A 57,671-nucleotide genomic window follows, 5' to 3' on the forward strand; every position below is an offset into this window, starting at 1 on the left:
CAATCGAACTCGGAGATAGCTGGTTCTCCCCGAAATAGCTTTAGGGCTAGCCTCGGAAAACAGAGTCGTGGAGGTAGAGCACTGATTGGGTGCGGGGCCCGCAAGGGTTACCAAGCTCAGTCAAACTCCGAATGCCATAGACTTACTTCCGGGAGTCAGACAGTGAGTGCTAAGATCCATTGTCAAAAGGGAAACAGCCCAGACCATCAGCTAAGGTCCCCAAGTGTGTGTTAAGTGGGAAAGGATGTGGAGTTGCACAGACAACCAGGATGTTGGCTTAGAAGCAGCCATCATTGAAAGAGTGCGTAATAGCTCACTGGTCGAGTGACTCTGCGCCGAAAATGTAACGGGGCTAAACACACCACCGAAGCTATGGCTTGATGCTTGCATCAGGGGTAGGGGAGCGTTGTATAAGGGTTGAAGGTGTACCGTAAGGAGCGCTGGACATTATACAAGTGAGAATGCCGGTATGAGTAACGAAAAGATCAGTGAGAATCTGATCCGCCGAAAGCCTAAGGGTTCCTGAGGAAGGCTCGTCCGCTCAGGGTAAGTCGGGACCTAAGGCGAGGCCGAAAGGCGTAGTCGAAGGACAACAGGTCGAAATTCCTGTACCACCGTAAATCGTTACGAGCGATGGGGGGACGCAGTAGGGTAGTGACGCAGACTGATGGATGTCTGTCCAAGCAGTAAGGCTGATGTGTAGGCAAATCCGCACATCATAAGGCTGAGCTGTGATGGGGAGTGAAAATTACAGTAGCGAAGGTCATGATCTCACACTGCCAAGAAAAGCCTCTAGCCAGATGAAGGTGCCCGTACCGCAAACCGACACAGGTAGGCGAGAAGAGAATTCTAAGGCGCGCGGAAGAACTCTCGTTAAGGAACTCGGCAAAATGACCCCGTAACTTCGGGAGAAGGGGTGCCCCGGTAGTGTGAATAGCACGAGGGGGCCGCAGTGAAAAGGCCCAAGCGACTGTTTAGCAAAAACACAGGTCTGTGCGAAGCCGTAAGGCGAAGTATACGGGCTGACGCCTGCCCGGTGCTGGAAGGTTAAGGGGAGTGGTTAGGGATTAGTCCCGAAGCTGTGAACCGAAGCCCCAGTAAACGGCGGCCGTAACTATAACGGTCCTAAGGTAGCGAAATTCCTTGTCAGGTAAATTCTGACCCGCACGAATGGCGTAACGACTTGGGCGCTGTCTCAACGAGAGATCCGGTGAAATTTTAATACCTGTGAAGATGCAGGTTACCCGCGACAAGACGGAAAGACCCCATGGAGCTTTACTGCAGCTTGATATTGAATTTGGGTACGATCTGTACAGGATAGGTGGGAGCCTTTGAAGCATGAGCGCCAGCTTGTGTGGAGGCACCGTTGGGATACCACCCTGATCGTATCTAGGTTCTAACCTGGTGCCCTTAGCGGGTACGGGGACAGTGTCAGGTGGGCAGTTTGACTGGGGCGGTCGCCTCCTAAAGAGTAACGGAGGCGCCCAAAGGTTCCCTCAGAATGGTTGGAAATCATTCGAAGAGTGCAAAGGCATAAGGGAGCTTGACTGCGAGACCTACAAGTCGAGCAGGGACGAAAGTCGGGCTTAGTGATCCGGTGGTACCGCATGGAAGGGCCATCGCTCAACGGATAAAAGCTACCCTGGGGATAACAGGCTTATCTCCCCCAAGAGTCCACATCGACGGGGAGGTTTGGCACCTCGATGTCGGCTCATCGCATCCTGGGGCTGAAGTAGGTCCCAAGGGTTGGGCTGTTCGCCCATTAAAGCGGTACGCGAGCTGGGTTCAGAACGTCGTGAGACAGTTCGGTCCCTATCTGTCGTGGGCGTAGGAAATTTGAGAGGAGCTGTCCTTAGTACGAGAGGACCGGGATGGACGTACCGCTGGTGTACCAGTTGTTTCGCCAGGAGCACCGCTGGGTAGCTATGTACGGACGGGATAAGCGCTGAAAGCATCTAAGCGTGAAGCCCCCCTCAAGATGAGATTTCCCAGTATGTAAGACCCCTTGAAGACGACGAGGTAGATAGGCTGGGGGTGGAAGTGCAGCAATGCATGGAGCTGACCAGTACTAATCGGTCGAGGGCTTATCCAATAGCAGGTTTTAGTCGCGTAAGTTTCGTTTCGAATCTAGTTTTCAGAGAACAACACTCTGAATGACATGAAAATCGGTACATCCCTTAAGGTGTGGTTGGTTTTCAGTTTCAACTGAATGGAAAGAAGTACAACTTCGATCCAATCGCGTTTGGTGGCGATAGCGGAGGGGTTCCACACGTACCCATCCCGAACACGACCGTTAAGCCCTCTAGCGCCGATGGTACTTGGACCGCAGGGTCCTGGGAGAGTAGGACGCCGCCAAGCGAACTCTTTCATCATACATAGAAAACAGGCTCTGCATGTGGACGTTGTACGATGAATTGCATTTGCTCAGCAAATGCATATTATTCCCTGATAGCTCAGTTGGTAGAGCACTCGACTGTTAATCGAGTTGTCACAGGTTCGAGTCCTGTTCGGGGAGCCATTTGCTCTCATAGCTCAGTAGGTAGAGTGCATCCATGGTAAGGATGAGGTCACCGGTTCGATCCCGGTTGAGAGCTCTGCAAATGGGGCCCGTTGGTCAAGGGGTTAAGACACCTCCCTTTCACGGAGGTAACAGGGGTTCGAATCCCCTACGGGTCATAGTTATTTTAATAACTAAAGAAATGGGATGAGAATCCCAAAGATGGAGGCTTAGCTCAGCTGGGAGAGCATCTGCCTTACAAGCAGAGGGTCGGGGGTTCGATCCCCTCAGCCTCCACCATCTTATTATTGGGGATTAGCCAAGCGGTAAGGCAACGGACTTTGACTCCGTCATGCATAGGTTCAAATCCTATATCCCCAGCCATTTTATATGAGCCATTAGCTCAGTTGGTAGAGCACCTGACTTTTAATCAGGGTGTCGAAGGTTCGAGTCCTTCATGGCTCACTTGTTATATATGCGCGTGTGGCGGAATTGGCAGACGCACTAGACTTAGGATCTAGCGTCTTTGACGTGGGGGTTCAAGTCCCTCCACGCGCATCCTTTATTATGCGGAAGTGGCTCAGCGGTAGAGCATCGCCTTGCCAAGGCGAGGGTCGCGGGTTCGATTCCCGTCTTCCGCTCCAATATTTGCGCCCTTAGCTCAGCTGGATAGAGCGTTTGACTACGAATCAAAAGGCCGGGAGTTCGAATCTCTCAGGGCGCGCCATTATTTCTATTCATATCGGGATGTAGCTCAGCTTGGTAGAGCACCTGGTTTGGGACCAGGGGGTCGCATGTTCAAATCGTGTCATCCCGATATTTGTTTATGCGGGTGTAGTTCAATGGTAGAACTTTAGCCTTCCAAGCTAATAGCGTGGGTTCGATTCCCATCACCCGCTTACTGATCAAAGTCTCTGCTGTAGAAGCAGAGACTTTTTTGTTTGGGAACATGAAATGCAGAACAGATATGAATGCGGGCCAGGAGGCGATCTAAGGAACGTATCGCCTCATATGTATTCCAAGAGCCAAGATCTTCGTGCGAAGCAGCACAGAAGGTCTTGGCTCTTTTAGGTTTGCTTTACGCTAATGGTCAGCAGTACTCTGACAGCAGCGGAGGTTTTTTTTACAACGGAACCAATGAATTAACGCTCGTGATGATCAGTTACTCTTTTACGCATGCCGGCCAATCCCAGCAATCCCAGCAAACCAAGCCATCCCCAGTCCATGCCCCGGTCACGATCTGTTGTGGCAGCGTTCGTACGTACATTGTTTGTCCGGTAATCTCCGTTGCTGCGGTAGTCACCGTTCGTACGATAGTTACCATCCATGTTCATGTTCATATTGCTGTTTGTACGATCCATATAGCCGCTGTTCTGATACGATTGAACACGTGAACCATTGGCATCAGTTCCTTTAGCCATGTGGCCTTCAGCACCTGCGGAACCAGCCATTGCGGCAACCAGAAGTACTGAAGCAATCATTGTTGTGGTCTTTTTCATGATGTGAACTCCTCCTTTTTTTTGTACGAACTATCAAGTAATCTGCCCAAATACATAAGAACATTATGTAGTGGGAGGAGTGTTAACTTATGGGCAAGGCTATATACAAATTGATACCAAGATACATAAGAAAACAGTTGAAAGCAGACGGTAACAGGTAGAAAATAAAAATTTCATCTTTAATTTATTACGTCACTGTGGTAAAGTATACAAAAGCTTGCTTTGCCGGTCATGTTTCTTTGGAACCCTCTGTTATCAATGAATGGTAAAACTGGATATCAGGTGATTTGTGCGCGTACATCTAGACCTATGTAGAAGAACTGTATAATTATAAGTTTTTTAGAATAGGTATGAGTATTTTTGAATATCAAAAGTACGTGAAAAAGGTATCATGCTACAGCATATGACCATTCATTGAAGCAGAATAAGAAAATGAATAAAAAAGCGTGTTTTTGTGCTGTAAATCGGGGATAATCCCCATTTTTTCTAGTAGAAAAATGAAGATTTTCGTACCATTTTATTGTATGATGTTATGAAGGTGTCAAATTTACGTGTACGAATGGAACGATCAGATGGGAGGATAAGCATGACTGAAACTATGGTAACCGCCAGCAAAAGCCAATCCAACAACCTGCTTCGGCGAGACGTGCGGTTCCTGGGCAATATACTCGGAGAAGTTCTTGTCCATCAAGGCGGCACGGAGCTTCTAGATATCGTTGAGAAGATTCGAGAAACGAGCAAATCATTGCGTGCAGAGTTTTTGCCGGAACTGTATGAAGAGTTCAAAAAGATGATCCAGGAATTAGACTCGGACAATCGTCATCAGGTTATTCGGGCTTTCGCTATTTATTTTCAATTAGTTAATATTGCTGAACAAAACCATCGGATCCGGCGTAAACGGGACTATGAGCGTTCTGCAGGAGATACTGTGCAGCCAGGTTCGATTGAAAAGGCAGTACAGGATTTGAAGGAACGTGGACTGTCTCATACCGAGGTAGAAGAGATTCTGGATGATTTATCACTGGAACTCGTCATGACAGCTCACCCGACGGAGGCGATGCGCCGGGTTATTCTGGATATCCACAAACGGATCTCAGAAGATGTCATGCTGCTCGATAATCCTACGCTGACGTTGCGTGAACGTGAACAGCTGCGCGAGAAACTGCTGAATGAGGTTATCACTCTTTGGCAGACGGATGAACTCCGCGATCGCAAACCGACTGTGCTCGATGAAGTGCGGAACGGGATGTACTACTTTCATGAAACGTTGTTCCACGTACTTCCGGATGTATACCAGGAGCTGGAACGCTGCCTGAATAAATTTTATCCAGACCATGACTGGCATGTGCCGACGTATTTGCGTTTCGGTTCCTGGATTGGTGGAGACCGGGATGGAAATCCATCGGTAACTTCAGATGTAACATGGAAAACACTGCTTATGCAGCGCAAGCTCGCTTTGCGTGAGTACCAGCGGATTATGATTGAGCTTATGGGTCACTTGAGCTTCAGCACCAATATCATTCACATCTCGGATGAACTGGCGCAGTCAATTGAGCAGGACCGCAGCTGTGTTACTTTGAAAAAAGTGGACATTTGGCGTAATGAGAAAGAGCCGTATCGCATCAAACTGGCTTACATGATCGCCAAGCTGAATAATGTTCTTGACGAGAACAAGGTGAGTCAGCCTGACCGATACCAGAACGCTCAAGACTTAATTGATGATTTGTTAATTATCGACCGAAGCCTGCGCCACCATTTTGCTGACTATGTAGCGGATACCACCGTTCGCAAAATGATTCGTCAGGTTGAACTATTCGGTTTCCATACGGCAGCTCTGGATGTGCGTCAGCACAGCAAAGAGCATGAAAGTGCGATGTCGGAAATTTTGGCCAAAATGAACATCGTAGAAGATTACGCACGCCTGACAGAAGACGGTAAAATTGATCTGCTTGCTCGCTTGCTGGATGACCCAAGGCCGCTTACATCGCCTTACCATCAATATACGGAAGGAACCAGAGAGTGTCTGGATGTGTTCCGTACCATCAAACGTGCACAGAATGAATTTGGCACAGGCTGCATCACGAGTTATCTGATTAGTATGACCCAAGGAGCAAGTGACCTGCTTGAAGTCATGGTGTTTGCCAAAGAAGTTGGTTTGTTCTCCAAGGGAGCAAACGGTGAAGTCATTTCTACACTGCAGGCTGTTCCATTGTTTGAGACGATTGATGACCTTCATGCGGCATCCGAGATTATGCAGCGGTTGTTTAACCTGCCTGTGTACCGTGCAAGCGTGAGAGGACGTAATGAGCTTCACGAAATTATGCTCGGTTACTCTGACAGCAATAAAGATGGCGGCGTAGTCACTGCGAACTGGGAACTGCGAGTAGCGATGAACGCAATTACGGCTGTCGGTGACGAGCATGGTGTGAAGTTGAAGTTCTTCCACGGACGCGGAGGAGCCCTTGGACGCGGAGGCATGCCGCTGAACCGCAGTATCCTTGCCCAACCGCCGCATACCATTGGTGGCGGAATCAAGATCACAGAACAAGGCGAGGTTATTTCATCCCGTTATTCTCTTCAGGGGATTGCATACCGCAGTCTGGAGCAGGCTACTTCAGCGTTGATTACAGCTGCTTTGAATGGTCTGGAGCCGCAAGAGTCAGCATCAGAGCAGGCATGGGATGAGATTATCAAAGACATTTCGGAAGTGTCACTGACAAAATATCAGGATCTCATTTTCCGTGACCCGGACTTCTTCACGTTCTTTAAAGAGTCTACTCCGCTTCCAGAAGTAGGCGAACTCAACATTGGTTCACGTCCATCCAAACGGAAGGGCAGTGACAAGTTTGAAGATTTGCGTGCAATTCCTTGGGTATTTGCCTGGACCCAAAGCCGTTACTTGCTTCCGGCATGGTATGCGGCAGGTACGGGTCTGCAAAGTTACTATCAGGGTAAAGAGGAAAACCTTAACGTCCTGAAAGACATGTATGCTAACTTCCCGTTTTTCCGCACGCTGATTGATACGGTGCAGATGGCGATTGCCAAAGCAGATCTCGTGATTGCCAAAGAGTATTCGGCCATGACTTCGAATAAGGAAGCTCGGGATCGGATCTTTGGTCAGATCGAAACAGAGTTTAAACTTACAAAAGAGTTGATTTTGAAAATTACAGGCGAAGCCGAGATTCTGGATGATGTACCTGTTATTCAGGAGTCCATTCGTTTGCGTAATCCGTATGTTGACCCATTATCCTACATGCAGGTGCAGCTCCTGAGTGAACTGCGTGATATGCGTGAACGTGGGGATGATGATACGGAACTGCTCCGGGAAGTACTGCTGACCATCAATGGTATCGCTGCAGGATTGCGTAATACAGGCTGATGTCTGTTCCGGTAATCATTCATATAATGAATGGTTAATGTAATAAATAACAATCCATCTCTCCTTTAAGAAGGCGGGATTAGACGGGACTCCTTCGGGAGTTCCCGTTTTTACTGTTTTTGGAGCATATTTGTCATACAGTCTTGATTTTTGACCAAAGTTGATTTACGATTTGATTGGTGAATTACAAGTGTGGACGGGTATTAGAAGACGGAAGACCCATCAGCATGTCTGGGGGAATTAGGGTGGACAATTTGGAGAACAGGCTGGTAAAGCTGGTGCTTAAGGGTGACCAGAGAGCCTTTGCAGAAATCGTTGAACTATACAAGGACAAGCTGTTTCATTTGGCATACCGGATGCTGAGCAATCGTCACGAAGCAGAAGACGTTGTTCAGGAGACGTTTTTGCGTGTGTTTCGAAATATGGAGAAGTATGATCCGAATCAGAAGTTCTCGACTTGGATCTATCGGATTGCAACAAATTTATGTATTGACAGGCTTCGCAGGAAGAAACCTTCTTACTCATTGGATGCCGAGTTGAATGATCAGGAAGGATCAGACGGATATGCCATGCTTCCCAGTGATGATCGAACACCGGAGTCCGAAGCACTGCTCTCCGAAACACAGACCCTCATTCGTGAGGCAATCGACAGCTTACCCGCTAAGTACAAGTCTGTTATGGTTCTAAGATACCTGCAGGACTTGTCATTACAAGAAATTAGTGATGTCACAGGGATGCCCGTAACAACGATCAAGACACGAGTGCATCGGGGCCGTGACTTTTTGCGTAAAAAATTGGAATACAAGTTATAATTTCAGATTCACCGAATTTTGGGCAAAATTATTTGAAACATATCTGAAACGGATGCGTATGTAATGTATGCAAGTCTTATGCGTGCTTTTTACAGGCGCAGGGACTAAGTGTCTAAGGAAAGGATTGGCTCTCATATGGATTGCAACTCGGCCGTCTCTTTAATGCATGAATGTTTGGATGAGTCGTTGTCCCCGGAACAGAAGGTTGAACTGAAAAGCCATTTATTGATCTGTCCGGATTGTCGCATGCGCTTTAAAGAGTTGGAACAGACGGAAATGCTGCTCTTTGCCATGAAACATTATTCACCGTCTGCCTCGGATGAGCTGACCAATCGAATTATGAATGCTCTGCCACAGCCCAAGAGACAGCAAATATGGCTCAAATGGGTCAAAGGACATCCCGCGATGACGGCGGCAGCCTTCTTTTTGGTCGTGATGCTCTTTAGCGCCTTCAATTTCTGGAATCAGAACAACGAAATGGTGGTTAAGGGGAACAGTCTGGATCAGCTCGTGATTCAAGGCAGCACGGTTATTGTCCCGGAAGGTAAGTCAGTTGCTGGCGATCTTACGATAGAGAATGGAACCGCTCAGGTGTACGGTGATGTGAATGGTAATCTGACGGTCATCGACGGACAACTGTTTCAAGCCTCCACAGCTCACGTGTCAGGTCAAGTGAAAAGCATTGATCAGGCGCTGGACTGGTTCTGGTACAAAATAACCAATATGGTAAATGAAGTGGCATACCGTTAAGACAAGGGATCAACTTCAATAGGTATATACCAAGCAGGGTACCTCCGAATTGCGTGGGGTACTCTTTTTTTATTGTTCAAATGTCAGAAAAAGTGGGAAAAGTAAGCTTATATTCAGTTTGTGACCGGAGTAACTTGCAACCTGAACGGTAACGTTATAACCTAGATAGTAAAGAGAACATACTACATATAGATAAGCATTAGATAAATGCGAAGAAGGGATTATGTAAAATCCCGAATGGTTAATATGAGATCAGTGTTTACTCATCAATGGGGATAGCGGGGGCTGGCTTATGAATTATTTTGCTGACTTAACGTGGAAAGAGTCCATTAAGGACGTTATCGATATATTGATCGTTACCTATATTATGTACAAACTGATTTTGCTTGTGCGTGGTACACGTGCGGTTCAGCTTCTGAAAGGGATTTTGTTCCTTGTATTGATCTGGGCACTAAGCACATGGTTAAATCTATATACCCTTAAATGGTTGATGAACCAGATGTTTACGTTTGGGGTCGTTGCAGTGTTTATCATTTTCCAACCAGAACTTCGACGTGGTCTGGAGCAATTGGGCCGGGGTAAGTTATTTGGCCGCTCGGCCGCTGCAAGTGATGAAGAATTAACGGTGTTAATTGGTGAGATTATTAAGTCTGTTAATTATTTGTCCCGGCGTAAAATCGGTGCTCTGGTGGTTTTTGAACGTGAAACAGGTCTGAATGACTACACCGAATCAGGAATCAAAATGCAATCGCTTGTCAGTTCGGAACTGATGATTAACATCTTTATTCCAAATACACCACTTCATGATGGCGCAGTAATTATCCAAGGAAAACAAATATCTGCAGCTGCCTGTTATCTGCCATTATCCGAGAATCCGTTTATCAGCAAGGAATTGGGAACACGTCATCGTGCGGCAATCGGAATTACTGAGGTGGCCGATGCAATCTGTCTGATTGTTTCGGAGGAGACAGGACAAGTTTCTCTGGCGATGAACGGACAGGTGGTCCGTGATATTAAGGAAGAGTCGCTGATAGCCAAACTGTATGAGGAATTGCGCCCAACCTCCAATCTGAGCAAAAAGAATGCATGGTCAACCTTCTGGAAACAGAAGGGAGGACGTAACAATGGATAAATGGTTTAACAATAACAACTTTGCCAAAATACTTGCACTGGCGGTAAGTCTGCTTCTCTGGTTCATGATTCATCTGGATGAAGTACCTACAACTCCAACCATTACAACGGGGATATCCAGTAAAATTGTGGAACGGAATGTTCCTGTTCAGCCCTACGGGCTGGATAGTAACGCGTATGTTCTTACATCTCTCAGCACAGATGAAGTGCGGCTGGAGATCAAAGGGCAGCGTTCAATGCTGACTTCCATTTTCACAAATGACGATTATAAAGTGCTGGTTGATTTGAGCCAGGTAAAGGAGGGTTCAAACACGCTGCCGCTTGTGCCTGATTTACCTTCCGGGGTTGAAGTTGTCAGCATGGAACCTTCCATGGTAACGGTGAATGTAGAAAAATTGGGCACCAAATCATTTAATGTGAATATTGTACCCGAAGGAGAGCCTTCCGCTGGATATCGTGCTGGAAAGCCTGTGGTTGAGCCCTTGGCTCCGGTTAAGGTAACTCTGCCGGAAGGGCAGCTTGAAGCTGTAGCGAAGGTTCAGGGTAGTGTAAGCATAAAAGATGCGAAGGAAGACGTGATTCAGAAAAAAGTGAAACTTCAGGCATATGATGCCGAGGGCAAAGTGATTGAAAATGCGGCTATAACACCACAGACAGTCGAAGTCCGTGTTCCGGTCAATCAGCCCTATACAAAAGTGCCCTTGAGGATCAAATATTCAGGACAGCTGCCCGATGGTCTGGTACTCTCTTCGGTCGAGCCGAGCGTGAAAGAAGTCTCGATTTATGGGAGTGAGGAATCACTTGCGGGTATACAGTCCTATGACCAGGCTGCGCTTGATCTTACACAGTTCACTCAGTCCGGCACTACAACAGTTAACGTGGACTTGACGCCGCCTTCGGGTTCTGAGAAAATCGAGCCTAGTTCGATTCAGATCAAAGTCACGGTGTCGCCTTACGATGAGGTCGAGACAACCACGAAAGTTTTTCCCAACGTACCGATTCTTCTGAGCGGATTGGGAAATGGGCTTGAAAGTGAGCTGGTTACTCCCAAAAGCGGGGGCCTGAACATTACACTAACGGGATCACAAAGCATGCTTGAAGGTTTAAGTGGGGATGACATCAAGCTTACGGGAAATCTTCAAGGCCTTGGTGAAGGTACACATGAGATTGAACTGGAAGCTGCTTTACCCCGGTTTGCGAAGCTGGATGGGGCGTCCACTGATTTAAGTGCGACGGTCAAGATCAGCGAAAAGGCCAAAGATGCAGCTGTGCCTCCAGAGCAAAACTCCAGTGAGGATAATCAAACAGGACCAGATCCATCGCCGGCAGAAGTTGAAAACGGACAGCCAAACACGGATCCTGTGGAAGAGCAAGATGAATCGAATACGGAGCATCAGGATCAAAGCCAGCAGGGAAGTGCAGCAGTGAACCGTGGTAGTGTAAACAGCAATGAGAATAACAGCAGTAACGGTGGTAAATCGGGTTCAAATCCGTAAGATGTCATTTTATTTCAATTTCTAAAAATGTATTGATGCGCTCATATAAGATGCAAATAGAAGGAGTTAGATCATGGGTAAATATTTTGGTACAGATGGTGTCAGAGGGGTTGCCAATAAAGAGTTGACGGCGGAGCTGGCATACAGCATCGGACGGTGCGGCGGATATGTGCTTGCAGGCGGTGTAGAAAGACCGAAGGTAGTCATTGGTATGGATACACGGATTTCTGGACTGATGCTGGAATCAGCACTGGTTGCAGGACTTCTGTCTATCGGTGCGGATGTCATTCGTTTAGGTGTTGTTTCTACTCCAGGTGTGGCTTACATTACTCGTCTGCTTAAAGCTGATGCGGGTGTAATGATCTCGGCTTCCCACAACCCTGTGGAGGATAACGGGATCAAATTTTTCGGTGGAGATGGTTTCAAGCTGTCGGATGAAACAGAAAACCGGATCGAAGAGCTGATGGATGCGGAAAAAGATGAGCTGCCGCGCCCGGTTGGTGCAGGTCTTGGAACTGTGACGATGGATGAAGAATCCCGTTACCGTTATTTGGATTACCTGAAAACAACCGTATCCGAATCGTTCTCCGGTCTCAAAATTGTACTCGATTGTGCTAATGGTGCAGCCTATGAGCTGGCACCAAAATTGTTTAGTGAGCTTGGTGCTGAAGTCATTGCTATTGGCTCGGAACCGAATGGTCTGAACATTAACGAAAAGTGTGGTTCGACTCATCCGGAGCACTTGAAGCAAGAGGTGCTGAAGCATAAAGCAGACCTTGGTCTTGCTTTTGACGGGGATGCGGATCGTCTGATTGCCATTGATGAAACAGGTGCCGAAGTGGATGGCGACTTTATTCTGTGCATTTGCGGAGACGCGATGAATCGGGCAGGCAAATTGAAAGACAGCACAGTGGTATCAACCGTAATGAGCAACATCGGTTTTTACAAAGCAACAGAGAAGCTCGCGCTGAAAACGGCCAAAACAGCTGTAGGGGATCGCTACGTGATGGAGGAAATGCGACGTGGCGGATATAATCTGGGCGGTGAGCAGTCTGGTCATGTTATTTTCCTGGACTACAATACAACAGGAGACGGCATGCTGACGGCTATTCAACTCGTAGATACGCTCAAGGCTTCGGGTAAAAAGCTTAGTGACCTGAAAGCGATCATGACACAGTATCCACAAGTGCTGGTTAATGTTCGTGTGGAAGATAAGAGTAAATATGAGGGTAACACTGCAATCGGTGAAGCTATTGCTGCGGTAGAAGCACAGCTGGGAGATAATGGTCGTGTGTTGGTTCGTGCATCAGGTACAGAGTCACTGATCCGAGTTATGGCCGAAGGTCCTGATAAACATGAGCTTGAGCAGTTTGTATCCCAGATTGCAGATGTTGTGCAAAAAGAACTGATCTAGTTTGCTTGAAAAGCCTGCTGTTATGCAGTCTGAGTGTTCGTTTTCACAAGATTGTTTTATAAGCATATGGGTATACAGAGGCTGATGAGTTTCCAAATACTAACGTTTGATTATTGTTCCTGCGTCCTGATTAGATAAGACCATGGGTCTGATTATCTGGTCAGGAGCGTGGGTAAATGTGCTGAAATTGTTACAGGTACTTTGCTCCATTGCAAAATGAACTTAAGGTGCATATAATGAGTGGAGTCGTCATTCAGACACAGAAAGTGAGGATTGTAAGGTTACAGTTACACAAGCGCCAGAGCTTGAAATTGCGCGGGACGCATGTTGATGAGTATCTCTTTTGGAAAAGGAAGAGGACATACTCAACATGGACGGCAATCAAGCTGACGAGGTGGAGGTGTTCGGATTGTTCGGCGGGGACCTCCCGGTGATGCATCAGAGCCGTAAACCGGATTGCGGAAAATGGATGGGTGACTGTCCACACAACGCGCCGGTAGGTGCAGGAGATAAGACAAAATTAAAATGAATGTGCGTGAAGAGCGTAAACAGTGCGCGGACGGGAAAATGATGTACATTCATGATTGCATTCGTAATAGAGCATGAACACAGCGGGACGGCAGCAGGCCGTTCTGATCGTTGATAATTGAATAGGAAATGATATTCATGATACGGTTAAGCAATCTATCATTTTCCAATACGTCCACCTCTGCCTGTTTCTCTTCCTGTCACAGTATTCATATACAAACGGAGGAAATAAACTATGTGCGGTATTGTTGGATATATTGGTAATAAGAACACTCAATCGGTATTGGTTGAAGGATTGAAAAAACTCGAGTATCGTGGTTATGATTCTGCGGGTATTGCGGTATTTACACCGCAAGGTCTGCAAATTACGAAAGCTCTCGGACGTTTGGCAAACCTGGAAGCAAAGCTTGATGGTGCTCCGCTGGTAGGTAATGCCGGAATTGGACACACACGTTGGGCTACCCATGGTAAACCATCGGACGAGAATTCACATCCACATACGGATGGAAGCCAGAAGTTCTCCGTTGTGCATAACGGGATTATTGAGAACTATTTGGAGCTGAAGGATGAGCTGATCTCCCAAGGTCACACGTTTACTTCCGAGACAGATACCGAAGTCATTTCTCACCTGGTTGCACGTGAATACAATGGTGACATTGTTAAAACTGTGCAAAAAGTGATCACGCTGCTGCGCGGCGCATTCGCGCTGGGTGTATTGACAGAGCATGAGCCTGAGAAACTCGTTGCTGTGCGTCAAGCGAGCCCATTGATTATTGGTGTTGGTGAAGGTGAGAACTTCATTGGTTCTGATATCCCGGCAATTCTGGAACATACACGTAATGTGTACATTCTGAATGATGGTGAAATGGCTGTATTGACACATGATGCTGTCGAATTGATGACGATTGAGGGCAATTTTATTTCTCGGGAAATGATTCGTGTCGATTGGGATGCAGTAACCGCGGAAAAAGGCGGATTTGAGCACTTTATGCTGAAAGAGATTCATGAGCAGCCAAAAGCATATCGTGATACAATGCTGGGTCGTATCGACAATGAAGGCAAAAAAGTACAGCTTCCTGAGCTCAAAATGACGGAAGAGCAAATTAAAAATATTCGTAACATTCAGATTATTGCATGTGGTACGGCATACCATGCAGGTCTGGTTGGACGTACAGTGATTGAGCAATTGGTGCGTATTCCGGTAGAAACAGATGTGGCTTCCGAGTATCGATACCGCTCGCCAATCGTAAATAAGGATACACTTGTAATTGTAGTGAGCCAATCCGGTGAAACCGCAGATACACTGGCAGCGCTGCGTGAAGCTCAATCTAACGGTGCACATGTACTGGCGATTACAAATGTTGTGGGCAGCTCGATTGCTCGTGATGCAGACGATGTGATTGCTACATTGGCTGGTCCTGAGATCGCCGTGGCTTCCACTAAGGCATACACTTCCCAGTTGATCGCGTTCAACCTGCTTGGTCTGTACCTTGCACAAGTACGTGGTACGCAAACTCAGGAAGAGATTGCACACACATTGGCAGCGATGCAAGCCCTGCCTGAGCAGGTGGAATCGATGCTGAAGCAAGCAGATGCGATCAAAGGATATGCAGAGCAAATCTCTAAACATCAACATCTTTTCTTCATTGGTCGTGGTCTGGATTACGCGGTAGCCCAAGAAGGATCGTTAAAACTGAAAGAGATCTCTTATATTCACTCGGAGGCTTATGCTGCAGGTGAATTGAAACACGGTACACTAGCGTTGATCGAAGACGGTATTCCTGTTATTGCTCTGGCGACTCAGGAGAACGTTCTGGAGAAAACGGTAAGCAATATCAAAGAAGTGAAAGCTCGCGGCGCAGACGTACTGGCGATTACGTACGAAGAGCACGTAGCACCTTTGTTGAAGTCTGTAGACCAAGCGTTTGCTATTCCTAAGACGCTGCCGCTTCTGAGCCCAGCTCTATCTGTTGTTGCTTTGCAATTGCTGGCATATTACGCTTCCCTGGCTCTGGGTCATGATGTAGATAAACCACGTAACCTGGCGAAAAGTGTAACGGTTGAGTAAAGGCAGTTTAACGTTCTAGTAAACGTTTTGTGGAAACAGAATGGTGATCTCGGTATGAAAAAGCCGTAAAGCAGTCAATAAATATTGTAAACTTAATATAAGTGAATGATGATCAGCATCTAAAAAGGAGCCCGAGGGATTGACTCGCGGCTCCTTTTTGGTGAGGATACCATCATGTTGAGGACGCAGCCAGGCAAGAAAGTGGGGCGTCCTTTTTGTTGATTTAATGGGCTGATTCGCTTATAGATTGTACAGAAGCGTAAGATCAATATTATATGGGGTTTATTGTTAATTTTTTGTAAAGCGCAAGGATTTACAGCATGAACAGAGAATGTAAGTAAATAAATACCATATATGACAAAGGAAATTCTTATCTTCAACACCTCCGAATCCTTCGATTGTGACAAACCTTTCCCAATATAACTTCTCCTTTCGTTATAATAAGGCGAATTATTAACACTTTATGTTGAGTTGACCTAATTTAACCAAAAATTTACTATACATTCTTTGGAAATTTGATATAATTCTACCTAGGTCGACCTTCCAAATATGATAAAAAATAGTATTGGTGGGTTTTTATACATACCCAAGCTGTGTGCGAGAGACCAGTCCACTGGCTGTCCAGCAAGCTGGCATGCAAGGACCGACAATGGTGAAAAATGACAGCTGAGAAGTTACTGCTCGATGACGTTAGAAGGTTAAGTAATTGAAGCTAACCTTATTCCAATTTCGATGGAGGATGAAGCGCGTGAGCATTTTTGAAAAGCTGGAATCCAACGTAAGATCTTACTGCAGAAGCTTTCCGGTAGTATTCGACCGGGCCAAGGAAGACCTGTTATTTTCTGAAGATGGAAGAGGATATATTGATTTTTTTGCAGGCGCAGGAGCGCTGAATTACGGTCACAACAACGATTATATCAAGGATCAGATTCTTGATTACTTAACTTCAGATCGGATTATGCATGGTCTGGACATGTATACAATGGCCAAGCGGGAATTCATCCAAAGCTTCTCGGAGCGGATCCTGGAGCCGCGAAAGCTGAATTACAAAATCCAATTCTGTGGTCCAACGGGAACGAACGCGGTTGAAGCAGCCCTAAAACTTGCACGCAAGGCGAAGAAGAGATCTGGGATATTCGCATTCATGGGTGGGTTCCACGGCATGTCACTAGGCAGCCTGTCAGCGACAAGCTCCAAGTCTATGAGGGAAGGGGCCGGACTGCCTCTGAATGGAGTTACGTTTATGCCGCATCCGAGTGGTGCTTTTGCAGAAATGGATACACTGGGTTATATCGAAAATATCCTGACTGATTCGCACTCGGGAATCGACAAACCGGCTGCCATTCTGCTTGAAACCATACAAGCGGAGGGCGGAATTCATGTCGCCGACGTGCAGTGGCTGCGCGGACTACAGCAGCTGTGCCGCGATCACGATATCCTGCTCATTACCGACGAGATTCAAGTTGGATGCGGCCGGGCTGGTGAATTCTTCTCCTTTGAACGTGCGGGGATCGAACCTGATCTCGTTACCCTGTCAAAGTCAATCAGCGGTTACGGTCTGCCGATGTCCATCCTGCTGCTGAAGCCGGAATTGGATCTCTGGACACCAGGGGAGCACAATGGTACCTTCCGTGGCAATCAGCTTGCCTTTGTTGCTGCCAAAGCTGCACTTGAGTTCAGAGACAAAGTCTCCCTGGAAACTCAGGTGAAGCAGAAAGAAGAATTTGTGCGTTCGTTTCTTGAAAAAGAAATTAAAACTCTGCATCCATCCATTGCGATCCGCGGAATTGGCCTGATCTGGGGGATCGACGTCTCTGGCTTCATAGATGAAGCTGGGGCGAAACGTATGTCTGAGATTTGCTTTGAGAATGGGCTCATTATTGAGAGAGCCGGCAGAGGAGACCTCGTTCTGAAGATCATGCCTCCTCTGACTGTCACGATGGAGCATCTGACCGCTGGCTGCAGTATTATCAAGTCCAGTATGCAGCAGGTAATCTCTGAGGAGGATCAAAGATTGCTGGTAACAACCTAAACCTGTTTAAAGCGGGGGCTGACCGTCCCGAAAATACACCTATGTACCTTCTGGGTGCCGTGCGGCTCCGTTGTTGAGATAACGCTTTCATATTGTAGTTTTTTCTATGCTGCTGTTTATCCGTCAAGCAGCAAGAAATTCAGCGCAAGTCCAAGGGCTGTCCCGTTCATACCATACGGAGCATTCTTTGAGCCTCATGCTTTATCATTGTCACATCTAAACGTCAGTAGAGCTCATACCCCGCAGCTGGTCTCTTACTTAATCACATCAAGGCTGCGGGGAAATACGAAAAATCGTACATAGAGTGATTAATGCCCCTGTAACTTTGGCTTTGAACCAAGGCAGCTTCGGTGCCGAATCCGGAGGTGTGGTCTAATTCCTGATGGATTACCGGAACTCTGCAGCAAGTCCTGCATCGATAGGAGGAACATGCCTTGTCCACCCCCATAATCCAATTCCAAACCAAATGTTGAATCCAAAGCTGTCTTTGTGAAGACCGTCTGCAGTAGAGCTTACTGAAAGAAGAAGAGCCGGAAGCTGCTGTATCTCTTGCTTGAAATGATATCTTTGTTTTGTTCTATGTATGAGAGCTGAAGGGGAAAGCCGTCAGGCAAAGTTATTGCTGTATATATTTAACCGGGTAAACACAGCGGTTAACTCGTAAAATCTACTGACACTGTTGTCCCATGTTTAGAAAGAGGCGAGCTCTGCTGCGGCATAATGCTCCGCCGGATGGATTTTACCGATGAAGAGAGGGGAACGATCCAGGTGGCTTTTGAAAAAGAAACGTTGTTTTGGAACGATAAATTTGATGGCGAAGAGTATACCTTGACACGGATGCCTTACAGCAAAACTCCAAATTCTTTGGCGCCCGTTATGACAACCGTCAGCGGTTCGCTTTCGGAGGAAGTGGCCCAGCGTATCTATCAAATGAGCAGGGGGACTCCGCTGGCTGCTTTCATGATTTTGCTTGCTGGTGTTCAAGTGCTTCTACATAAATATACGGGTGCTTCTGAAATTCTGGTCGGCATGCCTATTGTGCGGAAACAGGCGGAGACACGGCGCTCCGTTAATCATACAGTTATTTTGAAAAACTCGCTTTTGGAAGGTACGACATTTAAAACAGTTCTAAGCAAGCTGAGAACTTCTTTACCAGAAGCGATCCAGCATCAGCATATTCCATTCTTGAAAATGACGGAAAAGCTGGACCTGCAGTATGCAGATGGGATACCTGTTGTGCATACGCTGGTTTCCCTTAGGGAGCTGCATCTGGATGAGACCTTGCAAAATGTTGTCGCGGATTGTTCCTTTCAATTCAGCTTAGTGGAAGGGAAGATACAGCTATTCCTTTCATATAACGAGCTTTTATATGATTCCGAGTTGATGACTCGAGTTGTAGGCCATCTGAATCGTCTGCTGGCCGTGGGGCTTCGAGAGCTGGAGATGGACATCCTGCGGGTGGACATGCTGTCGGAGGACGAGAAATTTCAACTGCTGCAGAGATTTAACGATACAAAGAAGGACTATCCTCGTGATCAGACGATTCATCAACTAGTGGAGGAGCAGGCAGGACGGGTGCCCGAAGCGACGGCGGTTGTATTTGAGGGACAGCGGCTTTCGTACGCGGAGTTGAATGAAAGGGCAAACCGACTGGCACGCACGCTGCGATTCCTCGGTGTGCAGTCCAATCAACTGGTAGGTTTAATGGTCAGGAGATCGCTGGAAACCGTCGTCGGCATGCTGGCAGTACTGAAAGCCGGTGGTGCCTATGTGCCTATTGATCCGGAATACCCGGAAGAACGCATCCGCTATATTCTGGAGAACTCCAACGCGCAGCTGCTGCTGACTCAAAAAGAGCTGAAGCAGCGGGTGCCTTTTGAAGGAACGGTATTGGCGCTGGATGATGAGCAGGCGTACAGCGATGATGGGACTAATCTGGAGCCAGCCAGTGGTCCAAATGATTTGGCATACGTCATCTATACGTCAGGTACGACAGGCAATCCCAAAGGGGTCATGCTGGAGCATCGGGGTTTGGTCAGCTTGAAGCTGATGTTTGCGGAGAAGCTGGGCATCACGGAACATGATCGCATCGTTCAATTTGCCAGTTTATCGTTTGATGCGTCCTGCTGGGAAGTGTTCAAAGCTCTTTATTTTGGTGCAGCACTATATATCCCGACGGCAGAGACGATTCTAGACAACCGCCTGTTCGAGAATTATATGAACGAACATGCAATTACGGCAGCTATTTTGCCTCCGACGTACAGTGCTTATTTGAATCCGGACAGCCTCCCCAGCTTAACGAAGCTCATAACGGGCGGATCGGCAGTATCGGCCGAATTCGTACAGCAGTGGAAATCGAAGGTCCACTATTTTAATGCTTACGGACCCACCGAAGCTTCTATCGTCACAACGCTTTGGGATGCTGATGAGGAGCAGCCAGAGCGCAGGATCATTCCGATCGGCCGCCCGCTGGCCAATCACCAGATTTTTATTCTAGATACTCACCTCCAGCTTGTCCCTCGGGGAGTGGAAGGCGAGCTGTGTGTGGCAGGTGTTGGCCTTGCGAGAGGTTACCTGAACCTTCCGGAGCTGACAGCGGAAAAGTTCGTGGAACATCCGTTTGAGCCGGGAGAACGTCTTTACCGGACAGGAGACCTCGCACGCTGGCTGCCGGACGGAAATATTGAGTACATGGGCCGAATCGACCATCAAGTGAAAATCCGTGGATTTCGGATCGAAATTGGCGAGATTGAGGAGCAACTTCTAAAGATTGACTCCGTGCAGGAAACAATCGTCATTGCGAGGGATGGTAAAAGCGGGCAAGAACTGTGCGCATACCTGGTCGCGGGCGACGCGCTTACGCTTGACGAGTTGAGAAGAACGTTGGCAAAAAAAATGCCGAATTATATGATTCCGGCACATTTTGTTCAGCTTCCGCAGATGCCGCTTACACCAAACGATAAAATTGATCGCAAGGCATTGCCCGATCCCGAAGGCATCGCGCTTACCGGCGGTGAGTACGCAGCTCCGCGCAATGAAGCTGAGCAGACGCTTGCTGATGTCTGGCAGGCGGTATTGAACACCGATCGTGTTGGAATAACGGATCATTTTTTCGAGCTGGGTGGAGACTCGATCAAGTCCATTCAGGTTTCCTCACGGCTTCATCAAGCCGGTTACAAGCTGGAAATCCGGGATTTGTTTAAATATCCGACGATCTCGCAGCTCAGCCTGCATGTGAAGCCGATTGGGCGTACGATTGATCAAGGGGAAATAACGGGTGAAACGGTGCTGACGCCTATTCAGCATTGGTTTTTCGAGAGCGCCTTCGCGGATCAGCATCATTTCAACCAATCAGTGATGCTGTACCGGAAGGAACGTTTCAGCGAAGAGACTGTGTGCCAAGTGCTGCAGAAGCTGGCCGAGCATCATGATGCCTTGCGGATGGTGTTCTGCAAGACCGAACAGGGATTTATCGTGCGGAACCGCGCAGTTCAGGAAGGCGAGCTGTTCACGCTGGACGTATTTGACTTACAGGATGCGGACAACACTTCGCAGGCTGTGGAAGAGAAAGCAGCAAATATTCAAGCTGGTATCGATTTAGAGAACGGCCCCCTCGTTAAGGCGGGATTGTTCCGATGCATGGACGGCGATCACTTGCTGCTTGCGGTTCATCATGCTGTGGTGGACGGCGTGTCCTGGCGTATTTTAATGGAGGATTTCGCTCTGGGTTACGAGCAGGCTGGGCAAAGTAAGGAAATTCGTTTCCCGGCGAAAACGGATGCATACCGTACGTGGTCCGAGCAGCTGGCGGCTTATGCAAACAGCCCGGAGATGACAAAGGAACGAACCTATTGGCAGGCCGTGGAACAAATTGAAGTTCCGACCGTGCCGAAGGATATGGAAGTGCACGTTACGACGCAGCAGGACAGCGAATCGCTGTTTGTGCATTTGACCCCAGAAGAAACTGAACTGCTGCTGAAGCGGGTTCACCGAGCCTATAACACCGAAATGAATGATATTTTGGTAACGGCGCTCGGCATCGCCATTCGAAAGTGGTCGGGACACGAACGGGTGCGAATTAATCTCGAGGGGCACGGACGTGAATCAATCGGAACAGATATCGACATCACACGCACCGTTGGCTGGTTTACAACGAAGTTTCCAGTCGTCCTGGAGACTGAACCCGACCGAGATACCGCCTATCAGATCAAACAGGTCAAGGAAAGCCTGCGCCGTATTCCGAATAAAGGGCTTGGATATGGTGTCTGCCGCTATCTCTCCAAATCGGAGGATCATTTTGTCTGGGGGGCAGAGCCGGAAATCAATTTTAACTATCTCGGCCAGTTCGACGATGATGTCAATCAGGACGAGATCAGCATATCTCCTTATTCCAGCGGCAGCCCGACCAGTGACCGTCAGGCCCGCAGCTTTGTGCTGGATATTAACGGTATGGTGCTGGACGGCGTTTTATCTCTCGATCTCAGCTACAGCCTGAAGCAGTATCGTAAAGAGACAATAGAGACTTTTGCTCAGTACTTTGAGCAGAGTCTTCGAGAGCTCATAGCCCACTGTGCAGGAAAAGAAAAGACCGAATTGACGCCAAGTGACTTGCAGTTCAAAGGTCTGACTATTGCAGAGCTGGAGCAGCTCACCCTGCATTCAGGACATCGAGGTGAAATAGAAAATATTTATTCACTTACGCCGATGCAGAAAGGCATGTGGTTCCACAGCTCGCTTGATCGGCAAAACGCCGCTTACTTCGAGCAGACTCGGTTCACGATGCGCGGGGCACTTGATGTCCAGCTTTTCGAGAGAAGTTGGATGGAGCTGGCAAAACGACATCGGGTACTGCGGGCGAATTTTGTCAAAGGACCAGCGGGAGAGCCGCTGCAAGTGATATACCGGAACAAGCCGGTCGGATTTCAATATGAAGAGCTTCTTGATCTGCGGCTGGATGAGAAACAAGCGTATTTGAATAAAAAAGCCGAGGATGACAAGCTCCGCGGGTTCGACATGGAACATGATCCACTTGTTCGCTTTACAATCCTGCGTACCGAAGATGAAAGTTATCATGTGCTGTGGAGCTTCCAGCATATTCTGATGGACGGCTGGTGTCTGGCACAGCTGACGCAGGAGCTTTTTGAGACGTACTCGAATCTAGCATCCGGCAAACCGTTAGCGGAAGATAACGGGGCGGATTATGACGCCTATATCGAATGGCTGGAGAAGCAGGACGAACAGGCCGCAGCCGCTTATTGGACGGAATTCCTGACAGGTTATGAAGGACAAACCGTACTGCCAGGACAAAAGGAAGCTGTGCTCAATGACAAATTTACGGCTGATCATGTTACGGCCGAGCTGGGCAGGGAGCTTAGCCGGCGGATGGATCGGGTGGCGAGAGGGCACCAGATTACGGTCAATACGCTGCTGCAGGCAGCATGGGGTGTACTGCTGCAAAAATATAACGGAACAAACGATGCCGTATTCGGCAGCGTGGTGGCAGGAAGACCGGCTGAAATTCCGGGTGTCGAGTCCATGATCGGTCTGTTCATCAATACAGTACCTGTCCGTGTCTCGAGCGAAGCGGACACCTTGTTCGCCGATTTGATGACGAAAATGCAAGAGCGAGCGCTGGAGTCCGGACGTTATGAGTATTACCCGCTGTACGAAATTCAAGCTCGCAGCGTGCAGAAACAGAATTTGATCAATCATATCATTGCCTTTGAGAACTATCCGGTGGACGAGCAGATGGAGAAGGCGGGAGACCAGCAGCACGGCGACCTGACAATTGCTGACGTTCAGATGGAGGAGCAGACAAACTATAACTTCAATGTGACCGTGGCGCCGGGAGACGAGATCGAAATTCGGTTTGACTTTAATGCCGAAGTGTTTGATAAAGACAGCATTGAGCGGCTTAAGGGGCATCTCGTGCATCTGCTGGAGCAGGTGACGGCTAACCCGGAGATTACTGTGGGTGAGCTTGAACTTGTGACAGAGGCAGAAAAAGTTGATCTGCTTGAACGCTTTAACGACACAATGACGGAATTTCCGCGAGGAAAGACGCTCATTCAATTGTTCGAAGAACAGGCGGGGCGTATCCCGGATGCAGCGGCCATTTCCTTGAATGGGCAGGAGCTGACTTACCACGAGCTGAACGAACGAGTCAATCGTCTTGCCCGTACTCTGCGCTGCAGCGGAATATCCAAAGGCAGTCTTGTCGCTATTATGGCTGAACGTTCTATTGAAATGGTGGTAGGCATGCTGGCAGCACACAAAGCCGGAGCAGCATACGTACCGATTGACCCGGATTATCCTGAGGAGCGAATTCGTTTCTTGCTCGAGGATTCGGGGGCACAAGTTCTGCTGATTCAAAGCCGCCTGTGTAAGCGGCTGGCTGGCTCGGAGTCTGTGATTTTACTGGATAATGAGTCCTTCTATCACGAGGACGGCACAAATCTGATTCCGGGCACCGCAGCGACAGATCTGGCCTGCATCATCTATACGTCAGGTACGACAGGCAGGCCGAAAGGAAACCTGGTTTCACACCGCAGCATTGTGCGGATCGTGCGAAATACAAATTATATCGAAATCACGGAGCGGGATCATGTCCTCCAGCTGTCAAGCTACTCGTTTGACGGAGCAATTTTCGATATTTTCGGTGCTTTGACCAACGGGGCTCGGCTGGTACTGGTTCCCCGCGAGACTGTGCTGGAAATCGGGCAGCTGGCTGATCTCATCCAACACGAACAAATCTCGGTCATGCTGATTACGACAGCTTTTTTCAATGTTCTTGTCGATGTGAATGTCGACTGTCTGCGGGACGTCCGGGCCATTTTATTCGGAGGGGAACGTGTGTCGGTCGGTCATGTGCGTAAAGCACTCGCCCATATCGGACCAGGCAGGCTTAACCATTTATATGGACCATCGGAAAGCACCGTTTATACCACGTATCTTCCGGTTGACTTCGTGGATGAGTCAGCGGTTACGGTACCGATCGGACGGCCAATCAGTAATACAACAGTCTATATCGTCGACAGCCGGAATAAGCTTCTTCCGGTCGGCGTGGCTGGGGAGCTGTGCATCGGCGGGGAAGGTCTGGTACAGGGCTACAATAACCGACCGGAGCTGACGGCGGAGAAGTTTGTGGACAATCCGTTTGTATCTGGTGAGCGCATGTACCGGACGGGAGATTTGGCTAAATGGCTGTCTGATGGCACGATCGAATACGTAGGACGGACAGATGACCAAGTGAAAATCCGCGGTTTCCGGATTGAGCTGGGCGAGATCGAAGCGCAGCTTCAGAAAGTGGAGGGGATCCGGAAGGCGACAGTATTGGCGAGGGAAAACAACTCCGGTGAGAAGCAGCTCTGTGCTTATTACGAGGCAGACTTTGAGATTTCGACGTCCGAGTTGAAAAACATACTTTCCCAGGAACTTCCTGCCTATATGATCCCGGGATACTTGATCCAGTTGGAACGTCTGCCTCTCACAACGAACGGCAAGGTCGACCGCAGCTCCCTTCCGCTGCCGGAAGAGAGCCTGCAGCCGGGCGAAGAACATACGCCGCCCCGGACTCCGCTGGAAGCCAGCTTGGCAGGGATTTGGAAAAGTGTGCTTGGACTAGAACATATCGGTGTTTATGACGACTTTTTCGACCTAGGCGGACATTCCCTGCGAGCAACAACACTGGTGAGCAGGGTGCATCAGGAACTGAACGTTGAGCTGCCTCTGCGTGATGTATTCCGCTACTCGAGACTGGAAGAGATGGCCCTGGCTATCTCCCGAATTGAAGAGCGGGTGTTCTCATCTATTCCACTCGCAGAATCTAGAGCATATTATCCGCTTTCCTCAGCGCAGAAGCGGCTGTTTATCCTAAATCAGCTCGAAGGAGCCGATCAAAGCTACAACATGCCGGGGGTGCTGCTGCTGGAGGGATCAATGGACCGGAGTCTGCTGGAGAAAGCTTTCCGTGAATTGATCGCACGGCATGAAACGCTGCGAACCGGTTTTGAGGTCTTGCAGGGCGAAACCATACAGCGTATTTACGAAAATGTCGAATTTAATGTCCAGTACCGTCATGTGAGTGAGGAAAAAGCGCCAGAAATCATACAGGATTTCATCCGGCCTTTCGATTTGGCGAAGCCGCCACTGCTGCGGGCAGAGCTCGTAGAGCTGGCAGCCGAACGTTATTTGCTGATGTTTGACATGCATCATATCATCTCTGACGGGGTTTCGATGGACGTATTCGTCGGTGAACTCGTTCGTCTGTATGAAGGCGAGTCATTGGAGCCATTGCGCATTCAATACAAGGACTATGCGGTATGGCAGCAATCGGATGCGCAAAAAGTACAGTTGAAACGCGAAGAAGCATACTGGCTTGACCGTTACCAGGGAGAGCTGCCGGTTTTAGAAATGCCTACGGATTACCCGCGTCCTGCTGTGCAGAGCTTTGAAGGGCAAACATTGACGTCTTTTGTGGACGAGGAAACGAACGAAGGCTTGAAGCGGTTAGCCGCTCAAAGCGGAACGACGCTGTATATGGTGCTGCTTGCGGCCTATACCGTGCTTTTGCATAAATACACAGGCCAGGACGATCTGATTGTCGGAACATCGATTGCAGGCAGAACACATGGAGACACGCAGCCGTTAATAGGAATGTTCGTCAACACACTGGCGCTTCGCAATTATCCGGCTTCGGAGAAAACGTTCCTGTCCTATCTGGAAGAAGTGAAAGAAACAACCTTGGGTGCTTACGAGCACCAAAATTATCCGTTCGAAGAACTCGTCGATAAAGTGCAGATCAGCCGGGATCTGAGCCGTAATCCGCTTTTTGACACGATGTTCTCGCTGCAGAACCTTGAGGATAAAGAAGTAGAGCTGGAAGGGCTGAAATTGTCGCCGTACCCTAGTGAATACGGCTCGGCCAAGTTCGATCTGAGTGTGGATGTTGCGGAAGAAAACGGCGGTTTGGAGTGCAGCTTTGAATTCGCAACGGCTCTCTATAAAGAGAGCACGATTCGGCGATTGTCGACGCACTTTGGACAATTACTTACGGCGGTTGTAAGCCGTCCAGATGCAAAGATTGCTGACATGGATTGGTTAACGAATGAGGAAAAGGACCAAATTCTGTGCACATTCAATCCCGCACAGCCGGAAGCGGCTCCTGCGGCTGCATTCCATCGGCTGTTCGAGGAACAGGCGAAGCGCACACCGGAAGCGACGGCTGTTGTGTATGAGAATGACCGAATGACCTATGCAGCGCTGAACGAGCGGGCAAACCGTTTGGCGAGTACGCTGCGTGCAGGCGGCATTGGCCGGGAGTCCATCGTTGGCATTCTTGCCGAGCGTTCGGTGGACCTGCTGGTGGCTGTGCTGGGGGTGTGGAAGGCAGGCGGGGCCTATGTGCCGCTTGACCCGGATTATCCGGCAGACCGCGTGCGGTTCATGCTCGAAGACAGCGGAGCGAAAGTGCTGCTGACACAAACGGCACTGCGAGAGCGTGCCGAAGCGTGGCTGGGCGAAGAGGAACTGGCCTTGGCAGCGGTGCTGTATCTCGACGACGAAGCATCGTACAGCGATGAACGGGCAGATGCACCGACCGACGTTGTCCAAGGTTCGAGCATGGGTTCCAGCTTGGACTCCGCTGTAGTCTCTGGCAAGCTGACGGGGGTTGTAAACGACGGTGAGGATAGGCATCATGCTGCAAATGCTGTTGACATAGGTGATTTCCATGAAGCCCGTCCCGAAGATCTGGCGTATGTGATCTACACGTCGGGAACGACGGGCAGGCCGAAAGGGGTCATGATCGAGCACCGCAGCCTGGTCAACACCGCGGCAGGCTACCGGCGGGAATACCGATTAGATCAATTCCCGGTGCGGCTGCTGCAGCTGGCCAGCTTCTCGTTTGACGTGTTCGTAGGCGATATCGCGCGCACGCTGTACAACGGAGGCACGATGGTGATTGTGCCGAAGGACGACCGCATCGATCCGTCTCGGCTGCATGGCTGGATCGAGCGGGAGAACATCACTATCTTTGAATCCACACCGGCGCTGATCGTACCGTTTATGGAATACGTGTACGAGCAGGGGCTGGATATCAGCGGAATGGAGCTGCTGATTACGAGCTCGGACAGCTGCAGTGTGGCGGATTACCGGACGCTGCAGGAACGCTTCGGCTCATCGCTTCGCATCATCAACGCCTACGGTGTGACGGAAGCGGCCATTGATTCGAGCTTCTACGATGAGCCGCTGACGAAGCTGCCGCAGACAGGCAGCGTTCCGATTGGCAGGGCGTGGCTGAACGCGAAGTTTTACATTGTGGATGCCCATCTGAATCCGGTGCCGGTCGGGGTGCTGGGCGAGTTAGTCATCGGCGGAGTTGGGGTCTCGCGTGGGTACTTGAATCGTCCGGAGCTGACGGAAGAGAAGTTTGTGGACAGCCCGTTTGTCCCGGGTGAACGGTTGTACCGCACGGGAGATTTGGCGCGGTGGATGGAAGACGGAAATGTGGACTTCATCGGCCGGATCGACAACCAGGCCAAAATCCGGGGGCACCGGATTGAAACGGGTGAGGTTGAATCGCAGCTGCTGCAGGTGAAGGGCGTACGCGAAGCGGTGGTGCTGGTTCGAAATGACGCGAACGGGCAGAAGGCGCTGTGTGCGTATTATGCACCGGATACCGGCGCAGCGCTGGCGGTGAATGAGCTGCGCAGCACGCTGGCACAGGAGCTGCCGGGCTATATGATTCCGTCCTACTTCGTGGAACTGGCGCAGCTGCCTTTGACACCGAACGGAAAGGTTGACCGGAAGGTGCTGCCAGCGCCGGAAGGAGAAGCGGGGAGCGGGACAGAGTACGCCGCACCGCGCAATGAACTGGAAACGAAGCTGGTGGTCATTTGGCAGGAGGTACTGGGGCTTACAAGGCCGATCGGCGTTCACGATAATTTCTTCGACATCGGCGGGCATTCTTTACGGGCGACAACGCTGGTTAGCAAAATTCATAAAGAGCTGAACGTCGATCTGCCGCTGCGCGATGTGTTCCGCTATTCCATGATCGAGAGCATGGCAGCTGCCATTTCCCGGTTGGATGAACAGACATTCACTGCGATTCCGGCTGCAGATGAGCGAGAGGTGTACCCGCAATCTTATGCTCAAAAGCGTCTCTTTATCCTTAATCAATTGGAAGGTACGGAACTTACCTACAACATGCCGGAAGCGATGGTGCTGGAGGGTGCTTTGGACCGGGCGAGGTTTGAAGAAGCTTTCCGCAAGCTCGTGGCAAGGCATGAAGTGCTGCGCACCGGATTCGAAATGGTGGATGGGGAAGCATCACAGCGGTTATATCAGGACGTTAATTTTGCCGTGGAGCTGTACCAAGCGAAAGAGCAGGATGCCGAAGAGGTGGTTCGACGTTTCGTCCGTCCGTTTGACTTGGCAAAGCCTCCGCTGCTGAGAGTCGGCCTTGTGGAACTTGCTCCGGAACGCCACATTCTAATGTACGATATGCATCACATTATTTCCGACGGCGTCTCGATGGAAATCTTTGTTGAAGAATTTATCCGCTTGTACGGCGGTGAGCAGTTGGAGCCACTGCGTATTCAGTACAAAGACTATGCGGTTTGGCAGCAGTCACAGGCACAGAAGGAGAAGCTGCAGCGTCAGGAGCTGTATTGGCTGGACATGTTCCAAGGGGAGCTTCCGGTGCTGGAAATGCCAACCGACTATCCACGTCCGGCCGTGCAGTGTTACGAAGGCCAAACGCTGGAATTTTTCCTCGACGCTCCAGAAACTGAGCGCCTGAAGCGGTTGGCCTCGGAAACGGGGACAACATTATTTATGGTGCTGCTTGCGGCGTATAACGTGCTTTTGCACAAATATTCGGGTCAGGAAGACGTGATCGTCGGTACACCGATTGCGGGAAGGAACCATGGCGATGTACAGCCGTTAATCGGTATTTTCTTAAATACACTGGCGATCCGCAGTTATCCGGCTGCGGACAAGACATTCCTGTCTTACCTTCAGGAAGTGAAAGAAACGACACTCCAAGCCTTCGAACATCAAAACTATCCGTTTGAAGCGTTGGTAGAGAGAGTGCAGGTTACCCGTGATTTGAGCCGCAATCCGCTCTTTGACACCCTGTTTACGATGCAGAATACGGAAAATGAGGAATTTGAGTTGGAAGGCCTGCGCCTGATTCCTTATCCGAGTCAGTTGGATACCGCGAAGTTTGATATCAGCCTGGATGTAGGGGAAGAGAACGGCGGCTTGGATTACAGCTTCGAATATGCGACAGCTCTCTACAAAAGGGAAACGGTCGAAAGGCTGGCTAAACATTACGAGCAGCTGCTCATAACAGTCGCAAGCCAACCTGATACAAAGATTGCCGAGCTGGATTGGTTAACGAATGAGGAAAAGGACCAAATTCTGGGCGGGTTTAACCCGTCCCAGCCGGAAGCGGCTCCTGCGGCTGCATTCCATCGGCTGTTCGAGGAACAGGCGAAGCGCACGCCGGAAGCGACGGCTGTTGTGTATGAGAATGACCGAATGACCTATGCAGCGCTGAACGAGCGGGCAAATCGTTTGGCGAGTACGCTGCGTGCAGGCGGCATTGGCCGGGAGTCCATCGTTGGCATTCTTGCCGAGCGTTCGGTGGACCTGCTGGTGGCTGTACTGGGGGTGTGGAAGGCAGGCGGGGCCTATGTGCCGCTTGACCCGGATTATCCGGCAGACCGCGTGCGGTTCATGCTCGAAGACAGCGGAGCGAAGCTGCTCCTGACACAAACGGCACTGCGAGAGCGTGCCGAAGCGTGGCTGGACGAAGAGGAACTGGCCTTGGCAGCGGTGCTGTATCTCGACGACGAAGCATCATACAGCGATGAACGAGCAAATGCACCGATCAGTGGTGTCCTAGGTTCGAGCATGGGTTCCAGCTTGGACTCGGCTGTGGTCTCTGGCAAGCTGACGGGGAGTGTAAACGACGGTGAGAATAGACGTCATCCGAATGCTGCTGACCCGGGTGATTTCCATGAAGCCCGTCCCGAGGATCTGGCGTATGTGATCTACACGTCAGGAACGACGGGCAGGCCGAAAGGGGTCATGATCGAGCACCGCAGTCTGGTCAACACCGCGGCAGGCTACCGGCGGGAATACCGGTTAGATCAATTCCCGGTGCGGCTGCTGCAGCTGGCGAGCTTCTCGTTTGACGTGTTCGTGGGCGATATCGCGCGCACGCTGTACAACGGAGGCACGATGGTGATTGTGCCGAAAGACGACCGCATCGATCCGTCTCGGCTGCATGACTGGATGGAGCGGGAGAGAATCACTATCTTTGAATCCACACCGGCGCTGATCGTACCGTTTATGGAATACGTGTACGAGCAGGGGCTGGATATCAGCGAAATGGAGCTGCTGATTACGAGCTCGGACAGCTGCAGTGTGGCGGATTACCGGACGCTGCAGGAACGCTTCGGCTCATCGCTTCGCATCATTAATGCCTACGGTGTGACGGAAGCCGCCATTGATTCGAGCTTCTACGATGAGCCGCTGACGAAGCTGCCGCAGACAGGCAGCGTTCCGATTGGCAGAGCGTGGCTGAACGCGAAGTTCTACATTGTGGATGCCCATCTGAATCCGGTGCCGGTCGGGGTGCTGGGCGAGTTAGTCATCGGCGGAGTTGGGGTCTCGCGCGGGTACTTGAATCGTCCGGAGCTGACGGAAGAGAAGTTTGTGGACAGCCCGTTTGTCCCGGGTGAACGGCTGTACCGCACGGGAGACTTGGCGCGGTGGATGGAAGACGGAAATGTGGACTTCATCGGCCGGATCGACAACCAGGCCAAAATCCGGGGGTACCGGATTGAAACGGGTGAGGTTGAATCGCAGCTGCTGCAGGTGGAGGGCGTACGCGAAGCGGTGGTACTGGTTCGAAATGATGCGAACGGGCAGAAGGCACTGTGTGCGTATTATGCACCGGATACCGGCGCAGCGCTGGCGGTGAATGAGCTGCGCAGCACGCTGGCACAGGAGCTGCCGGGCTATATGATTCCGTCTTACTTCGTGGAGCTGGCGCAGCTGCCTCTGACGCCAAACGGAAAGGTTGACCGGAAGGCGCTGCCAGCGCCGGAAGGAGAAGCGGGGAGCGGGACAGAGTACGCCGCACCGCGCAATGAACTGGAAACGAAGCTGGCGGTCATTTGGCAGGAGGTACTGGGGCTTACAAGGCCGATCGGCATTCACGATAATTTCTTCGACATCGGCGGGCATTCTTTGAGGGCGACGACGCTGGCAGGCAAGATATTTAAAAAGTTAAACATCAACTTGGCGCTGCGCGACGTATTCCGTCACTCCACAATCGCAGCAATGGCTGAGGCGATCGGCAGGATGGAACGGCAGGAGCATGAAACGATTCCTCCAGCGGAAGAAATGGAGTACTATCCTCTGTCCTCTGCGCAGAAAAGGCTGTTCATTCAGCATACGCTGGATGGAGCGGATCAGCTTTACAACATGCCGGAACTGGTGCAGCTGGAAGGCAAGCTTGATCTGGATCGGGTAGAAGCTGCCCTGCAGAAATTGATAGTACGGCATGAATCGCTGCGCACCGGTTTTGAACTCGTGAAGGGTGAGGCCGTTCAGCGGATTTACTCCCAGGTCGATTTTGCTGTTGAGCATCATCAAGCGAATAAAGATGATGCAGCTCAAATCGAGCAGATTGTTCGTACCTTCATCCGTCCGTTTGAACTAGGCAAGCCGCCTCTGCTGCGCGCCGGGGTCATCGAACTGGAGCAAGACCTGCATATTCTCCTTTTCGACATGCACCATATGGTGTCCGACGGCATGTCCATGGCCATTGTGATGGATGAGTTCTCACGTTTTTACGCCGGGGAAGAACTGCTGCCACTGCGCATTCAATACAAGGATTATGCAGTTTGGCAGCAGTCGAAGGCTCAACGGGAACGGATTGCGAAGCAGGAAGCCTACTGGCTGCAGACCTTCGAAGGCGAACTTCCGACGGGTGAACTGCCAATGGACTACGAACGGTCTGCGGTTCGCAGCTACGAAGGTGCGCATCTGGATTTCGATGTTGAAGCTTCACTCTCTGCGCGGCTGCGTGATTTGGCATCCGAACATGAATGCACGCTGTTTATGGTACTGCTTGCGGCTTATACGGTGCTGCTGTCCAAATACAGCGGGCAGGAAGATTTGATCGTGGGCACCCCGGTGGCAGGAAGAACAAACGCAGATTTGGAACCGATTGTTGGGATGTTTGTCAATACACTGGCCATTCGTAATTATCCGTCTGGTGAAAAAACGTTCTTGTCCTACCTGAAAGAAGTGAAAGAAATGGCTTTGGGGGCTTTCGAGAATCAGGATTACCCTTTCGAAGAGCTCGTGGAGCGTTTGAATGTGAAACGGGAGCCAGGCCGTTTTCCGCTGTTTGATGCCCTTTTCGATTTACAAAATATCGAAGAACGAGATGCAGAATTGGAAGGGGTCAGTCTGAAGAATTACGAGCTTGACCAAATAGAAGAGGCGAAGTTCGATCTCGCGCTGTTTATGTATGAAAACAACGGAGCGCTGAGTGGAGGTTTCTTCTACGCTGCCAAGCTGTTCAAAGAAGCGAGGGTCCGTGCCCTGAGCGAGGATTATTTGCGAGTACTGTCTCAAATTGCGGAGAATCCACAACTCGCGCTGAGCCGGATCGAATGTCATAAACCGTCAGCAGGCACAAAGAATGCCGTCGATAAGATTGAATTCGCATTCTAATTTTACAAGCGTACTGCTGCTGCCAACGTAAACGGTGCACATCGGAACGAAGACAATGAACACTATGCAGGCCCCTAGACGCGCAGGCCGAAAGTTATTTCGGACCTGTGCCGGGGCATGCGATCATTTCATTTTTAGAGGAGGTACGAATGAAATCATTGTTTGAAAAGGAAGAACAGTACTGGAGCTGCAAGTTTGATCCCGCTGACAGTTTGAGTTTTCTTCCCTACAGCCAATCCTCCAAGTTATCTGCCGATGGAGAAGCCGCGGCCGAGCCAGGTTCGCTTCGACGTACCCTGCCAAGCGAACTCTCAGAGAGACTTATTCGACTTGCCAACGGTTCGAATTTGGCTTTGTACATGATTGTTTTGGCAGGTGTAAAAAGCCTGCTGTTCAAATATACCGCGCAGGAACAAGTACTGGTGGGCATGCCCTCCTACAGCGCAGACCCGGGTGAGATTCCTCCGCCGCATGACGTCTTGGTGATCAAGACGTCTGTAAACTGCCAGACTACGTTGAAAATGCTGCTGACGGGCATCAAGACCTCTATCGGTGAGGCGCTGGAGCATCAGCATCTGCCTTTCCGGAAAATGGTAGAGCCGCTGCATCTGGCCTATACGCGAGACGGTCTCCCGGTCATTAACACCGCTGTATCCTTTGCCCCGATTCATTCGGAAGTGCTGGCTAAGCAGATAGCTTCCGATACGATTTTTCAGTTCGACTGCCGAGACAACTCCATCGAACTGGAGCTAAGTTTTAACAGGCATCGATACAATCCGGCATTTATGGAACAGGCTGCAGACCACTTTGTAAGGCTGCTATCCATACTTCTATTACAACCGGATTTGGAGCTTGGGCAGATCGATGTGCTCTCCTCGGAAGAGAGAGAAACGCTGCTGAAGCGTTTTAATGATACTGAAGCAGCGTTCGATCGTGAAAAAACGATTCACGGTTTGTTCGAAGAACAGGCAGAGCGTTACCCGGACAATGTGGCTGCGGTTATGAACGATCATCAGCTGACCTATCGCGAGTTGAACGTGCGCTCCAACCGCCTTGCCCGGAAACTGCGGGAGACGGGAGTAGAAGCAGACCAATTGGTGGCTATTTTGGCCGATCGTTCGCTTGATATGGTCGTTGGTATTCTGGCAATTCTTAAAGCGGGCGGAGCCTACGTGCCTGTCGATCCCGATTATCCGGAGGAGCGCATCCGCTTCATGATCGAAGATTCAGGCGCGGCATTACTGCTGGTTCAAAAGCAGCTGCACGAGAAGACGGATTATGCTGGAACTCGCCTCGAATTAGACGATTACGTATGGGTAGACGAAGGGACGCAGTCAGCCGATTCGCAGGATGGTTCAAACTTGGAGCCCATTTCCGGGCCGGACAGCCTGGCCTATGTCATCTACACCTCGGGAACGACCGGGAAACCGAAAGGAACGTTGATTGAGCATAAAAATGTTGTGCGCCTTCTGTTTAACGACAGAAATCTGTTCGATTTCGGCCCGTCCGATACGTGGACGCTGTTCCACTCGTTCTGCTTCGATTTCTCTGTGTGGGAAATGTACGGGGCGCTGCTGTACGGAGGCAAGCTGGTCATCGTGCCACCGCTCACGGCGAAAAACCCGGCTGCGTTCCTGGCGCTGCTGAGCCGCGAACAGGTTACGATATTGAACCAGACACCGACGTACTTCTATCAATTGACGCGTAAAATCTTAGCGGATCATGCATATGACCTTCGGATTCGCAGCGTCATCTTTGGGGGCGAAGCGCTGAGTCCGCTGCTGCTCAAGGGCTTCAAGACGAAGTACCCGAATACGAAGCTGATCAATATGTACGGCATTACCGAGACGACCGTTCACGTGACCTATAAGGAAATTACATGGGTTGAGATTGAGGCGGCGAAGAGCAATATCGGCAAACCGATCCCGACACTGAAAGTGTACGTGCTGGACGAAAACCGCCGTCCTGTGCCGATCGGCGCTGCGGGCGAAATGTACGTGGCGGGGGAAGGACTGGCGAGAGGATACTTGAATCGTCCGGATCTGACAGCGGAGAAGTTCGTTGATTCCCCATTTGCGGAGGGGGAGAAGCTGTACCGCTCAGGCGACCTGGCGGCTTGGCTGCCGGATGGCAGTATCGAATATCTGGGCCGGATCGACCATCAGGTCAAAATTCGGGGCTATCGGATCGAACTGGATGAAATCGAGACACAGCTTCTAAAGATCTCCGCCGTGCAGGAAGCCAAGGTACTTGATCGCGAAGATGCGAATGGCCACAAGCAGCTTGTCGCTTATTATGTTGCGGAAACGAGGCTGGCTGCGCATGAACTCAAGGAGAAACTGGCCAAGAAGCTTCCGGGATATATGATACCTTCGCACCTCGTGCAGCTTTCCCAGATGCCGCTGACCTCGAACGGGAAAATCGACCGCAAAGCGCTGCCTGCGCCAGAGGAAGCTTCAGCCGGGGAGGCGGAATATACTGCGCCGAGGACGCTGCTCGAAATGAAAATTGCCCGGGTCTGGCAGGATATTCTGGGCGCTCCGCAGGTTGGCGTCAAGGATAACTTTTTTGAACTCGGTGGTAATTCGTTAAGCCTGATGAGACTCGTTCAGGCCGTTTACGATGAAACGGGTATTGAGATACCGCTCAACCGGGAGTTTCATAATTTAACCGTTGAAGCTATGGCTTTCAGTGAAGGAGACCTGGGACTGGATCGAGGGGGAGACTCCTTCATTAAGCTGAATAAAGCAGGGGATGTGAATGTGTTCTGCTTCCCTCCGGGCAGCGGATTTGGCATCGGTTATCGGGAGCTCGCAAGCAGGCTTGATGGTCAGTTCTTGCTCTACGGTATTGATTTTATGGATGGTGCCGTCAATTACGAGACGATGCTGAACCGTTATGTGGACGAGATCGTCCGCATCCAGCCGAGAGGGCCTTACGTCCTCCTTGGTTACTGCTTCGGAGGCAACCTGACGTTTGAGGTAGCCAAAACGATGGAGAAAAGGGGATACTCCGTAACGGATGTGCTTATGGTGGACTCGTGGATTAAGGATACGCTTACGCCTTCCGAAACGTCGGAGAAAGAGCTTGAAGAGATGCTTGCCGATTTCGACGAAGAAGAGAAGGAATTAATGAGCAGTCCGCTCGTACGGGAGCGGGTTCATCGGAAGGTCAAAGCGACCTTGGCTTACGAAGCGCAGCTCATTAACTCCGGCACCATTCAGGCCCGGATCTACGAACTGATTGCGAAGGATAGTGAAGCATTCCGTCTGGAGCATCATTTGCCGTCCTGGAAGGAAGCAACGACAGGTAACTACGCTGATTATCGGCTGGAGGGCGCGCATGAAGAACTGCTGGAACTCGCGCGTGTGGACGAAACAGCTGCCGTCATCCGGGACATCTTGGGGCAGATCAAGCGGCAGATCGAAGTGGAGGTTGGGGTACTGCATGGAAGCTGACCGGGAGGCATCTGTTGAAAAAAAAGGTACAGCGGCATCTTCCGAGCGTCAAACCGTTTATACCACATGGAAAGCATTCTGCTGGCTGATGTCCTACGTAAGCCGTCACAAAGGTTGGATGATTGTGGGTACCTTGTCCGCAATTGCAGCTGCAGTTATTGAAATATGGACGGGGAGTTTGATCGAGCAGCTGACCACCCAGGCTGAGAAGGGAGCGGGGCCAGTCGTTCTGCAAATTGTGTACACGGTCTTTGTGGTCATTTTGATTGGGGTGCCGGCAAAGTATTTCATGAGCTTTGGCGTAGAGCGAAGCAGTGCCTCTGCAGTGGAGGATATCCGCAACCATGTTATGCGTCATATTGGCAAACTCCCGGTCTCCTATTTGGAAAAGCAGCACTCTGGCGACATGTTATCGCGGATCAACAACGACCTGCAGCTCATCCAGCAGTTTATGATTCGGGACCTGGCCCAGTGGTTCTATCATCCGCTATTATTCATTGGCTGTTTCTCTTATTTGATCTACCTTCAGTGGGAGATGATGCTGTACAGTCTTCTGTTGTTTCCCGCGGCGCTGCTGGTTTCCCAATGGATCGGCAAGCAGCTCGAACGCTTAACGGAGGAAGCCCAGGCGAACATGGGCCGAATGAATGTCAATCTCCAGGATACGCTTGGCGGGATGGCAGTTGTAAAAAGCTATCTGCTGTCCGGCATGTTATCTCGTTCCTACCAGGTACTGCTTCAATTGACGGCTCAAAAAAAGCTTGCTGTGAAAAAGCGAGAAGCTTGGGTTAATCCACTGCTCTCCACGCTGATGATCAGTCCGATCATATTCGCTGTCAGTTATGGAAGCTACTTGATCTACCAAGGACAGCTGGGTGCGGGAGAACTTGTTGCCTTTCTGTATTTACTGAATCTGTGTCTGGAGCCGCTGGAACATATTCCCGAACTTATCACGCGGACGTTTGAAATGGCGGGGGCCCTCAGAAGGGTTTCTGAAATCGTCGAGCAGCCGACCGAAACGGAACATGGCCATTCGCTTCCCAAAGCAAGTGCAGCTCCTATCGAGTTTAAGAATGTAACTTTCGGGTATGAGGAGCACTCCCCGATTCTGCAGAATCTTAGCTTCGTGGTACCTGAAGGCAGGACGATCGCTCTTGTCGGAGCCAGTGGGGGAGGCAAGAGTACGGTGTTTAAGCTGGTATGTGGATTTTATCCGATTCCGGAAAAGCAGGGCGAGATTCGTGTATTTGGCAGCCGGATCAACGGTGCCAATCCAGAGCAGCTCCGGTCGCATTTTTCCGTAGTCACTCAGGATTCATATTTGTTTAGCGGCACGATTGCCGAAAATATCGGCTGTGGGCGGGAGACAGCATCGATGGACGAGATTATGGCAGCCGCCAAAGCTGCCCAGGCACATTCCTTTATTATGCAGCTCGCGGATGGTTACCAGACGTATGTCGGAGAGCGTGGAGGCTTTTTGTCCGGAGGGCAGCGTCAGCGCATTGCAATGGCCAGGGCTTTTCTGAAAGATGCTCCCGTGCTGCTGCTGGACGAGCCTACGTCGGCTCTTGATTCGGAGTCGGAAAGCGCAGTTCAGAAAGCACTGGATGTATTGATGAAGCAGCGAACAACGGTGGTTATTGCCCATCGGTTATCTACAGTTCAAAGTGTCGACGAAATTTGGGTGATGGAACAAGGAAATATTGTTGAAAAGGGCACTCATGCACAATTGCTGGAGATGAAAGGACTGTACGCCCAGTCGTACTACCAGGAATTTACCGAGTCAGCTGAACGCAGGGAGGTGGCGTATACATGAAAAAGGGCGGAAGGCTATCGCAAGTAAAAGAACTCGGCTATTTACTGACGTTTATGAATCGTAAGCACAAAACCCAGTACGCCACCGGTCTTGCTGTAACGGCGCTCACCCAGACATTGTTCCTGATCGCCTTCAGTTTGGTCGTACATAATTTGGTTGATTTCGCCGTTTCCCGTGATACGTCCTTGATGGTGGATGCTTTTGTTATTTTAGGGGCCGCTCTGTTTTTGGAAAATTTGATATCTCCCTGGTTCATTTACTTATATCAGCGCAGTGTCGAGCTGACCGTACTGAAAATTCGGGAACGTCTTTATGACAAGCTGTGCCGGGTCCGGCCTAAATTTCTGGAGCAGACGCATCATGGAGATCTGCTGTCACGCGTGAACAACGATGTTACAACCGTTGAGTTTACATTTTCACAGGTTTACTTTGTTTTGCTGCTTCAAATTGTATTCTGCATCGGTTCCATTGTCTCCATGGTGCTGATTGATTGGCGGTTTGCCGGTGTATCCTTCGTCATCCTGCTGCTGTCTTCTGTGGTCAGCCTGAAATTTGCACGGGATATTCGGGTTCTGTCTGAACAAGGCTTGCAAACGCTGGGTAAAATGACTGAAAAATTCAAGGATTTTATGGGCGGTATTCAAATTGTAAAGCTGTTCCGCATTCGCACGATATACAGCCAGTACGAATCGTTGAACGAGCAGATGACTCAGACGCTTCGGCAAACTGCACATAAGAACGGTATGCAGGCTGCGGTGAATCATTTTATCAGCTACGTCACGTTCTGCGGCATCATTGTCATCGGCAGTCTGCTGTATGCCTACGGACTAATGGGGATGGGAAGCGTCGCGGCTTTGGCGGTTTTGCAGGTGAATCTGACACACGCCTTGCTGAACTTAGGGATGGTACTGTCGATGACCCAAAACTCACTCGCGGGTGCCTATCGAATTCAGGAGGTGCTGAATGAGGAAGAAGAACCGGAGCGACTGGGATCTCCTCATAGTGAGCTTGTGTCAGAGGCTGCAGTGGAGTTTCGTAACGTGGATTTTTCCTATCAAACAGATAAAAAGGTACTTGCAGGTATGTCCATGCAGGTATTTCCCGGTCAAGTCGCCGCGATTGTGGGAGCCAGCGGCAGCGGGAAAAGTACGCTGATCAAGCTGCTGCTTGGCTTTTATCCTGTGGACAGCGGGGAAATTTTGCTTTTAGGCAAACCGTTCGGCCAATACACGCTGGATGAAATCCGCAGACAGACTGCCTACGTTCCGCAGGAACCATTCTTGTTTACCGGCACGATTGAGGAGAATATCCGCTACGGCAGCCCGGATGCATCGGATGAGGAAGTGATCGAAGCAGCCAAGGCGGCATACGCTCATCACTTCATTCAGGAACTTCCTGGACAGTACAAGACACCAGTGGGAGAGCGAGGGACGTCCTTATCCGGCGGACAACGGCAGCGAATTTCGATCGCCCGGGCAATTCTCAAAAATGCCCCGATTCTGCTGCTGGATGAAGCAACTTCCGCGCTGGATAACGAATCCCAGCACTGGGTACAGCAGGCTCTGAACGTATTGATGAAGGGGCGTACGACCATTCTGATTGCCCATCGGCTCAGCACCGTGGAACATGCGGATGTGATTACCGTTATGAACGAAGGGAAGGTCGTTGAACGAGGACGCCATCAGGATCTGTTGACGCTTGGAGGATATTATGCCCGGCTGTACGGTTAGTCTGTCTACAAACAATCTCTAGAACGGGAGTGTGTCGATATGAGAGAGAATACCAACGAGCAGTATGGATTAACGCAAGCCCAGCGCCGCATATGGTTGATGGAAATTATGAATCCGGGGACGTCGATCACGATGCTTTCCGCGACTTACCAGATTACTGGCGAGATCGATACACAGCTTCTAGAACAAGCGGCGGCAGAGATCGTCAAAACCTATGATGCTTTCCGTATTCGCATTGACGGGGATTTACAGAACCCAACGCAGTGGTTTGAAGAGCTGGAGAATGTTCAAGCGAGAATAAGCCATCTTCAAATAGATACAATCGAACAATTTAATACTTGGGTAAAAGAAATAAGCGAAAAGCCCGCCAGTGTGTTCGACGAACACCTTCATCAATTTACAATTATCCATTTTGCTAATGGTCGGGTATGGCTCAATTTGACGATAAATCATATTATTGCCGACGGTTTGTCCGTTACCGCACTGCTGCATGCAGTAATGGAAAAATATCTGGAACTGCGCAAAGGCATCCGCAGCAATTACGATGCCCCTTCCTATCTGGACTATATTTCCGCTGAGCGTGAATATGAACAGTCACAACGTTATCAAAAAGGGAAGGAATACTGGCTGACGAAATACAGTACGCTGCCTGAAACGACCGGTATTAAATCGGTTCCGCCATTCTCAATCGGCAGTGAATCCAATAAACTGTCCATCACTTTGGATGGTTCCCGGTATGAACGTATCCTGGCTTTCAGCGAGCAGTATCAAGTCAGCTTATATACGTTGTTTCTGTCTGCTATGTATGCCTTGTTATACAAGCTGACCGACAGTACCGATATTCCAGTCGGCACCGTTTTCGCCAATCGCACCAGCAGGAAAGAAAAAGAAACGATTGGTATGTTTGTCAGTACTGTGGCTACGCGGGTTCGTCTGAATCCAGACGAGCACATACTTTCCTTGATTCAAACCGTTTCAAAGGAAAATACAGCGGATCTGAGGTATCAAAAATACCCTTATAACCAATTAATTCAAGATTTACGCGAGCAGCATGAGCGCAGTGATCTTTCGGGACTTTTCCGCACTTCTTTGGAATATCTGCCTTTAAAAATCGTAGAGTACGAGGAAATCAAGGTGCGTCTGGAAGCTCATTTTGCCAGGCATGAAGTGGACGATCTGCTGCTGCGCTTTGATCATATGCTTAGTGAAGGCCATGTCATCCTCCACGCTTCGTATCGTACGGGTCTGTTCGAAACAGCCGAAATTGACCGGATTATGGAACAGTATGTAACCGTTCTGGACCAATTTCTTCAGACTCCTGAACTGTTGGTACGTGAGATTACGCTGCTGAGTGATGCGGAGAAACACCGCATTCTTCATACGTTTAACCCATCGGTGAAAGAACCGGGCAGGAGAGAAGCATTTCATTGGTATGTTGAAAAGTTTGCTTTGGAAATTCCGAATCATCCGGCAGTTGTCTATATGGATAAACAGCTGACTTACGGCGAATTGAACGAACGTGCCGATCGGCTGGCCTCTCTCCTTCGCGAACAGGGCGTAGGAAGGGAGACGATTACAGGAATCTGGGCGGAACGTTCGGTAGAACTGCTGATCGGGGTGCTCGCCGTTTGGAAAGCAGGCGGAGCCTATGTTCCGCTCGACCCTGATTATCCGGCGGAACGGATTGAATATATGCTCAGTGACAGCAGGGCATCGGTACTGCTTACGCAGCGTCATCTGTTAGAGCGTGCCGGAGAATGGTTGTTCGATCACCAGCTTAATCTTCAAACGGTTTATGCCATGGACGATGAACAGATTTATAACGGGAATACCCAAGCTTTAGAACTTGAATCTGCCCGAATCAATCCGGAAGATCTGGCTTATGTGATCTACACCTCGGGCACGACGGGACGCCCGAAAGGTGTCATGATTGAGCATGGCAGTCTCGTGAATACGGCGGATGCATACCGCAGAGCGTACCGGTTGGATCAGTTCCCTGTGCGGTTGCTCGCAGCTGGCCAGTTTCTCGTTTGACGTATTCGTTGGAGATATCGCGCGGACGCTTTATAACGGAGGCACAATGGTAATTGTGCCGAAGGATGACCGAATCGATTCGAGCCGCCTGCACAGCTGGATTCGGGACCAAAACATTACAGTATTCGAATCCACGCCTGCGCTCATCCTGCCGTTCATGCAGGATGTATATGAAAACGGGCTTGACGTCAGCTCCTTACAGCTGCTGATCACCAGCTCGGATGCCTGCAGTGTCAACGATTACCGATTGCTGCAGGAAAGATTCGGCGGACATTTCCGCATTATCAACAGTTATGGCGTGACCGAAGCGGCCATCGACAGCAGCTTTTACGACGAGCCGCTGGACAAGCTGCCTTCATCGGGACATGTGCCGATTGGCAAAGCCTGGCTGAATGCCCGCTTTTACATTTTGGATGCCGCGTTAAAGCCGGTTCCTGTAGGGGTTTCTGGCGAGCTTGTCATCGGCGGTGCGGGGGTAGCACGCGGGTATTGGAACCGTCCGGACCTAACCGCCGAGAAGTTTGCGGACAGTCCGTTTGTTCCGGGCGAGCGTCTCTACCGGACAGGGGATATGGCCCGCTGGATGGAAGACGGTAACGTTGACTTCATTGGTCGGATCGACGATCAGGTGAAGATTCGCGGGTTCCGGATTGAACTGGGCGAAATTGAAACGGTCATGCTGCGTTTTCCAGGCGTCAAGCAGGCCGTAGTTATCGATCGTATGGATGAGCAGGGGCAGAAGTATCTATGCGGATACGTGACAGCGGATGCTTCTCTGCAGCTGAGCGATCTTCTGTTCCAATTGAAGCAGGAGCTGCCCGTTCACATGATCCCGGCCCGGCTGATGTCTCTGGATAAACTTCCGCTCACCCCGAACGGCAAAATTGATCGTAAGGCTTTGCCTGAACCGACAGGAGATGCAGCGGCAATCCGTGAGTATGCGGCCCCTCGAACCATGCTGGAAATAAGACTTGCGCTCATTTGGCAGCAGGTGCTGGGTATTGCTCGGGTTGGAGTCCATGACGATTTCTTTGAGCTGGGCGGTCATTCCTTACGCGCCTCCATGCTTGTCTCCAAGATTCGGAAAGAGCTGCAGGTTGAGGTTCCCCTGCGGGATGTTTTTCGCTGCACCACGATCGAACAGCTGGCTCAAAGAATCGGCGGCTTAAGGCAGCAGAAGGTGTATGAAATTACAAAAGCGGCCGAGGCCGAATATTATCCGGTTTCGTCAGAGCAAAAGCGTCTGTACGTCCTGCGTCAGCTGGATGGAAGCGAGCGCAGCTATAATATGTCGGCGGCGCTTCTTCTCAAAGGCAAGCTGGACCGCATGCGTGTACAGCACGCGTTCCAAGCGCTGATTCAGCGCCATGAAACACTGCGTACCGGGATCGAGCAGGTGCAGGGCGAGCTTGTACAGCGCATCTATGACCAAGTGGAGTTTAATGTAGATTATTTTCAGGCGAGCGAGCAGGAACTGAATCAAGTGGTGGAAGCTTATTATCGCCCGTTTGATCTGACCAAGCCCCCACTTCTCCGCATCGGTCTGATCGAAGTCGCCGAGGATCGCCACATACTGCTGTTCGATATGCACCATATCGTCTCGGACGGCATTTCAACAGCGCTCCTCTTCGATGAGTTCAGCCGCCTGTATCGGGGCGAGGAATTGCCCCAGCTGCACATTCAATACAAAGATTATGCTGTTTGGCAGCATTCTGAAGCATACGAGCAGCTGCTCCTGCCGCAGAAGGAATACTGGCTGGAACAGCTGTCGGGCGAGCTGCCGGTTCTGGAGATGCCGACAGATTTCCCGCGCCCTGCAGTGCAAAGCTTTGACGGCCGGACCGTGACGTTTTATATCGGGAAAGAGCGAACGGAGAAGCTGAAAGAACTGGCGTCACGTACAGGTACAACCCTGTACATGGTACTGCTGTCAGCTTACTCCATCCTTGTGCATAAATACTCGGGTCAGGAAGATTTGATCGTAGGAACGCCAATTGCCGGAAGAACACAGGAAGAAGTGCATCCGATCATAGGGATGTTTATCAACACGCTGGTCATTCGCAGCCGTCCAGAGCGTTCCAAACCGTACCTTTCGTATCTGGAAGAAATCAAAGAGATTACGCTCGGGGCCTTTGAACACCAAAATTATCTGTTTGAAGACTTGGTAGAAAGTCTCCAAATTCCGCGAACAGCCGGCCGGAATCCGCTATTTGATACGTTTTTCTCCCTGCAGAATACGGAGAATGAGCAGATTGTCATTGACGGATTGGAGCAGTCCTTTTATCCGCTGGAGAACCGCACATCCAAGTTTGAGCTGCTTCTGGATATTTCGGAGCTGGATGGTCAGCTCGAATGCCGATTGGAGTACGCTACTGCTTTGTTTAAACAAGAAACTGCGGAAAGGTTCGCTGTTCATTATGACAAACTGCTCGAAACCATTGCAGCAGCACCAGAAGGAGATATTGCATCGCTTCAAATGCTGACGGAGGAGGAAATCCATGAGTTGATCTGCGGGTTCAACGATTCGGAGGCAGACTACCCGAGACAGCAGACAATTCACGGCTTGTTCGAAGAACAGGCGGAGCGTTACCCGAACAATGTGGCTGCGGTTATGAATGATCATCAGCTGACCTATCGCGAGTTGAACGAGCGCTCCAACCGCCTTGCCCGGAAACTGCGGGAGACGGGAGTAGAAGCAGACCAATTGGTAGCTATTTTGGCCGATCGTTCGCTTGATATGGTCGTTGGTATTCTGGCGATTCTCAAAGCGGGCGGAGCCTACGTGCCTGTCGATCCCGATTATCCGGCGGAGCGCATCCGCTTCATGATCGAAGATTCAGGCGCGGCATTACTGCTGGTTCAAAAGCAGCTGCACGAGAAGACGGATTATGCCGGAACTCGCCTCGAATTAGACGATTACGTATGGGGAGACGAAGGGATGCAACCAGCCGATTCGCAGGATGGTTCAAACTTGGAGCCCATTTCCGGGCCGGGCAGTCTGGCCTATGTCATCTACACTTCGGGAACAACCGGGAAACCGAAAGGAACGTTGATTGAGCATAGAAATGTCGTGCGCCTTCTGTTCAACGACAAAAATCTGTTCGATTTCGGGCCGGCCGACACATGGACGCTGTTCCACTCGTTCTGCTTCGATTTCTCTGTCTGGGAAATGTACGGGGCGCTGCTGAACGGAGGCAAGCTGGTCATCGTACCACCGCTCACGGCGAAAAACCCGGCTGCGTTCCTGACGCTGCTGGGCCGCGAACAGGTTACGATATTGAACCAGACACCAACGTACTTCTATCAACTGATGCGTGAGGCTTTGGCGGATCATGCATATGACCTTCGGATTCGCAGCGTCATCTTTGGGGGCGAAGCGCTGAGTCCGCTGCTGCTCAAGGGCTTCAAGACGAAGTATCCGAATACGAAGCTGATCAATATGTACGGCATTACCGAGACGACCGTTCACGTGACCTATAAGGAAATTACATGGGTTGAGATTGAGGCGGCGAAGAGCAATATCGGCAAACCGATCCCGACACTGAAAGTGTACGTGCTGGACGAAAACCGCCGTCCTGTGCCGATCGGCGCTGCGGGCGAAATGTACGTGGCCGGGGAAGGACTGGCGAGAGGATACTTGAATCGTCCGGATCTGACAGCGGAGAAGTTCGTTGATTCCCCATTTGCGGAGGGGGAGAAGCTGTACCGCTCAGGCGACCTGGCGGCTTGGCTGCCGGATGGCAGTATCGAATACCTGGGCCGGATCGACCATCAGGTCAAAATTCGGGGCTATCGGATCGAACTGGATGAAATCGAGACACAGCTTCTTAACATCAAGGACGTCGAAGAAGCAGTTGTGCTTGCCCGTCAGGACGGCGGAGGTGAGAAGCTGCTGGTCGCTTACTTTGTGGCGGGCCGTACGCTGACGGTCAGCGAGATGAGAACCGCATTGGCTCAGGGAATGCCGGGTTATATGATCCCGTCATACTTTGTCCAGCTGGAGCGTATGCCGCTGACATCCAACGGCAAAGTCGACCGCAAAGCGCTGCCTGAACCGCAGGGCGAATTACAAACGGGTGTCGAATATATATCGCCGCGCAACCTGACAGAGTCCAGACTAGTGAAAATCTGGGAGGAAGTGCTGGGTTACTCCGGCATTGGAGTTCTGGACAATTTCTTCGAGCTTGGGGGCCACTCCTTGCGGGCAACAAACCTTGTCAGCAGGATTCGGAAGGAAATGAACGTCGAATTTCCGCTGCGCGATGTGTTCCGTTATATGACGGTAGAGTCGATGGCAGCGGCTGTTGCCAGCCTGGAAGAATCGCAGCACAGCTCGATTCCGAAGGCGGAAGAGAAGCTGTACTATCCGGTTTCTTCCGCACAAAAAAGACTATACGTTCTGCACCAGCTGGACAGCGCTGAGCTGAATTATAATCTTCCAAGTGCTCTGCTGTTGGAAGGGGCTGTAAATGAGGCGAAAGTGGAGAAGGCGCTAACCGCCTTGATTACCCGGCACGATATGCTGCGTACCGGTTTTGAAATTGTAGATGGGGAGCCAATGCAGCGTGTTTATCCATATGTACCTTTCAAGGTCGAGAAGTTTCAAGCAGATGAAGAACAGATTGCAAGCATTCTTGAAGGTTTCATTCAGCCTTTTGATTTGACTCGGCCGCCTCTGCTGCGTGCCCTGCTGATCGGACTGGAAACAGATCAATTCCTGCTCGCACTGGATATTCATCATATTGCTTCGGATGGTCTTTCCATGGATGTGCTTCTGCGCGAGTTCGTACGGCTTTACAATGGGGATGAATTACCGGAACTGCGGATTCAATACAAGGATTACGCCGTTTGGCAGCAATCCGAGGAGCAGCGTCAGCGCATTAAAAATCAGGAGGAGTACTGGCGCAAAGTATTTGGCGCGGAGCTTCCAGTTCTCGAACTGCCTCTCGATTTCTCCCGCCCGGCCGTACAGCAGTTTGACGGTCAAACACTCACATTCACGCTGGATGCGGAGAAAAGTGAAGCTCTCAAACGGCTTGCCGGGGATGCAGGGGCAACGCTGTATATGCTGCTGCTGGCTGCATACTCCGTACTGCTTCATAAATATACGGGACAGGAAGATATCGTAATCGGTACGCCGATTGCTGCGCGTTCTCATGCCGATCTGCAGCCGATTATCGGTATGTTCGTGAATACGCTTGCTCTTCGCTTAGGCCCGGCAGCGGAGAGAACATTCCGGGATTACCTGCAGGAAGTGAAAGAAACGACGCTTGGAGCCTACGAGCACCAAGACTATCCATTTGAGGAACTGGTGGAGTCGCTTCAGGTGAGCCGGGATTTAAGTCGAAACCCGCTGTTTGACACTATGTTTTCTTTGCAAAAGCACGAAAGCCTGGATTTAACTTTGGAAGACCTGAAGTGGTCGCTGTTTGACATTGAAGAAAAGACAGCAAAGTTTGATCTCAGCTTAGATATTGTGGAATGGGGTAACGAACTGGTTTGCAAAATGGAGTATGCGACCTCGTTATTTAGACATGAAACGATGGTACGGCTGGCAGGGCATTATGAGCAGCTTTTAACCTCGATTCTGACTCAACCAGGTGCGCAGATTTCAGATTTGGATATGCTGACGGACAGCGAAAATCATGATTTGCTGGTTGGGTTTGACGTGTCGTCCTCGAAGCCTGCAGTACAGTCCGCCGCAGAGGGGACAGCTTTGGAAACGGATGAATCGTGGAGAGAGAAAACGTTCCACGAGCTGTTCGAGGAACAGGCGGAACGCAATCCGGGAGCGCTGGCGGTTGTCTACGAAGACAGCAAGCTGACGTACGCGGAGCTGAACGCCAAAGCGAATCATCTGGCATATGCACTGCGCTCCCGCGGCGTCAAACCCGAGCAGGTGGTTGGCATTTTGGCTGACCGTTCGGCAGAGCTGTTGATCGGGGTGCTCGCTGTATGGAAGGCCGGCGGTGCTTATGTGCCTCTCGACCCGGACTATCCAGCGGAACGAATCGAGTATATGCTCACGGACAGTGGAGCGTCAGTGCTTCTCACGCAGACTCATCTGCTGCAGCAGACGGAAGGTTGGTGCAGCGGCGGGGCTCCAGTGCTGCAAACGGTGCTTGCAATCGATGACACTACGACGTACAGCCTTGGAGCCAAAGAAACTGCTGCTGCCGTAGAAGCCGAGCAGGACAGATGGACGGTGGATCTCGCATTGAATCCGGCGAAGGTGAACAAGCCCGGCGATTTGGCGTATGTCATCTACACCTCCGGTACTACCGGCCGACCTAAAGGTGTAGCCGTGGAACACGGCAGCTTGGTGAACACGGCAGCGGGCTACCAAAGGCATTATCGCCTCGATCAGTTCCCGGTCCGGCTGCTGCAGCTGGCCAGCTTCTCATTTGATGTGTTTGTTGGAGACATTGCGCGCACGCTGTACAACGGCGGTACCATGGTCATCGTGCCGAAGGATGATCGGATAGACCCAACTCGCCTCTACGGCTGGATTCACGAATATGCTGTGACCGTGTTCGAGTCGACTCCGGCGCTGATCATTCCATTCATGGAGCATGTACATGCCGAAGGTATGGAACTCAGCTCCATGCAGCTGCTGATCACAAGCTCCGATGCCTGCAGCGTGACGGATTACCGTACGCTGCAGGAGCGTTTCGGTTCGAAGTTCCGTATTATTAACAGCTACGGTGTAACGGAAGCGGCAATCGACTCCAGCTTCTATGACGAGCCGCTGGAGAAACTGCCGAAGACAGGTAGTGTACCGATTGGAAAAGCATGGCTGAACGCCAAGTTTTATATCGTAGATGCAAATCTGAAGCCTGTTCCGATCGGGGTACTCGGTGAGCTGGTTATCGGCGGGGCGGGTGTGGCCCGCGGTTACTTGAACAGGCCGGATTTGACGGAGGAGAAATTCGTAGACAGTCCATTCGCCACCGGAGAGCGGTTGTACCGAACGGGCGACTTGGCACGCTGGATGCCGGACGGCAATGTTGATTTCATCGGCCGGATCGACAACCAGGTGAAAATTCGCGGTTATCGAATCGAGCTTGGTGAGATTGAAGCGGCCATGAAAAATGCTGATGGTGTACGTCAGACGCTTGTCATCGACCGTACAGACGAGCGGGGGCAGAAATATTTGTGCGGATATGTCGCAGCAGATTCCAGCTTTGATCTGGAAGGACTGGCGAACCATTTGGACACTGTGCTGCCTTCCCATATGGTACCTTCGCGCATCATGCGCCTGGATCAAATGCCGCTTACACCGAACGGAAAGATTGACCGCAAAGCGCTGCCTGTGCCCGAAGGAAATATTCGTACACAGACTGCATATACGGCACCGCGTACACCTGCCGAGCAGGCACTTGCGTCGGTCTGGCAGTCAGTGTTGGGTGTGGATCAGGTGAGCATAACAGACAATTTCTTCGCGCTCGGCGGCGATTCAATCAAGGCCCTGCAGGTATCGTTCCGTCTTTTGCAAGCGGGGTACAAGTTAGTCATGAAAGATTTGTTCCATTACCCGACAATCTCTGCCCTCGGTTTGCAGCTGCAAAAAGCGGACAGAACGGCAAGCCAGCTTGAAGTGATGGGAAAGGTTACTTTGACCCCGATTCAGCGCTGGTTCTTTGAACAAAACCCGGCCGATGCGCACCACAGCAATCAGGCGTTCATGCAGTTTTCCGTGTATGGTTTTGACGAAGAAGCCTTGTGCAAGGCGATGCATCAGCTGGTCGTGCATCACGATGCTCTTCGCATGGTTTACCGCCAAACCGAGAACGGTTATGCCGCCTGGAACCGGGCTGCCGGGGATAGCGAAGCATTGTTCGATCTGGAAGTCGTTGATCTCAAAGGAACCTCCGATGTGAAAGAAGCGGTAGAGGCCAAGGCAAATGACATTCAGGCAGGTATCGATCTGGAAAACGGTCCGCTGGTGAAGCTTGGTTTGTTCCACTGTGACGATGGCGATCACCTGCTCATCGTGATCCATCACTTGGTCGTAGACGGTGTATCCTGGCGTATTCTACTCGAGGATTTTGCCACAGGTTATGAGCAGGCACTGCAGGGGCAGCCGATCCGTCTGCCGCTCAAAACGGATTCTTTCCAAACGTGGGCAAATCAGCTCGCTGATTATGCGAACGGTCCAGCAATGGAAAGCGAGAGAGAGTACTGGCAGCGTATCGAGCAGGCAATCTATGAGCCGCTTCCGAAAGATTTTGCACAATCCAAATCCAAGCTGAAGGACAGTGCGCTCGTGACGGTTCGCTGGACAGCGGAGGAAACCGAGCAGCTGCTGAAGAACGCACACCATGCTTATCGAACGGAAATGAACGATCTGCTGCTTACCGCGCTGGGTCTTGCAATCCAAACTTGGAGTGGTCTGAAACGCGTGCTGGTAAATCTCGAAGGTCACGGCCGGGAAGAACTTCTTCCGAATGTGGACATTACACGTACGGTAGGCTGGTTTACGAGCCAGTTCCCTGTTGTTCTGGAACCAGGTTCTGCCAAGGCGCTTGGTTATCAGGTGAAACAGGTGAAAGAAAACTTGCGCCGCATTCCGAACAAAGGAATCGGTTACGGTCTGCTGCGTTATTTGGCGGAGGGGCGTGACGGCGAGAGCTATGCTCTGGAACCGGAGATCAGTTTTAACTACCTGGGTCAGTTTGACCAGGATTACGAAAGCAGCCGCTCGCAGCCGTCCCCATTCAGCCCGGGCTCCGATTCCAGCCCGAATGCAGTAATGGATTTTGCACTCGATATCAATGGTATGGTGTCGGAAGGAACTTTGGAACTAACGATTCGTTATGGAGAAACCCAGTATAAACGGGAAACGGTAGAACACTTGGGCAGCCTGCTTCAATCGAGCCTGCGTGATGTGATCAATCACTGCATATCGAAAGAGCAGCCGGAGCTTACACCTAGCGACGTACTGCTTCAGGATGTGACGTTGGAAGAACTGGATCAGCTGACCAAACATACGGCAGCACTCGGTGAACTTGAAAATGTATACACCCTGACTCCGCTGCAAAAAGGAATGCTGTTCCACAGTTTGCTGGATGCCGATTCGGAAGCTTACTTCGAACAGGTGACCTTCGATCTGTATGGAAGCTTGAACATCGAAGCCTTCACCCAAGGGTTGGATACGCTGGTGCAGCGGAATGAAGCGCTGCGGACCAACTTTATTACCGGCTGGAGAGACGAGCCGATTCAAGTGGTATTCCGCGAGCGGAAGTGTGAAGTGTACTATGAAGATATTCGCTCCGTAAGTGATGAAAATCCGGAGGAGACCCTGGCGAATTTCGTTAACGCGGATAAAGCGAACAAGTTCGATTTGACCAAAGGATCTCTTATGCGTGTGACTGTTTTGCGCACGGGCGACGAGTCTTACCATGTGATCTGGAGTCACCATCACATTTTGATGGACGGCTGGTGCATGTCCTTCATGATCAAGGAAGTGTTCGACACCTACTTCGCGTTCCAGGAAAAGCGGATGCTGGAGCTTCCTCCGGTTACCCCGTACTCCCGGTATATTGAATGGCTGGAAGCTCAAGATGCCGCGAGTGCTTCGGATTACTGGTCCGGGTATTTAGCGGGTTACGAGCAGCAGACGAAGCTGCCTCAGGAGAGAACGCAGCTGAAACAGAGTGCTTTTGAAGCGGCTGAAATGAATGTGGAACTCGGTAAGGAACTGACCGGACAGATTGAACGGGTGGCACGTCAGCAGCAGGTGACACTTAATACATTCATGCAGACCGTATGGGGACTTGTTCTGCAGGTGTACAACAGCAGCGAGGATGTCGTATTCGGCTCCGTTGTATCTGGGCGTCCGGCTGAAATTCCGGGCATCGAAAGCATGATCGGCCTGTTTATTAATACGATCCCGGTCCGTATTCAAGGCGGAGCGGACGAGACGGCAGCCGACATCTTGCGGAAAACTCAGGATCAAGCACTCGCATCGGGAGCTTACGAAACATTCCCACTGTACGAAATTCAGTCGCTAAGTGAGCAGAAACGTGACTTGATCAACCATATCATGGTCTTTGAAAATTATCCGATGGAAGAACAGATTGAGCAGGTCGTAGGTGGAGAGAAGGAAGCGCTGAAAATTGCAAATATTCAGTCACCAGAGCAAACGAACTATGACTTGGACATTACCGTCATTCCGGAAGAGCATATTTTGCTCCGGTTTACGTACAATGCCTTGACGTACAGAGAGGAAGACATCCGGCAGATCTACGGTCATTTTGTCCGTGCACTGGAGCAGGTTGCGGCCAATCCGAATATCTGTGTGAAACAGTTGGAGCTTCTGACCGGGGCAGAGAAAGAACAAATTCTGGGCGGGTTTAACCCGTCTCAGCCGGAAGCGGCTCCTGCGGCTGCATTCCATCGGCTGTTTGAAGAACAGGCGAAGCGCACACCGGAAGCGACGGCTGTTGTGTATGAGAATGACCGAATGACCTATGCAGCGCTGAATGAACGGACGAACCGTTTGGCGAGTACGCTGCGTGCAGGCGGCATTGGCCGGGAGTCCATCGTTGGCATTCTTGCCGAGCGTTCGGTGGACCTGCTGGTGGCTGTGCTGGGGGTGTGGAAGGCAGGCGGGGCCTATGTGCCGCTTGACCCGGATTATCCGGCAGACCGCGTGCGGTTCATGCTCGAAGACAGCGGAGCGAAAGTGCTGCTGACACAAACGGCACTGCGAGAGCGTGCCGAAGCGTGGCTGGGCGAAGAGGAACTGGCCTTGGCAGCGGTGCTGTATCTCGACGACGAAGCATCGTACAGCGATGAACGGACAAATGCACCGATCGGCGGTGTCCAAGGTTCGAACATGGTTTCCAGCTTGGACTCCGCTGTGGTCTCTGGCAAGCTGACAGGAGCTGTGAACGACGGTGAGGAGAGACGTCATCCGAATGCTGCTGACATGGGTGATTTCCATGAAGCCCGTCCCGAAGATCTGGCGTATGTGATTTACACGTCGGGAACGACGGGCAGGCCGAAAGGGGTCATGATCGAGCACCGCAGTCTGGTCAACACCGCAGCAGGCTACCGGCGGGAATACCGGTTAGATCAGTTCCCGGTGCGGCTGCTGCAGCTGGCCAGCTTCTCGTTTGACGTGTTCGTGGGCGATATCGCGCGCACGCTGTACAACGGAGGCACGATGGTGATTGTACCGAAGGACGACCGCATCGATCCGTCTCGGCTGCATGGCTGGATCGAGCGGGAGAGAATTACCATCTTTGAATCCACACCGGCGCTGATCGTACCGTTTATGGAATACGTGTACGAGCAGGGGCTGGATATCAGCGGAATGGAGCTGCTGATTACGAGCTCGGACAGCTGCAGTGTGGCGGATTACCGGACGCTGCAGGAACGCTTCGGCTCATCGCTTCGCATCATCAACGCCTACGGTGTGACGGAAGCGGCCATTGATTCGAGCTTCTACGATGAGCCGCTGACGAAGCTGCCGCAGACAGGCAGCGTTCCGATTGGCAGAGCGTGGCTGAACGCGAAGTTCTACATTGTGGATGCCCATCTGAATCCGGTGCCGATCGGGGTGCTGGGCGAGTTAGTCATCGGCGGAGTTGGGGTCTCGCGCGGGTACTTGAATCGTCCGGAACTGACGGAAGAAAAGTTTGTGGACAGCCCGTTTGCCGAGGGTGAACGGCTGTACCGCACGGGAGACTTGGCGCGGTGGATGGAAGACGGAAATGTGGACTTCATCGGCCGGATTGACCACCAGGCCAAAATCCGGGGATACCGGATTGAAACGGGTGAAGTCGAGGCGCAGCTGCTGCAGGTGGAGGGCGTACGCGAAGCGGTCGTCGTTATCCGGGAAGATCAAGTCGGTCAGAAAGCTTTGTGCGCTTATTACACAGCAGCAGAAGGCGTGAAGGAAGCGGATCTTAAGCGGGCGATGGCCAGTGAGCTGCCGGGGTACATGATCCCATCATATTTCGTGGAGCTGGAGCAGCTGCCTCTGACGCCAAACGGAAAGATTGACCGTAAGGCACTGCCAGCACCAGAGGCGGGAACAGGCGCAGGACGCGAATACGTGGCGCCGCGGACCGAACTAGAGGCGAAGCTGGCTGCCATTTGGCGGGATGTGCTTGTTCGGGAGCAGGCGGTAGGCGTAACGGACAACTTCTTCGACCTCGGCGGACACTCGCTGCGGGCGACGACGCTTGTCAGCAAGATGCATAAGGAATTGGGCGCAGCATTCCCGCTTCGCGACGTATTCCGATGCTCTACGGTTGAGGAAATGGCCGCGGCTGTAGAACGGCTGGAGACGGGCTTGTTCACCGCAATTCCTACGGCAGAGGTTAGCGAGTATTATCCACTCTCTTCCGCTCAGAAACGTCTTTATATTTTGAATCAATTGGAAGGAGGCGAGCTGAGCTACAACATACCAGGAGCTGTCATGCTTGAAGGAAAACTCGATCGCCAGAGATTTGAAAAAGCGTTCGGCAGTCTCACAGCTCGTCATGAAACGCTGCGTACCGGTTTTGAGATGGTAAACGGGGAAGTGGTGCAGCGGATTTACGAAGAAGCTATCTTTCAAGTGGAATATGTTGAAATCAACGAGGATCAGGCAGAAGAAACGGTGCGCCAATTCGTTCGTGCGTTTGATCTGGCAAAGCCTCCGCTGCTGCGAGTAGGTCTTGCCGAACTGGCGCCTGATCGGCACATTTTGATGTTTGATACGCATCATATCGTATCTGATGGTGTTTCAATCGATGTACTGATTGAAGAGTTTGTCCGCTTGTACAGCGGGGAAACTTTGGAACCGCTCCGCATTCAGTACAAAGATTATGCAGTATGGCAGCAATCGGACGAGCAGAAAATGCAGCTTGCCAAACAGGAAACCTACTGGCTCGACATGTTCCAAGGGGAGCTGCCGGTTTTGGAATTGCCGACGGACTATCCGCGCCCAGCGATGCAGAGCTACGAGGGCCGCACGCTGAAGCTGTTCATGAACAGAGAGAAAAGTGAAGGTCTGAAGCGGCTTGCAGCAGAGAACGGCGCAACCCTTTACATGGTTTTGCTTGCGGGTTATACCATATTACTGCATAAGTATACAGGTCAGGAAGATGTGGTGGTCGGAACGCCGATTGCAGGAAGGAATCACAGCGATCTTCAGCCGCTGATCGGCATGTTCGTTAATACTTTGGCGATCCGCAGTTATCCTGCTGCTGATAAGTCATTCCTTGACTACTTGAGGGAAATCAAGGAGACGACTCTGGGAGCTTTTGAACATCAGAATTACCCGTTTGAGGAATTGGTGGATAAAGTAAACACAGCTCGCGATTTACGCCGCAATCCGCTGTTTGATACGATGTTTGCTGTGCAGAATACAGAGAATTTGGAGATTCAGCTTCCCGGACTCCATCTGTCGACATATGACAGTGAAGAGATTGTTTCCAAATTCGATGTCAGCCTGGACGTCACGGAGATTGAGGAAGGCTTGGAATATCTGTTTGAGTATGCCACAGCTCTTTATAAAACGGAAACAGTGGCCAAATTGGCTGCGCATTACCTGCAGCTGCTTGACTCTATTCTTCTTAACCCGTCGGCAGCTATATCCGAACTGGGCCTTTTGACAACGATGGAAAAAGACCAAATTCTGTGCGCATTCAATCCGGCACAGCCGGAAGCGGCTCCTGCGGCTGCATTCCATCGGCTGTTCGAGGAACAGGCGAAGCGCACACCGGAAGCGACGGCTGTTGTGTATGAGAATGACCGAATGACCTATGCCGTGCTGAACGAGCGGGCAAATCGTTTGGCGAGTACGCTGCGTGCAGGCGGCATTGGCCGGGAGTCCATCGTTGGCATCCTTGCCGAGCGTTCGGTGGACCTGCTGGTGGCTGTGCTGGGGGTGTGGAAGGCAGGCGGGGCCTATGTGCCGCTTGACCCGGATTATCCGGCAGACCGCGTGCGGTTCATGCTCGAAGACAGCAGAGCGAAGCTGCTCCTAACACAAACGGCACTGCGAGAGCGTGCCGAAGCGTGGCTGGGCGAAGAGGAACTGGCCTTGGCAGCGGTGCTGTATCTCGACGACGAAGCATCGTACAGCGATGAACGGACAAATGCACCGATCGGCGGTGTCCAAGGTTCGAACATGGTTTCCAGCTTGGACTCCGCTGTGGTCTCTGGCAAGCTGACAGGAGCTGTGAACGACGGTGAGGATAGACGTCATCCGAATGCTGCTGACCCGGGTGATTTCCATGAAGCCCGTCCCGAAGATCTGGCGTATGTGATCTACACGTCGGGAACGACGGGCAGGCCGAAAGGGGTCATGATCGAGCACCGCAGCCTGGTCAACACCGCAGCAGGCTACCGGCGGGAATACCGGTTAGATCAATTCCCGGTGCGGCTGCTGCAGCTGGCCAGCTTCTCATTTGACGTGTTCGTGGGTGATATCGCGCGCACGCTGTACAACGGAGGCACGATGGTGATTGTGCCGAAGGACGACCGCATCGATCCGTCTCGTCTGCATGACTGGATGGAGCGGGAGAGAATTACCATCTTTGAATCCACACCGGCGCTGATCGTACCGTTTATGGAATACGTGTACGAGCAGGGGCTGGATATCAGCGGAATGGAGCTGCTCATCACAAGCTCGGACAGCTGCAGTGTGGCGGATTACCGAACGCTGCAGGAACGCTTCGGTTCATCGCTTCGCATCATCAACGCCTACGGTGTGACGGAAGCGGCCATTGATTCGAGCTTCTACGATGAGCCGCTGACGAAGCTGCCGCAGACAGGCAGCGTTCCGATTGGCAGAGCGTGGCTGAACGCGAAGTTCTACATTGTGGATGCCCATCTGAATCCGGTGCCGATCGGGGTGCTGGGCGAGTTAGTCATCGGCGGAGTTGGGGTCTCGCGCGGGTACTTGAATCGTCCAGAACTGACGGAAGAAAAGTTTGTGGACAGCCCGTTTGCCGAGGGTGAACGGCTGTACCGCACGGGAGACTTGGCGCGGTGGATGGAAGACGGAAATGTGGACTTCATCGGCCGGATTGACCACCAGGCCAAAATCCGGGGATACCGGATTGAAACGGGTGAAGTCGAGTCGCAGCTGCTGCAGGTGGAGGGCGTACGCGAAGCGGTGGTGCTGGTTCGAAATGATGCGAACGGGCAGAAGGCGCTGTGTGCGTATTATGCACCGGATACCGGAGCAGCGCTGGCGGTGAATGAGCTGCGCAGCACGCTGGCACAGGAGCTGCCGGGCTACATGATCCCGTCCTACTTCGTGGAG

General features: G+C 51.0%; 16 protein-coding genes, 11 tRNA genes and 2 rRNA genes (2 of these 29 cut by a window edge). 28 read left to right on the forward strand and 1 reads right to left on the reverse strand.

Going from position 1 to position 57,671, the window contains the following annotated elements:
- The 13 genes from ABXS70_RS00430 to ABXS70_RS00490 all read left to right on the forward strand — a co-directional run.
- Positions 1–2,092 (forward strand): 23S ribosomal RNA (locus ABXS70_RS00430) (it extends 835 nt beyond the left edge of the window).
- A 149-nt stretch (positions 2,093–2,241) separates the two neighbouring features.
- A 5S ribosomal RNA gene (rrf, locus tag ABXS70_RS00435) occupies positions 2,242–2,358 on the forward strand.
- Between the two features lie 84 nt (positions 2,359–2,442).
- A tRNA-Asn gene (locus tag ABXS70_RS00440) sits at positions 2,443–2,518 on the forward strand.
- A 3-nt stretch (positions 2,519–2,521) separates the two neighbouring features.
- A tRNA-Thr gene (locus ABXS70_RS00445) sits at positions 2,522–2,594 on the forward strand.
- Between the two features lie 10 nt (positions 2,595–2,604).
- Positions 2,605–2,676 (forward strand) — tRNA-Glu (locus ABXS70_RS00450).
- Positions 2,677–2,721: 45 nt separating this feature from the next.
- Positions 2,722–2,797: transfer RNA gene (locus ABXS70_RS00455), tRNA-Val, on the forward strand.
- A 9-nt stretch (positions 2,798–2,806) separates the two neighbouring features.
- Positions 2,807–2,881: transfer RNA gene (locus ABXS70_RS00460), tRNA-Gln, on the forward strand.
- Between the two features lie 8 nt (positions 2,882–2,889).
- A tRNA-Lys gene (locus ABXS70_RS00465) sits at positions 2,890–2,962 on the forward strand.
- Positions 2,963–2,974: 12 nt separating this feature from the next.
- Positions 2,975–3,055: transfer RNA gene (locus ABXS70_RS00470), tRNA-Leu, on the forward strand.
- An 11-nt stretch (positions 3,056–3,066) separates the two neighbouring features.
- Positions 3,067–3,141: transfer RNA gene (locus ABXS70_RS00475), tRNA-Gly, on the forward strand.
- Between the two features lie 6 nt (positions 3,142–3,147).
- Positions 3,148–3,224: transfer RNA gene (locus ABXS70_RS00480), tRNA-Arg, on the forward strand.
- Between the two features lie 16 nt (positions 3,225–3,240).
- Positions 3,241–3,314 (forward strand) — tRNA-Pro (locus ABXS70_RS00485).
- 11 nt (positions 3,315–3,325) lie between these two features.
- A tRNA-Gly gene (locus ABXS70_RS00490) sits at positions 3,326–3,396 on the forward strand.
- A 243-nt stretch (positions 3,397–3,639) separates the two neighbouring features.
- Here ABXS70_RS00490 and ABXS70_RS00495 read toward each other — a convergent pair.
- The gene (locus ABXS70_RS00495; RefSeq protein WP_342552950.1) at positions 3,640–3,996 is read right to left on the reverse strand and encodes a WGxxGxxG family protein; all 357 of its coding nucleotides are present in this window, start codon (positions 3,994–3,996) and stop codon (positions 3,640–3,642) included.
- Positions 3,997–4,582: 586 nt separating this feature from the next.
- Here ABXS70_RS00495 and ppc point away from each other — a divergent pair.
- From ppc to ABXS70_RS00570, 15 genes are all read left to right on the forward strand, one after another.
- A complete protein-coding gene (gene ppc, locus ABXS70_RS00500; protein WP_342552949.1) occupies positions 4,583–7,375 on the forward strand; it encodes a phosphoenolpyruvate carboxylase in 2,793 nt (930 codons plus the stop codon).
- Positions 7,376–7,620: 245 nt separating this feature from the next.
- On the forward strand, positions 7,621–8,187 hold the full coding sequence (sigW, locus tag ABXS70_RS00505) for an RNA polymerase sigma factor SigW (protein WP_090924356.1): 567 nt from the start codon (positions 7,621–7,623) through the stop codon (positions 8,185–8,187).
- A gap of 135 nt (positions 8,188–8,322) precedes the next feature.
- A complete protein-coding gene (locus tag ABXS70_RS00510) occupies positions 8,323–8,937 on the forward strand; it encodes a zf-HC2 domain-containing protein (protein ID WP_342552948.1) in 615 nt (204 codons plus the stop codon).
- A 292-nt stretch (positions 8,938–9,229) separates the two neighbouring features.
- Positions 9,230–10,069 (forward strand): diadenylate cyclase CdaA, encoded by an 840-nt coding sequence (gene cdaA, locus ABXS70_RS00515; RefSeq protein WP_366293161.1) that lies wholly within the window; start codon positions 9,230–9,232, stop codon positions 10,067–10,069.
- Positions 10,062–11,564: a CdaR family protein gene (locus ABXS70_RS00520; protein ID WP_342552946.1), complete on the forward strand. Its 1,503-nt coding sequence runs from the start codon at positions 10,062–10,064 to the stop codon at positions 11,562–11,564. Before cdaA ends, ABXS70_RS00520 begins: the two co-directional genes overlap by 8 nt.
- A 73-nt stretch (positions 11,565–11,637) precedes the next feature.
- Positions 11,638–12,978, forward strand: a complete 1,341-nt coding sequence (glmM, locus tag ABXS70_RS00525; RefSeq protein ID WP_342552945.1) for a phosphoglucosamine mutase — start codon at positions 11,638–11,640, stop codon at positions 12,976–12,978.
- A gap of 370 nt (positions 12,979–13,348) precedes the next feature.
- Positions 13,349–13,507, forward strand: a complete 159-nt coding sequence (locus tag ABXS70_RS00530) for a hypothetical protein (RefSeq protein ID WP_342552944.1) — start codon at positions 13,349–13,351, stop codon at positions 13,505–13,507.
- Positions 13,508–13,741: 234 nt separating this feature from the next.
- Positions 13,742–15,574, forward strand: a complete 1,833-nt coding sequence (gene glmS, locus ABXS70_RS00535) for a glutamine--fructose-6-phosphate transaminase (isomerizing) (RefSeq protein WP_342552943.1) — start codon at positions 13,742–13,744, stop codon at positions 15,572–15,574.
- 748 nt (positions 15,575–16,322) lie between these two features.
- A complete protein-coding gene (gene ectB, locus ABXS70_RS00540; protein WP_342552942.1) occupies positions 16,323–17,606 on the forward strand; it encodes a diaminobutyrate--2-oxoglutarate transaminase in 1,284 nt (427 codons plus the stop codon).
- A gap of 720 nt (positions 17,607–18,326) precedes the next feature.
- A complete protein-coding gene (locus tag ABXS70_RS00545; protein WP_366293167.1) occupies positions 18,327–33,365 on the forward strand; it encodes an amino acid adenylation domain-containing protein in 15,039 nt (5,012 codons plus the stop codon).
- 149 nt (positions 33,366–33,514) lie between these two features.
- The gene (locus tag ABXS70_RS00550) at positions 33,515–36,823 is read left to right on the forward strand and encodes an amino acid adenylation domain-containing protein (protein WP_366293170.1); all 3,309 of its coding nucleotides are present in this window, start codon (positions 33,515–33,517) and stop codon (positions 36,821–36,823) included.
- Positions 36,813–38,639 (forward strand): ABC transporter ATP-binding protein, encoded by a 1,827-nt coding sequence (locus tag ABXS70_RS00555; protein WP_342552939.1) that lies wholly within the window; start codon positions 36,813–36,815, stop codon positions 38,637–38,639. Before ABXS70_RS00550 ends, ABXS70_RS00555 begins: the two co-directional genes overlap by 11 nt.
- On the forward strand, positions 38,636–40,369 hold the full coding sequence (locus tag ABXS70_RS00560; protein WP_366293173.1) for an ABC transporter ATP-binding protein: 1,734 nt from the start codon (positions 38,636–38,638) through the stop codon (positions 40,367–40,369). The genes ABXS70_RS00555 and ABXS70_RS00560 overlap by 4 nt, the downstream gene beginning before the upstream one ends.
- A 39-nt stretch (positions 40,370–40,408) precedes the next feature.
- Positions 40,409–42,403, forward strand: coding sequence for a condensation domain-containing protein (locus tag ABXS70_RS00565; RefSeq protein WP_366293176.1), 1,995 nt, complete (start codon positions 40,409–40,411; stop codon positions 42,401–42,403).
- A protein-coding gene (locus tag ABXS70_RS00570; RefSeq protein WP_366293179.1) for a non-ribosomal peptide synthase/polyketide synthase crosses the window boundary here: on the forward strand, positions 42,330–57,671 show its 5' portion. 1,686 nt of this gene lie beyond the right edge of the window; only the first 15,342 of its 17,028 coding nucleotides appear in the window; it begins with the start codon at positions 42,330–42,332; its stop codon lies beyond the right edge, outside the window. Before ABXS70_RS00565 ends, ABXS70_RS00570 begins: the two co-directional genes overlap by 74 nt.

The organism is Paenibacillus sp. AN1007 (genome assembly GCF_040702995.1).
Classification (GTDB): Bacteria; Bacillota; Bacilli; order Paenibacillales; family Paenibacillaceae; genus Paenibacillus.

Coding starts and splice junctions, on each gene's coding strand:
- ABXS70_RS00495 (WP_342552950.1), bottom strand. CDS start 3,996: ATGAAAAAGACCACAACAATGATTGCTTCAGTACTTCTGGTTGCCGCA.
- ppc (WP_342552949.1), top strand. CDS start 4,583: ATGACTGAAACTATGGTAACCGCCAGCAAAAGCCAATCCAACAACCTG.
- ABXS70_RS00510 (WP_342552948.1), top strand. CDS start 8,323: ATGGATTGCAACTCGGCCGTCTCTTTAATGCATGAATGTTTGGATGAG.
- cdaA (WP_366293161.1), top strand. CDS start 9,230: ATGAATTATTTTGCTGACTTAACGTGGAAAGAGTCCATTAAGGACGTT.
- ABXS70_RS00520 (WP_342552946.1), top strand. CDS start 10,062: ATGGATAAATGGTTTAACAATAACAACTTTGCCAAAATACTTGCACTG.
- glmM (WP_342552945.1), top strand. CDS start 11,638: ATGGGTAAATATTTTGGTACAGATGGTGTCAGAGGGGTTGCCAATAAA.
- ABXS70_RS00530 (WP_342552944.1), top strand. CDS start 13,349: ATGGACGGCAATCAAGCTGACGAGGTGGAGGTGTTCGGATTGTTCGGC.
- glmS (WP_342552943.1), top strand. CDS start 13,742: ATGTGCGGTATTGTTGGATATATTGGTAATAAGAACACTCAATCGGTA.
- ABXS70_RS00545 (WP_366293167.1), top strand. CDS start 18,327: ATGCTCCGCCGGATGGATTTTACCGATGAAGAGAGGGGAACGATCCAG.
- ABXS70_RS00550 (WP_366293170.1), top strand. CDS start 33,515: ATGAAATCATTGTTTGAAAAGGAAGAACAGTACTGGAGCTGCAAGTTT.
- ABXS70_RS00555 (WP_342552939.1), top strand. CDS start 36,813: ATGGAAGCTGACCGGGAGGCATCTGTTGAAAAAAAAGGTACAGCGGCA.
- ABXS70_RS00560 (WP_366293173.1), top strand. CDS start 38,636: ATGAAAAAGGGCGGAAGGCTATCGCAAGTAAAAGAACTCGGCTATTTA.
- ABXS70_RS00565 (WP_366293176.1), top strand. CDS start 40,409: ATGAGAGAGAATACCAACGAGCAGTATGGATTAACGCAAGCCCAGCGC.